At 62.8% G+C, this 55,477-nt stretch carries 61 protein-coding genes (2 of these 61 cut by a window edge); 19 read left to right on the top strand and 42 right to left on the bottom strand.

What is annotated here, in order from left to right:
- The 7 genes from ACKAMS_RS02220 to mftA all read right to left on the bottom strand — a co-directional run.
- Positions 1-286, bottom strand: the beginning of a protein-coding gene (locus ACKAMS_RS02220; RefSeq protein ID WP_408988535.1) for a mycofactocin system FadH/OYE family oxidoreductase 2. 1,664 nt of this gene lie to the left of the window's left edge; the window shows 286 of its 1,950 coding nt (coding positions 1-286); its start codon is at positions 284-286; its stop codon lies beyond the left edge, outside the window.
- Entirely contained in the window at positions 286-1,113 is an 828-nt protein-coding gene (locus tag ACKAMS_RS02215) for a mycofactocin-coupled SDR family oxidoreductase (protein WP_003941966.1), read from the bottom strand. The genes ACKAMS_RS02220 and ACKAMS_RS02215 overlap by 1 nt, the downstream gene beginning before the upstream one ends.
- A complete protein-coding gene (locus tag ACKAMS_RS02210) occupies positions 1,110-3,041 on the bottom strand; it encodes a mycofactocin system FadH/OYE family oxidoreductase 1 (RefSeq protein WP_408988534.1) in 1,932 nt (643 codons plus the stop codon). Before ACKAMS_RS02210 ends, ACKAMS_RS02215 begins: the two co-directional genes overlap by 4 nt.
- Positions 3,042-3,067: 26 nt before the next feature.
- On the bottom strand, positions 3,068-4,246 hold the full coding sequence (mftD, locus tag ACKAMS_RS02205) for a pre-mycofactocin synthase MftD (RefSeq protein WP_020906858.1): 1,179 nt from the start codon (positions 4,244-4,246) through the stop codon (positions 3,068-3,070).
- A 55-nt stretch (positions 4,247-4,301) separates the two neighbouring features.
- Positions 4,302-5,519 (bottom strand): mycofactocin radical SAM maturase, encoded by a 1,218-nt coding sequence (gene mftC, locus ACKAMS_RS02200; RefSeq protein ID WP_003942089.1) that lies wholly within the window; start codon positions 5,517-5,519, stop codon positions 4,302-4,304.
- 76 nt (positions 5,520-5,595) lie between these two features.
- Entirely contained in the window at positions 5,596-5,883 is a 288-nt protein-coding gene (gene mftB, locus ACKAMS_RS02195) for a mycofactocin biosynthesis chaperone MftB (protein WP_007728309.1), read from the bottom strand.
- Entirely contained in the window at positions 5,868-5,963 is a 96-nt protein-coding gene (mftA, locus tag ACKAMS_RS02190; RefSeq protein ID WP_063836238.1) for a mycofactocin precursor MftA, read from the bottom strand. Before mftA ends, mftB begins: the two co-directional genes overlap by 16 nt.
- Positions 5,964-6,113: 150 nt before the next feature.
- On the opposite strand from mftA, the gene mftR reads away from it, so the two are divergent.
- The gene (mftR, locus tag ACKAMS_RS02185; RefSeq protein ID WP_019744253.1) at positions 6,114-6,713 is read left to right on the top strand and encodes a mycofactocin system transcriptional regulator; all 600 of its coding nucleotides are present in this window, start codon (positions 6,114-6,116) and stop codon (positions 6,711-6,713) included.
- A gap of 11 nt (positions 6,714-6,724) precedes the next feature.
- A complete protein-coding gene (gene mftM, locus ACKAMS_RS02180; RefSeq protein ID WP_019744254.1) occupies positions 6,725-7,558 on the top strand; it encodes a mycofactocin oligosaccharide methyltransferase MftM in 834 nt (277 codons plus the stop codon).
- 6 nt (positions 7,559-7,564) lie between these two features.
- Here mftM and ACKAMS_RS02175 read toward each other — a convergent pair whose 3' ends face one another.
- Positions 7,565-7,768, bottom strand: a complete 204-nt coding sequence (locus ACKAMS_RS02175) for a DUF4287 domain-containing protein (RefSeq protein ID WP_019744255.1) — start codon at positions 7,766-7,768, stop codon at positions 7,565-7,567.
- A 142-nt stretch (positions 7,769-7,910) separates the two neighbouring features.
- On the opposite strand from ACKAMS_RS02175, the gene ACKAMS_RS02170 reads away from it, so the two are divergent.
- The gene (locus ACKAMS_RS02170) at positions 7,911-8,123 is read left to right on the top strand and encodes a molybdopterin-binding protein (protein WP_003942061.1); all 213 of its coding nucleotides are present in this window, start codon (positions 7,911-7,913) and stop codon (positions 8,121-8,123) included.
- A gap of 16 nt (positions 8,124-8,139) precedes the next feature.
- Here the strand turns inward: ACKAMS_RS02170 and ACKAMS_RS02165 are convergent, their stop codons facing one another.
- On the bottom strand, positions 8,140-8,565 hold the full coding sequence (locus ACKAMS_RS02165) for a DUF6314 family protein (protein ID WP_019744256.1): 426 nt from the start codon (positions 8,563-8,565) through the stop codon (positions 8,140-8,142).
- Positions 8,566-8,669: 104 nt separating this feature from the next.
- Between ACKAMS_RS02165 and ACKAMS_RS02160 the strand changes: the two genes are divergently transcribed.
- Together ACKAMS_RS02160 and ACKAMS_RS02155 are read left to right on the top strand one after the other, a co-directional pair.
- Complete coding sequence (locus ACKAMS_RS02160) at positions 8,670-9,146, top strand: MaoC/PaaZ C-terminal domain-containing protein (protein ID WP_019744257.1); 477 nt, start codon at positions 8,670-8,672, stop codon at positions 9,144-9,146.
- 233 nt (positions 9,147-9,379) lie between these two features.
- Positions 9,380-10,168 carry a thioesterase family protein gene (locus ACKAMS_RS02155; protein WP_019744259.1) on the top strand — a complete coding sequence of 263 codons (789 nt, stop codon included), beginning with the start codon at positions 9,380-9,382 and terminating at the stop codon, positions 10,166-10,168.
- A gap of 23 nt (positions 10,169-10,191) precedes the next feature.
- Here the strand turns inward: ACKAMS_RS02155 and ACKAMS_RS02150 are convergent, their stop codons facing one another.
- Both ACKAMS_RS02150 and ACKAMS_RS02145 read right to left on the bottom strand, forming a co-directional pair.
- On the bottom strand, positions 10,192-11,862 hold the full coding sequence (locus ACKAMS_RS02150; protein WP_020968999.1) for an ABC transporter permease: 1,671 nt from the start codon (positions 11,860-11,862) through the stop codon (positions 10,192-10,194).
- Positions 11,859-12,794, bottom strand: coding sequence for an ABC transporter ATP-binding protein (locus ACKAMS_RS02145; RefSeq protein ID WP_020968998.1), 936 nt, complete (start codon positions 12,792-12,794; stop codon positions 11,859-11,861). The genes ACKAMS_RS02150 and ACKAMS_RS02145 overlap by 4 nt, the downstream gene beginning before the upstream one ends.
- A 68-nt stretch (positions 12,795-12,862) precedes the next feature.
- Between ACKAMS_RS02145 and ACKAMS_RS02140 the strand changes: the two genes are divergently transcribed.
- Both ACKAMS_RS02140 and ACKAMS_RS02135 read left to right on the top strand, forming a co-directional pair.
- Positions 12,863-13,357, top strand: a complete 495-nt coding sequence (locus ACKAMS_RS02140; RefSeq protein WP_019744262.1) for a GbsR/MarR family transcriptional regulator — start codon at positions 12,863-12,865, stop codon at positions 13,355-13,357.
- An 83-nt stretch (positions 13,358-13,440) separates the two neighbouring features.
- On the top strand, positions 13,441-13,980 hold the full coding sequence (locus ACKAMS_RS02135; protein ID WP_041815731.1) for an RNA polymerase subunit sigma: 540 nt from the start codon (positions 13,441-13,443) through the stop codon (positions 13,978-13,980).
- Here ACKAMS_RS02135 and ACKAMS_RS02130 read toward each other — a convergent pair.
- Genes ACKAMS_RS02130 through ACKAMS_RS02120 form a run of 3 tightly spaced genes read right to left on the bottom strand, consistent with a single transcriptional unit; the run spans position 13,977 to position 17,312 of the window.
- The gene (locus ACKAMS_RS02130) at positions 13,977-14,660 is read right to left on the bottom strand and encodes a MadR family response regulator transcription factor (protein ID WP_019744264.1); all 684 of its coding nucleotides are present in this window, start codon (positions 14,658-14,660) and stop codon (positions 13,977-13,979) included. The two genes, ACKAMS_RS02135 and ACKAMS_RS02130, sit on opposite strands and share 4 nt — an antisense overlap.
- The gene (locus ACKAMS_RS02125) at positions 14,657-16,048 is read right to left on the bottom strand and encodes a MadS family sensor histidine kinase (protein ID WP_408988533.1); all 1,392 of its coding nucleotides are present in this window, start codon (positions 16,046-16,048) and stop codon (positions 14,657-14,659) included. The genes ACKAMS_RS02130 and ACKAMS_RS02125 overlap by 4 nt, the downstream gene beginning before the upstream one ends.
- A gap of 58 nt (positions 16,049-16,106) precedes the next feature.
- The gene (locus ACKAMS_RS02120) at positions 16,107-17,312 is read right to left on the bottom strand and encodes an iron-containing alcohol dehydrogenase (protein ID WP_078377468.1); all 1,206 of its coding nucleotides are present in this window, start codon (positions 17,310-17,312) and stop codon (positions 16,107-16,109) included.
- 419 nt (positions 17,313-17,731) lie between these two features.
- On the opposite strand from ACKAMS_RS02120, the gene ACKAMS_RS02115 reads away from it, so the two are divergent.
- Both ACKAMS_RS02115 and ACKAMS_RS02110 read left to right on the top strand, forming a co-directional pair.
- Positions 17,732-18,094, top strand: coding sequence for an RNHCP domain-containing protein (locus ACKAMS_RS02115; protein WP_003941922.1), 363 nt, complete (start codon positions 17,732-17,734; stop codon positions 18,092-18,094).
- A 15-nt stretch (positions 18,095-18,109) separates the two neighbouring features.
- Positions 18,110-18,529, top strand: coding sequence for an RNHCP domain-containing protein (locus tag ACKAMS_RS02110; protein WP_031333082.1), 420 nt, complete (start codon positions 18,110-18,112; stop codon positions 18,527-18,529).
- Here the strand turns inward: ACKAMS_RS02110 and ACKAMS_RS02105 are convergent.
- From ACKAMS_RS02105 to mdo, 4 genes are all read right to left on the bottom strand, one after another.
- A complete protein-coding gene (locus ACKAMS_RS02105; RefSeq protein ID WP_020968992.1) occupies positions 18,518-18,865 on the bottom strand; it encodes a hypothetical protein in 348 nt (115 codons plus the stop codon). The genes ACKAMS_RS02110 and ACKAMS_RS02105 overlap by 12 nt on opposite strands.
- 56 nt (positions 18,866-18,921) lie before the next feature.
- Positions 18,922-20,445 carry a MadC family VWA domain-containing protein gene (gene madC, locus ACKAMS_RS02100; RefSeq protein WP_408988532.1) on the bottom strand — a complete coding sequence of 508 codons (1,524 nt, stop codon included), beginning with the start codon at positions 20,443-20,445 and terminating at the stop codon, positions 18,922-18,924.
- Positions 20,442-21,524, bottom strand: a complete 1,083-nt coding sequence (locus tag ACKAMS_RS02095; RefSeq protein ID WP_070796639.1) for a MadB family AAA-type ATPase — start codon at positions 21,522-21,524, stop codon at positions 20,442-20,444. The genes madC and ACKAMS_RS02095 overlap by 4 nt, the downstream gene beginning before the upstream one ends.
- Positions 21,525-21,610: 86 nt before the next feature.
- The gene (mdo, locus tag ACKAMS_RS02090; RefSeq protein WP_003942095.1) at positions 21,611-22,885 is read right to left on the bottom strand and encodes an NDMA-dependent methanol dehydrogenase; all 1,275 of its coding nucleotides are present in this window, start codon (positions 22,883-22,885) and stop codon (positions 21,611-21,613) included.
- A gap of 361 nt (positions 22,886-23,246) precedes the next feature.
- On the opposite strand from mdo, the gene ACKAMS_RS02085 reads away from it, so the two are divergent.
- The gene (locus ACKAMS_RS02085; RefSeq protein ID WP_020906844.1) at positions 23,247-24,302 is read left to right on the top strand and encodes a ferredoxin--NADP reductase; all 1,056 of its coding nucleotides are present in this window, start codon (positions 23,247-23,249) and stop codon (positions 24,300-24,302) included.
- Here the strand turns inward: ACKAMS_RS02085 and ACKAMS_RS02080 are convergent.
- Positions 24,274-25,593, bottom strand: a complete 1,320-nt coding sequence (locus ACKAMS_RS02080; protein WP_378668074.1) for a glycosyltransferase 87 family protein — start codon at positions 25,591-25,593, stop codon at positions 24,274-24,276. The two genes, ACKAMS_RS02085 and ACKAMS_RS02080, sit on opposite strands and share 29 nt — an antisense overlap.
- 38 nt (positions 25,594-25,631) lie before the next feature.
- Positions 25,632-26,369 (bottom strand): DNA alkylation repair protein, encoded by a 738-nt coding sequence (locus tag ACKAMS_RS02075; RefSeq protein ID WP_020906842.1) that lies wholly within the window; start codon positions 26,367-26,369, stop codon positions 25,632-25,634.
- A 361-nt stretch (positions 26,370-26,730) separates the two neighbouring features.
- On the opposite strand from ACKAMS_RS02075, the gene ACKAMS_RS02070 reads away from it, so the two are divergent.
- Positions 26,731-27,099, top strand: a complete 369-nt coding sequence (locus tag ACKAMS_RS02070; protein WP_029254873.1) for an SPW repeat protein — start codon at positions 26,731-26,733, stop codon at positions 27,097-27,099.
- Between the two features lie 13 nt (positions 27,100-27,112).
- Here ACKAMS_RS02070 and ACKAMS_RS02065 read toward each other — a convergent pair whose 3' ends face one another.
- On the bottom strand, positions 27,113-27,877 hold the full coding sequence (locus tag ACKAMS_RS02065; RefSeq protein WP_029254872.1) for a glutamate racemase: 765 nt from the start codon (positions 27,875-27,877) through the stop codon (positions 27,113-27,115).
- Positions 27,878-27,919: 42 nt separating this feature from the next.
- Positions 27,920-29,098: an NAD(P)/FAD-dependent oxidoreductase gene (locus tag ACKAMS_RS02060; protein ID WP_245206761.1), complete on the bottom strand. Its 1,179-nt coding sequence runs from the start codon at positions 29,096-29,098 to the stop codon at positions 27,920-27,922.
- A 184-nt stretch (positions 29,099-29,282) separates the two neighbouring features.
- Here ACKAMS_RS02060 and ACKAMS_RS02055 point away from each other — a divergent pair, with 184 nt between their 5' ends.
- From ACKAMS_RS02055 to ACKAMS_RS02035, 5 genes are read left to right on the top strand one after another with little or no spacing between them, the layout of a single operon-like run.
- Entirely contained in the window at positions 29,283-29,750 is a 468-nt protein-coding gene (locus ACKAMS_RS02055; protein ID WP_003941912.1) for an Asp23/Gls24 family envelope stress response protein, read from the top strand.
- Positions 29,747-30,124, top strand: coding sequence for a hypothetical protein (locus ACKAMS_RS02050; RefSeq protein WP_019744280.1), 378 nt, complete (start codon positions 29,747-29,749; stop codon positions 30,122-30,124). The genes ACKAMS_RS02055 and ACKAMS_RS02050 overlap by 4 nt, the downstream gene beginning before the upstream one ends.
- 1 nt (position 30,125) lies before the next feature.
- Positions 30,126-30,305 (top strand): hypothetical protein, encoded by a 180-nt coding sequence (locus ACKAMS_RS02045; protein ID WP_003942043.1) that lies wholly within the window; start codon positions 30,126-30,128, stop codon positions 30,303-30,305.
- Positions 30,292-31,266 (top strand): DUF6286 domain-containing Asp23/Gls24 family envelope stress response protein, encoded by a 975-nt coding sequence (locus ACKAMS_RS02040; protein WP_019744281.1) that lies wholly within the window; start codon positions 30,292-30,294, stop codon positions 31,264-31,266. Before ACKAMS_RS02045 ends, ACKAMS_RS02040 begins: the two co-directional genes overlap by 14 nt.
- A complete protein-coding gene (locus ACKAMS_RS02035; RefSeq protein WP_019744282.1) occupies positions 31,263-31,826 on the top strand; it encodes a hypothetical protein in 564 nt (187 codons plus the stop codon). Before ACKAMS_RS02040 ends, ACKAMS_RS02035 begins: the two co-directional genes overlap by 4 nt.
- Positions 31,827-31,944: 118 nt before the next feature.
- Here ACKAMS_RS02035 and tuf read toward each other — a convergent pair whose 3' ends face one another.
- The 14 genes from tuf to ACKAMS_RS01965 form a co-directional block, all read right to left on the bottom strand.
- Positions 31,945-33,135, bottom strand: a complete 1,191-nt coding sequence (tuf, locus tag ACKAMS_RS02030; RefSeq protein ID WP_019744283.1) for an elongation factor Tu — start codon at positions 33,133-33,135, stop codon at positions 31,945-31,947.
- Positions 33,136-33,260: 125 nt separating this feature from the next.
- Complete coding sequence (gene fusA, locus ACKAMS_RS02025) at positions 33,261-35,363, bottom strand: elongation factor G (protein WP_003942073.1); 2,103 nt, start codon at positions 35,361-35,363, stop codon at positions 33,261-33,263.
- A 201-nt stretch (positions 35,364-35,564) separates the two neighbouring features.
- The gene (gene rpsG / locus ACKAMS_RS02020; RefSeq protein ID WP_003941856.1) at positions 35,565-36,035 is read right to left on the bottom strand and encodes a 30S ribosomal protein S7; all 471 of its coding nucleotides are present in this window, start codon (positions 36,033-36,035) and stop codon (positions 35,565-35,567) included.
- Positions 36,035-36,409, bottom strand: coding sequence for a 30S ribosomal protein S12 (rpsL, locus tag ACKAMS_RS02015; protein WP_003941908.1), 375 nt, complete (start codon positions 36,407-36,409; stop codon positions 36,035-36,037). Before rpsL ends, rpsG begins: the two co-directional genes overlap by 1 nt.
- A gap of 409 nt (positions 36,410-36,818) precedes the next feature.
- Complete coding sequence (locus tag ACKAMS_RS02010) at positions 36,819-37,364, bottom strand: DUF3558 domain-containing protein (RefSeq protein WP_408988531.1); 546 nt, start codon at positions 37,362-37,364, stop codon at positions 36,819-36,821.
- Positions 37,361-37,909, bottom strand: coding sequence for a DUF3558 domain-containing protein (locus tag ACKAMS_RS02005; protein ID WP_021334054.1), 549 nt, complete (start codon positions 37,907-37,909; stop codon positions 37,361-37,363). Before ACKAMS_RS02005 ends, ACKAMS_RS02010 begins: the two co-directional genes overlap by 4 nt.
- Before the next feature lie 83 nt (positions 37,910-37,992).
- Complete coding sequence (locus ACKAMS_RS02000) at positions 37,993-38,604, bottom strand: TetR/AcrR family transcriptional regulator (RefSeq protein WP_047889739.1); 612 nt, start codon at positions 38,602-38,604, stop codon at positions 37,993-37,995.
- A gap of 42 nt (positions 38,605-38,646) precedes the next feature.
- Positions 38,647-39,432, bottom strand: a complete 786-nt coding sequence (locus ACKAMS_RS01995) for an enoyl-CoA hydratase family protein (protein ID WP_020906835.1) — start codon at positions 39,430-39,432, stop codon at positions 38,647-38,649.
- Positions 39,433-39,456: 24 nt separating this feature from the next.
- Positions 39,457-40,617 (bottom strand): acyl-CoA dehydrogenase family protein, encoded by a 1,161-nt coding sequence (locus ACKAMS_RS01990; protein ID WP_029536739.1) that lies wholly within the window; start codon positions 40,615-40,617, stop codon positions 39,457-39,459.
- Positions 40,617-42,602: a biotin carboxylase N-terminal domain-containing protein gene (locus tag ACKAMS_RS01985; RefSeq protein WP_408988530.1), complete on the bottom strand. Its 1,986-nt coding sequence runs from the start codon at positions 42,600-42,602 to the stop codon at positions 40,617-40,619. The genes ACKAMS_RS01990 and ACKAMS_RS01985 overlap by 1 nt, the downstream gene beginning before the upstream one ends.
- A gap of 8 nt (positions 42,603-42,610) precedes the next feature.
- Positions 42,611-44,209 (bottom strand): acyl-CoA carboxylase subunit beta, encoded by a 1,599-nt coding sequence (locus ACKAMS_RS01980; RefSeq protein WP_264614113.1) that lies wholly within the window; start codon positions 44,207-44,209, stop codon positions 42,611-42,613.
- A complete protein-coding gene (locus ACKAMS_RS01975; protein WP_408988529.1) occupies positions 44,206-45,354 on the bottom strand; it encodes an acyl-CoA dehydrogenase family protein in 1,149 nt (382 codons plus the stop codon). The genes ACKAMS_RS01980 and ACKAMS_RS01975 overlap by 4 nt, the downstream gene beginning before the upstream one ends.
- Positions 45,351-47,072 (bottom strand): acyclic terpene utilization AtuA family protein, encoded by a 1,722-nt coding sequence (locus ACKAMS_RS01970; protein ID WP_070796633.1) that lies wholly within the window; start codon positions 47,070-47,072, stop codon positions 45,351-45,353. Before ACKAMS_RS01970 ends, ACKAMS_RS01975 begins: the two co-directional genes overlap by 4 nt.
- Positions 47,069-47,869 carry a TIGR03084 family metal-binding protein gene (locus ACKAMS_RS01965; protein WP_408988528.1) on the bottom strand — a complete coding sequence of 267 codons (801 nt, stop codon included), beginning with the start codon at positions 47,867-47,869 and terminating at the stop codon, positions 47,069-47,071. The genes ACKAMS_RS01970 and ACKAMS_RS01965 overlap by 4 nt, the downstream gene beginning before the upstream one ends.
- 109 nt (positions 47,870-47,978) lie before the next feature.
- On the opposite strand from ACKAMS_RS01965, the gene ACKAMS_RS01960 reads away from it, so the two are divergent.
- From ACKAMS_RS01960 to ACKAMS_RS01950, 3 genes are read left to right on the top strand one after another with little or no spacing between them, the layout of a single operon-like run.
- On the top strand, positions 47,979-48,779 hold the full coding sequence (locus ACKAMS_RS01960; RefSeq protein ID WP_020906831.1) for a crotonase/enoyl-CoA hydratase family protein: 801 nt from the start codon (positions 47,979-47,981) through the stop codon (positions 48,777-48,779).
- Positions 48,776-49,636 carry a DMT family transporter gene (locus ACKAMS_RS01955; RefSeq protein WP_020906830.1) on the top strand — a complete coding sequence of 287 codons (861 nt, stop codon included), beginning with the start codon at positions 48,776-48,778 and terminating at the stop codon, positions 49,634-49,636. Before ACKAMS_RS01960 ends, ACKAMS_RS01955 begins: the two co-directional genes overlap by 4 nt.
- A 44-nt stretch (positions 49,637-49,680) precedes the next feature.
- On the top strand, positions 49,681-50,208 hold the full coding sequence (locus tag ACKAMS_RS01950) for a gamma carbonic anhydrase family protein (RefSeq protein WP_003941993.1): 528 nt from the start codon (positions 49,681-49,683) through the stop codon (positions 50,206-50,208).
- 58 nt (positions 50,209-50,266) lie between these two features.
- On the opposite strand, the gene ACKAMS_RS01945 is transcribed toward ACKAMS_RS01950, so the two are convergent.
- The 6 genes from ACKAMS_RS01945 to ACKAMS_RS01920 all read right to left on the bottom strand — a co-directional run.
- Positions 50,267-51,253: a pirin family protein gene (locus tag ACKAMS_RS01945; RefSeq protein WP_029254865.1), complete on the bottom strand. Its 987-nt coding sequence runs from the start codon at positions 51,251-51,253 to the stop codon at positions 50,267-50,269.
- A gap of 20 nt (positions 51,254-51,273) precedes the next feature.
- Positions 51,274-51,747: a MarR family winged helix-turn-helix transcriptional regulator gene (locus tag ACKAMS_RS01940; protein WP_019744297.1), complete on the bottom strand. Its 474-nt coding sequence runs from the start codon at positions 51,745-51,747 to the stop codon at positions 51,274-51,276.
- A complete protein-coding gene (locus tag ACKAMS_RS01935; protein WP_020906827.1) occupies positions 51,734-52,828 on the bottom strand; it encodes an LLM class flavin-dependent oxidoreductase in 1,095 nt (364 codons plus the stop codon). The genes ACKAMS_RS01940 and ACKAMS_RS01935 overlap by 14 nt, the downstream gene beginning before the upstream one ends.
- Positions 52,829-52,975: 147 nt before the next feature.
- Positions 52,976-54,508: a DHA2 family efflux MFS transporter permease subunit gene (locus ACKAMS_RS01930; RefSeq protein ID WP_003942006.1), complete on the bottom strand. Its 1,533-nt coding sequence runs from the start codon at positions 54,506-54,508 to the stop codon at positions 52,976-52,978.
- On the bottom strand, positions 54,505-54,975 hold the full coding sequence (locus ACKAMS_RS01925) for a MarR family winged helix-turn-helix transcriptional regulator (RefSeq protein ID WP_003941890.1): 471 nt from the start codon (positions 54,973-54,975) through the stop codon (positions 54,505-54,507). The genes ACKAMS_RS01930 and ACKAMS_RS01925 overlap by 4 nt, the downstream gene beginning before the upstream one ends.
- 89 nt (positions 54,976-55,064) lie before the next feature.
- A protein-coding gene (locus tag ACKAMS_RS01920; protein WP_019744299.1) for an NADPH:quinone oxidoreductase family protein crosses the window boundary here: on the bottom strand, positions 55,065-55,477 show its 3' portion. The gene runs 553 nt beyond the window's last position; the window shows 413 of its 966 coding nt (coding positions 554-966); its start codon lies beyond the right edge, outside the window; its stop codon occupies positions 55,065-55,067.

The raw sequence follows: 55,477 nt of genomic DNA, 5'->3' as shown, positions 1-55,477 counted from the left end.
CATGTGCATGAACGGCGTCGGTGATCCGCCGGTATCCCTCGATCGCTTCCGGCCGATAGCCCGCAATCATCTTCTCGTACGGTCGATCCGAAGGATGCGTCGAGTGTTCCTCGGTGATGATCAGACCCGCACCGCCCCGTGCCCGCGCCTCGTAGTAGCTCGCGTGCTGCTCCGTCGGCAACCCGTTCTCCGCGTAATTGGTCAGGTGTGCGGAGAACACGACCCGATTGCGGAGTGTCAGGTTGCCCAGGCGCAGTGGCGCGAAGAGGCGCGGGTACGGCGTCATCAGACCTTGGAGTTTCCCTGATCGAGAGCGATATGACTTGCCGTGACGGTGCGTGAACCGTCACCCGCGAGCCACAGAACGGTATCGGCGATCTCGTCGGGTTCGGCGAACGCGATGTCCGAGAGGATCGGAGTGAAGTTGGGAAGGTACTGCGGAAACTTTGCAAATACCTCGAGCGCGCCCTGGTCGACCCCCATCGGCGTATTTACTCCGTAAGGGTGGATCGAGTTGACCCTGATCTTGTACTCCCCCAGTTCCTTTGCCGCGGCCTGCGTCAGACCGACGAGACCGAACTTGGCGCTCGCGTAGTGCGCCTGTCCGGGCAGCGCCTTGAGTCCGGCCACCGAACTGACCACGATGATCGATCCACCGCGCCCACCTTCGATGATCGCCGGCACCGATGCCTTGAGGGTTTTCCAGACTCCGGTCAGGTTGATGTCGATCAGGGTTTCCCACTGCTCGTCCGACATTTCCCAGAATCGATTCCAGTTGCAGACCCCGGCATTGGCGACCACGATGTCGAGGCGTCCGAACTGCTCGACACCATCCTTGACCACCGCGGTGAGCGCTGCGCCGTCACGGACATCTACCTCGCGAGCGAGGATCTTCCCACCCTCCGCTTCGACCAGACGTATCGTCTCGGCAAAATCCTCGGAAGTTGCTGCGTCGTAAGAATTGTCCGACGCCACCGACGCGCACACGTCGACTGCGATGATCGCTGCTCCCTCGCGCGCCATCTTGACCGCGTGCGCACGTCCTTGACCGCGCGCTGCGCCGGTGATGAAAGCAACGCGACCTTCGAGCGAACGAACTGAACCCTGTGTCATGAGATAGCCCTCTCTGCAGAATTGAAACTCGTTCTAGTAGTAAACCCTGCAAAGCGCCCTTCGCGGATGGATTCGAGAACAGTTCTCGGGGCAACCGAGTCACCCACCTGGATGTCGGCCGCTTCCTTCAGCGTTTCGTTCGGCAGACGGGGCGAGCAGTCGATCACCACTTCACACTCGAGCTGTGACCGCTCGCCGGTATGAACGTGCTCGACGCAGACGGCCCCTGAGGCGATTTCGATGACACGGGACGCGAGCACCCTGGTGACCCCGGCCTGCTGGATGCGCGTGTTGGCGCCGACCAGATCCCCACTCGCACCGAGCCTCGAACCGACGATGCTGTCCGGGGTCACAATCGAGACGGAGACGCCCTGGACCGCGAGTGCTTCTGCGAGCGCCACCGCGATCGGTCCACCGAGCGGATCGATCAGCGCGACCGGACCCGGCCCCACGGTGGTCAACTTCTCGAAGGCTTCCGACGCATCCAACCACCGAACCGAATCGTCGACCGGATACGTCGGCGGCCGCGCAGCGCTACCGGTGGCAAAAACAATCAGCTCGCCCCGACTACGTGCGTCACTCAGGTCCTGCGCCTCGACCGCCGCCCCGGTCCGCATCGTCACGCCGCTACGACGGCATTCGTCCTCGAGCCACTGTGCGAGGAGTGTGAACCGGCTGCGGCCGTCACCTCGCGCAAAAGTTCGGATCATGCCGCCGAACTGCGATGAACTCTCGACGAGTGTGACCGAGTGCCCCGCCACCGCCGAGATCCGCGCGGCTTCCATCCCGGCGGGGCCACCCCCCACGACCAGCACGGCTCCCGGTGTCGAAATCTGCTCTCGCTCATCGGGGTCCACCGTCTCGAAACCCGCGCTCGGATTCCCCACGCACGTCACGACCGGGTTGCGAGGATCACGCACGAGGCACGTCTGATTGCAGAGCACACACGGCCGTGGACGATCACCGCGCGCGGCTTTCACGACCAGGTCCGGGTCCGCGATCTGGGCCCTGGTCATCTCGACGAACTCGGCCACTTCCAGCGCTGCACGAGCGTCGGCGATGTCCACGACGCTCCCCTGCACGACAACCGGAATCGAGACCGCGGCCTTGATCTCACGGCACAGATCGAGGTTGAAGTTCGGCGGGCAGTGAAAGTCGGGTCGGTACCCCTCTGACGAATAGAGTCCGCCACGAACGACGACAAGGAGATCGAGTAGTGGCGACAGATCGCGTGCAAAACCGGCGGCGAGATCGGGTGTCAGTCCCGCCCATGGTGCTTCCTCGTCGCAGGACAACCGCAGGGAGACAACGTGGTCCGACCCGACTTCCTCGCGCACTGCCGAGATGATCTCGCGAACAAGGGCAACGCGATCAGTGCCGTATCGGTCTTGCCGAGTGTTGGTCAGACCCGAAAGGAACTGTCGCAGAATGCTTCGAGGACCGGCATCGAGTTCCACTCCGTCCATTCCCGAAGCGATGGCCATTGCCGACGCTTCACGAAAGCCGGCCATCAGCTGGTCGATTTCCGGCTGCCCCATTGCCATCGGCAACTCACGCGTCACCGGGTCGGCCACTCTTGACGGTCCCCACAGCACCGATTGGGAGTATGCGCTCGATCCCTGCATGCCGGTATGGCCGAGCCCGGCAAGAACCAGCGTTCCGTACGGAGCACATGCGGCCGCGATCGACTGCCACCCCGGGCCGCACTCCGACGCCAGCGGTGCCCGCTCGTACGGCCAGTCGTTCTCCAATACCGAGGCCACTTCGGTGACGACGATTCCGGCTCCACCCTCGGCGCGGCGCTGGTAGTACGCACGGTGCCGATCGGAAAGTGATCTTCCCACAGCAAGATTGGTCTCATGCGGACCGAAAACAACCCTGGACCGGACGAAGCGTCCGGCCAGGGTTGTGTGTTCGTCGAGTGTCAACTCACAGCTCTATCGGAACCGCAATCTCAGCTGGCGCCCAGTGAGCGTGTGAAGCCTTCCGGGATCACCAGGTCTGCCGGGCTCAGTTCGGTGATGGACGAGTGGCCAAGGCCCATCAGCCCCGAGTCGATGCCCATCCGCATCAGGTCGAGCACGTTCTCGACACCGGCCTGGCCGTTTGCCGAGAGACCCCACAGGTAGGCGCGCCCGAGCATGACGGCCTTGGCTCCGAGTGCTAGCGCCTTGACGACGTCGCCGCCGCGTCGAATGCCGCCGTCGAGAACAACTTCCACCTGATCGCCCACGGCCTCGGCAATGCCCGGGAGCACGCGGATCGGCGCCGGGGTGCCGTCGAGGTTGTTACCACCGTGGTTGGAGACCGAGATAGCGGAGACACCGGCGTCGACAGCTCGCTTGGCGTCGTCGATGCGCATGATGCCCTTGAGCATGAACGGTCCACCCCACTGCTCACGAAGCCAGGCGATGTCTTCCCAAGTCGGAAGCGGGGTCTGCATCCACTCGCCGTACGCGCCGAAGAACGTCGGTGCCGGCTGGCCGGGAGCCGCGAGGTTGGGTGTTGTCAGGTCGGGGATCTTGCCGGTCTTGGCGAACTCCAGCAACCACTTCGGGCGCATGATGCCCTCGGGAGCGAACTGGAACATCGCCTTGAGGTCCATCTTTTCGGGGATGGACGGGCTGCCCCAGTCGCGACCGTACGAGAAGGACCAGTCGGTGGTGATGATCAGGCCCTTGGCACCGGCAGCGCGAGCGCGCTCCATACGCTGCAGGAGCACGTCGCGGCTGCCGACCCAATACATCTGGAAGAAGACCTGCGGGTTGGCCGCGGCAACTTCTTCGATGGACTTGCTGGCGAAAGAACTCAGTCCGATGGCTGTTCCCCGTGCTGCAGCTGCACGAGCTACCGCTACCTCACCGTCGGGGTGCACTGCCTGCACACCTGTCGGTGAAATCATGACGGGCAACGAAATGTCCTGGCCCATAATGGTGGTGGACATCTCGCGCTTGTCCGACAGTCCCGCAGCGTGAGGAGCGAAACCCAGTTCGCTGAATGCCGCGACGTTGTCGTCGACCGTCAGCCCTTTCTCGGATCCCGCCACCAACGCCGCGTACACGGACTTGGGCAACCTCTTCTTCGCACGGCGCTGTGCTTCTGCCACCGTCTCGAAGAAAGCATTCTTAGCCATTGAACTGACCTCTCTGGGGTGCAGCTTTCGCCGCACTGTCGGTATCGCGCAGTAGTTACTGCATTCCCGCAAGCGGGTTTTCGTCACAAATCTTGGCGGGCGGACGCATCATCAGTGTCAGTGGCACCGATGCACGTGGGGTCTTACGTTGACCGGAACGGGAGTGGTCGACGCTGGACTTCGGGACCTCTCCCGCCGACGCCAATGCCATTTCACCGTTACCGATGACGCATTCGGGGTCAGGTCCGTCCATCGGCAGTCCGGTGAAGAACTTGGCTGCCATGCAGCCACCCCGGCAGGAGTCGTAGTGATTGCACTTGCTGCAGGCGCCACCGGTCTGCGGCGAGCGCAGCTCCTCGAACAGGTCCGAGTGCTGCCAGACTTCCTGGAATCCACCGTCTTTCACGATGTTTCCGGCGAGGAACTGCTCGTGAATCGCGAACGGGCATGCGTACACGTCACCGACCGGGTCGATCAGGCACACGACGCGGCCCGCGCCACAGAGATTGAGACCGGGCAGTGCATCGCCGAACGCGGAGAGGTGGAAGAACGAGTCGCCCGTCAGGACGCCTTCGCCGTTGGCCACCAACCAGTTGTAGAGCTCACGCTGCTGCTCCGGGCGTGGGTGCAGGTCGTCCCACACGTCGGCGCCGCGGCCCGAAGGGCGCAGTCGAGTGATGCGCAGGGTCGCGTCGTACTTGTCCGCGAGAGCCTTGAACTCGTCGAGCTGACTGACGTTGTGCCGCGTGACGACCACCGAAATCTTGGCGTCCTTGAAGCCGGCTTCCTTCAGGTTCGCGAGAGCCCGCTCGGCCATTGCGAACGAACCAGGCCCGCGCACAGCGTCATTGACCTCAGCGGTGGCACCGTCGATGGAAATCTGCACGTCGACGTAGTCACTGGCCGCAAGCCGTGCCGCGACCTTCTTGTCGATCTTCACGCCGTTGGTGGAGAACTTCACGCCAACCTGGTGGTCCGTTGCGTAATCGACGAGCTCCCAGAAGTCGGAGCGTACCGTCGGCTCGCCGCCACCGATGTTGACGTAGAAGACCTGCATACGTTGCAGCTCGTCGATGATGGACTTGCACTGTTCGGTGCTCAGCTCGTTGGGGTCACGGCGACCCGACGACGAAAGGCAGTGCACGCAGGACAGGTTGCAGGCGTAGGTGAGTTCCCACGTCAGGCAGATGGGGGCGTCGAGTCCGAGTTCGAACTGATCGACGAGGCGACCCACCTTGGCGGGCGGAGAGGGCTGTTCAAGAACTGAGGTCATGGCTGTGTCCTCGCGAAGAAATGAAGCGGGCGAACGTGCAGAAGGGCTGTTCCGCACGTGGGGGCGAGCGTCTGGCTCAGACAGGCACGATCATGTGCGAATCGGCGAGAGTGCTCAGCGCGCGGGCATATTGGGGAGCCGCGTCATCTTCGATGCCTTGCGCACGTAGTGCGGACCTGACATCAGGATGGTCTGGCAACGCCTTGACCACCGCAACGATGGTCGTGTTCTTCAGGAACGACAGCTTGCGCGTTCCGAAGTGGTAGAGCAACGCCCCGAAAGGTTCGGGGCGAAGCGCTACCTGCGGGTGGAGTTTCCACCCCGCATCGAGATCCAAAGCAGACACGGTCAGTACACGCCGCACATGCCGTCGATGGAAACTTCCTCAACGAGGGACTCCTCGACGAGGTCGTTCTCGAGCGCCTTGTTGTCACGATCTGACATGGATTCCTCCTGCGGTCGCACTCCGTCTGGAAGTCTGTAGATCAGACTTCCAACCTGGGAGTTGGTGGTCACTAGTGGGACTTCACTGTGACTCGGTTCACCACTGTAATGGCATCGAGTGCAGAATGACACACATGGAGCGAAAAAAGTATGCGTAGCCGCAAGAAACCGTCCGCTCGGATAGGTCGTCGCCCCTCCACAACGAGGGAGGGAATCAGCACGATCGGCATCGAACTGTTCTCCACCGTCGGCTTCAACGAGGTGAGCGTCGACCAGATAGCCGACGCCGCCGGCATCGCGCGCCGGACTTTCTTTCGCTACTTTCCGTCCAAGAACGCCGTCCCCTGGGGCGACTTCGACGGACATCTCGACGAGATGCGCGAGCACCTGGATTCACTGCCCGCTGACATACCGTTGGTCGACGCACTCGAATCCGCATTGTTGACGTTCAACACCTTCCCGCCGGAAGAGACTGCGGTACATCGCAAACGGATGGAATTGATCCTCGAAGTTCCGACGCTTCAGGCATACTCTGTGGTGATGTACGAAGGTTGGCGGCAGGTGGTCGCCGACTACGTCGCACGCCGAATGAATCTCGAGCCGACCGATCACGGCCCACGCACGGTCGGCTATCTTCTGCTCGGGGTCGCCATGTCGGCGTACGAACAGTGGCTCACCGACGATTCACTCGAGCTACCGGAACTCTTGAAAACAGGTACGCAGTCCTTGCGGACCGGCATCACCACCTGAGAAAGGCGATCATGTCCACCATCACGAACGAACCGGTCCTGGATTCACTGGCACCGTCGACGCCGGGCTTGTGGTCGTTCGGGCATGTCACCGTCGAACGTGTCGATTCCGGTCCGATCTCGCTCGATCGTCGAGGCGGCAGACTCCACGTCAGGCACTCCCTCACTCCCGCCGATCTGAGCGAGCGACTCGTAGCCGGAGTCACCTCGTCGATCCAGGACGCGGAGTTCGGTCAGGACGAATTCGAGTTGACGATGGTCGGACTGGTTCGGTCCACCGTGGACGGCGCTCTCGAATCCTGGACCACCTACTACCGGAACTCCCTTGCCGAACTACTGGACGGCACTGCAGATTTCGCGCCGATTCACGACAAAGCCGAAGAACTGGTTCGCGGTTCCGTACTCGATCTGGGTTCCTGCTTCGGTTTCCTGCCCCTGCGGCTCGCGCGCGCCGGAATGGACGTGACCGCCACGGACATCCTGCCCGGAACGATGATCCTGCTCGACGCGGTAGCCCCCGAACTCGGCATCACGATCGACACGGTGATCTGCGACGCGGGTGAAGTACCGGCACCGGACAACAGCGCCGACACCGTCACCGCAATTCATCTCCTCGAGCACGTCGACGACTCGGTCGGCGAAGCCGTGATCGCGCAGGCACTCCGAATCGCACGTCAACGGGTCGTCATAGCCGTCCCCTTCGAAGACGAAGCCACCGCGTGCCACGGCCACATCCGTACGTTCGATCTCGAGTCACTGCGTGCGGTCGGCCGGCAGACCGGTGTGCCGTTCGAGGTATTCGAGCATCACGGCGGCTGGTTGGTGCTGGACGCATCGGCCGCCTGAAAAGAACTAACCTTCTTTCAGCGTATGGGCGACAAGTGCATTCGCGTGCCCATGCCCCATCCCGTGCTCCGACTTCAACCAATTCACCAATTCCATGTGCTTGGTGAGGTCTGAGCTTTTGATCAGCTCTTGCCACTCACCGATCGGCCGACCGTATTTCTTCTCGATCGACGGAAAATACGACGCCGGGCCTTTCACGGGTTCAGTCATGACCGGAATCTACCTCCACCGCCCGACAATATTCGCGCACCTGCGGTGCCCGCATGTCCGCACCTGCGGAATCGCTGGGTAGATACGCGACCATCGGATTATGGTCGAAGTACACCCACCCCAGAGCACAGGAGTTTCAGAGATGCGACTGTCCACACGAAATCAACTCACCGGCACCATCACCGAGGTCAACCTCGGCACCGTCATGGCAACGGTCAAGGTGAAGTTGGACGGCGGCAACCAGATCGTGACTTCGTCGATCACCCGCGATGCCGCACTGGATCTCGACCTCGAACCAGGCCAAGCCGCAACGGTATTCGTGAAGTCCACCGAGGTGACGATCGGCGTCGAATAACTGGTGATCGCTGCGATCAGGGCCGGGTGAGATGCGTGGTCATCGTGTAGTTCTTGCTCGGCCCCGTCACGGTCCAGACGACCGCCCAAGCCGATCCATCTACTGCAGTGACGTCGATTCGCCCGCGGTAGGTGTCCGCACCGCACAGGTGCTCGACTTCCTCCCCCGGCGCCCAGTCGTGGAACTCTCTGCCGTCTTCGAATGTCACGGCCCATTCGAGGCCGCGCTTTGCAATGAACAGAGTGCGGAACACTGGCAATTCCAGATCGCCGTCACGCAGAGTGCCACTCTCGTACCAGCGCATCCGACCGTCACCGGCGTCGGAGATAGTGGTCTCGCCGAAGACATGCTTGGTGGAACCGGAAAGGCGGTCGACGATGTCGCGCTCGAAGTGCCACGTTCCTGCCAGCGCCCTCGGCTCGATCTTCGCGTCGTCAACCATGTGACGATTCTAGTGACCCTGGACAAGGACTTGCGAAGGAGCCGAACGCACTGCGTGGAGTATGTTCCGAGTACACCCGGAACACGCAGGAGATTCACACAGACATGAATGATTCGGCCGCCCTTCACCAACGCACAGTGTTCGCCGAAGATCTCGAGATCGGCCAAGTGATCCCATTGGGCTCGTATTCGGTGACCGAAGAGGAGATCGTCGAGTTCGCAACCCAGTGGGATCCCCAGTGGTTTCACATCGACAAGGAAGCCGCCGGGTCCGGGGTCTTCGGCGGGTTGATCGCCAGCGGGCTGCACACCCTGTCGATCTGCCAGAAGTTGGTGGTCGACAGTCTCTACGACCAGTGGAACGTGATCGCCGGAAAGTCCATGCGCGACGTGAGCTTCCTACGTCCACTTCGCCCCGGTGACACCCTGAGCGGAAAGGTCACCGTCGACAACGTCGTGTTCGACAATCGCGCGCGGGGATTGGTCACCATCACAGCGAAATTGGTCGATGCAGACGGCAATCGCGTTCTCGACGTAGTCACTGACGCCTACCTGCACTGTCGCCCGACTCGCGGACAGTGAATTATCGGTAAATTCCGCACCGCATTGTCTGAATTGCCGTACTTTCAGTGACGTTGCGACGCAACAGTACCCATCCCCGCAAACAGGAGTTCCTCACACATGAGCAGCCTCGGCGAGATCAATCCTCTCGGCATTCTTCAGATCCTCATCTACATGGTCTTCGGTGGGTCGTCCAGCACTCCCGAGTAGACCCTAGCTTGCCATAGCCATAGTCAGCATCTAGGGTGCTGACTATGGCAACCAATAGTCAGGCGTCCGCGACGGTAGCGCCGTCGACCGACGCAGCGTGTCATCACACCGAATTCGACTCCAGCTGGCGGAGTTTCGACGGCATTCAGGGCGGACTCGCCGTTGCACGGATGCTGCGAGTGGCTGCCGACGCGTCCGGAGCCGAACCTCTGGCAGTCACGGCGCACCTGGACCGCCCCGTCCCTCCGGGGCCGGCCGAGCTGACTGTCGACGATATGCGGGGCGGGCGGACCGTCAGTTGCCACGTCACGCTGACCGGTTCGGGATCCGCTCTCGTTCGGCTAGCCCGCGACACAGGAGGCACAACGATGTCCGCCCCTGTCGCCGCACCGACTCCGGCCGACCCGTCAACCCTGCCGCCGCTGGAGATCCCGGTGGATTTTGTGCCGTTCTCCCAGCACCTCGACATCCGGCCGATCAATTCCGCGAGGCCGTTCGCCGGTGGCGACTCCCCGGAATTCGACGTCTGGATCCGATTGCTCACAGACCTCGATTTCACGGCCCAAGAGCGCGCCGCGGTCCTTCTCGACGCGCTTCCGCCCGGATTGTTCGCGACACTGACGATGCCCGTGGCTATACCCACTATCGAGTTCACCGCGCATTTCACACCGGAGCACCTCACGGCAGATCCCCAATCACTGTCACCGTGGTATCGCCTACGCCACGGGACCGCCTGGGCGACAGACACTCTCTGTGTTGACGAATCCGAACTATTCGACTCGACCGGACGGCTCGCTGCTCGGGCTCGCCAGCTTCGTCGAATTCTGGGTTGAACTCCCAATTGAGTTCAGCCCTACTACCCCTGGAGGTCGCGACGACGGAACGCAACAAGCGATGCTGTCGAAAGCACTACTGCCACAACGATCATTGCCAGCAGCGGTAGAACTGTCACTGGCTCGGCGGGGGCACCCGGCACGTGGGTGAAGGGTGACAGATCCAGCACTAACTGTGGAAGCTTCAGCAACGTTCCGAGTTGCCCGAGCACGATGCATGCCGCCAAGATTCCCCAGGAGAGCGCCGACGCGTAGGTCGGAAACAGTCCGAAAGCCAACGACACCAACCCCACGACTACAAGCACCGCGGGTAGATAGGCCAAGGCAGCGCCTGTCATGCGAAGTGTGTTGCCGCCGATGTCGTCCGTGACGAGCCCGAAGGCAAATCCGGTGAAGGCACCCATCAAGACGTGCGCGAGGATCACCCCACCCACAACCATACCCAGGTGGGAAAGCATCCACCTCCACCGCGACAAAGAGGTTGCCAGCAACGGTTCGAGCCGTCCCGATGTTTCCTCACCCCGCATCCGGAGAAGACTCTGGACCGAATATGCCGCGATGACAATCGAGGTGAGACCGAGAGCAGTGGCCAAGTACGAATCCACCAGATCCGTACCGCCGCCACCAAGTTTCTCGAACATCTCCGCGGTCTGCTGCGACGATCCCACCATCGCGTCGATCTCGTTGCCCACAGCGCCGTAGGCGAACCCGAGAATGACAACGGCAAAGATCCACCAGAACATCGTCATTCGCTGCATGCGCCACGCCAGGCCCCAAGCCGACGGCAACCACGATGCTGCGGTCGGCGGGCCGGGCCGGGGCTGCACGAGCCCCGCTCCCTGATCGCGATGGCCGATGAGAACAAACGCCACCACCACGTGCACAACCGCAAATCCGATCAGCAACAGCAGGATCCACCAGGCGTCGTCGTCGAAAGGTCTGATCTGTTGCGCCCATCCGATCGGCGAAAGCCACGACAACCAACCGCTCACCACGCGAGTTCCGTCGTCGACGACCGTACTGTTCACGTCGCCGATCGCGCGCAGCATGAAGGCAACACCGATCGCGGCACCCGCCAGACCGTTGGCCGTACGAGCACCGTCGGTGATCTGCGCAGTCACCGCCGCCACACCGGCAAACGCGATTCCGGTCCCACCTATCGAAGCACCCAACGCGAGCGAACCAACGACAGGCAAACCGACGGCGATCGATCCCAGGGCAATTCCCAGTGTCAGAACCACGTTCGCACCGACCGTGACAATCAGTGCGGACGTCAGAAGCGCTCGCCGACCCACCACCGCAGCACCGATCATCTCGGCACGGCCGGTCTCCTCGTTCTGTCGTGTATGACGAACCACCGCAAGGGTGCTCATCAATGCCGCCACCAACGCGAACACGAGCACCGACTGACTGGCGACTATCGCGCCCTGCGAATCGCCGGACACGATTCCGTTGGTCGCCAGCGCCACCGGCGATACTGCGGAACTGACTGCGATGTTTCGTAATTCCTCGGGTGTCGAGTACAGCCCGGTCACACTGGCGACGACTAGCAGCATGAACAAGACGATCGAGATGACCCACACCGAAAGCTGAATTCGGTCCCGTCGCAAAGCCAACCGGACCAGTCGGCGTGTGCCGGTGAATTGACTTGCCGAGGCAGGTACCGGTGGAGCGGCCTCGACAACAACGGTCATGGCCGTACACCGGTCTCGGCTCGCAGGTGGACCGAAGTCTCCCTGGCGCGCTCGTCACCGTAATGACGCAAGAAGAGTTCTTCGAGTGTCGGCGGAGTGGAAGTGAGCGCCACGATTCCGAATCCGACCAAGTACGTCATGAGTGGTCCGAGTTGCGCGCTGTCGACTTCGCAGGTGACGTGGTTACCGTCGATCACCGCGTCGTGGACCCCGCCGAGCCCGTCGAGTCCGCCGATCTGGCGCTGTGTCTCCGCCGAGATGGACGTGCGCGTGAGATGCCTGAGTTCGGACAGCGTTCCCTCTTCCACCGTCCGCCCGTCGCGGATGATGCTCACGCGATCGCACAGCGCTTCGACCTCGGCGAGGATATGGCTCGACAGCAAGACCGTCTTTCCGGCGTGAGCCACCTCCTCGACGCAGTCCTGAAACACCGCTTCCATCAACGGGTCGAGCCCCGATGTCGGTTCGTCGAGTACGTAAAGGTCGACGTCGGACGAAAACGCCGCCACGAGTGCAACCTTCTGCCGATTACCTTTCGAGTACGTCCGCGCCTTCTTGGTCGGGTCAAGTTCGAAGCGATCGAGCAACTCGCTGCGGCGTTTTCGGTCCAAGCCACCGCGCAGACCCGCCAACAGATCGATAGCCTCCCCGCCGGTGAGGTTGGGCCACAGATTCACGTCGCCAGGCACGTAAGCGAGACGTCGATGCAAGGTAACAGCGTCTCGCCACGGATCGCCGCCGAGAACAGTTGCGTCTCCGGAGTCCGAGCGGAGCAGGCCGAGGAGCACCCGAATAGTGGTCGACTTTCCAGAGCCGTTCGGTCCCAGGAATCCGTGCACTTCACCTGCTGAGACTTCGAGGTCGAGGCCGTCCAGCGCGCGGGTGGTACCGAAGGTCTTGACGAGGCTTTTCACTGAAATTGCCGCACCCATGAATTTGACCGTACGCCGATTTCACAAATGTGTGAAGATAGAAAAGAAGAAAAGATCGAAGGGTTCCGATGACCGACACCAGCCACACCGTTGCACCGGACGAGAGCCGACATTTTGTCGAACGACTCTCACTCGTTCTGAGCGACATGGGTTTTCCGCCGATGCCTGCCCGCGTGTGGGCCGCGTTGATGACCAGCGAGACACCCTCGTCCACGCCAGGAGATCTCGGATCTCGGTTGGGAGTGAGCCCCGCCGCCATTTCCGGAGCAGTCAGATACCTCCAGCAAGTCGGATTGATCGAGCGAGTGGCCGTCCCCGGATCGAGGCGTCAGCACTACTGCGTCAGCGTCGACATGTGGGCCGACGCGTTTGTCACGAAACAATCGTCCCTCTACCAGGTCTCGGCAGTTGCGGACGAGGGCATTCGGGTCCTCGGTGAAGGCACTACGGCCGGCGATCGCATGGAAGATCTGCGCGACTTCTTCGACTTCATGGCCGCGGAAATGCCGCGCATGCTCGCGGACTGGCGCTCCCAGCGAAAAGACCGGACACCTGGAAGGTAACTTCAGGTTTACCCGCATTTTCGGTGGGGTACCTCAATTCTCGTTCCAGCATGATGAGGTGCGCTGTACCCGAGGAGTTGTTGATGAAGCTGTCGATCAGGGGCGCGAAGACTTCACCGACGCCACCCTCCGCACGAACCGCTTCACCCGAAACCTGTGAACAATCGATTTCCTTGAACCGCAACGCCGCCGGGGCATTCGCCGGCGATCATCACGCACTGTCGAAACTCCTGGCCCGATTGCACCCTCGCGTCGTTCTCTACTATCGCGCCAGGCTTCTCGGGACGCCTGTCGCAACATTCGCCGACGATCTCGCCCATCAATGCACCCTGGACGTCGTCACACGAATGTCCGAAACGATCTCGGCCGACACACGCATCGAGAACTTCGCCTACGAGTTGGCCTCGCAACGGATTGCGTCAATTCCCCAGTCACGCAACATCGACGGACAATTCAAACGCCCACGTCGCCTCACCGACGACCAACGTGAGGTCCTGGTATTGCGAATCGCAGTGGGTCTGACTGCCGAGATGACCGCGTCGACTCTGCGCACAACTCGATCGAGCGTGCTCCTCGTACAGCATCAGGCGCTGCGCGCCTGGGCGGTCTCCGAGCGGAGCTAGATCAGACCTTGCTTACTCGCGGCGTAGACGGCCTCTGCTCGCCGACTCACCTCGAGTTTGCGCATGATGTTGCTGACGTGGAACTTGACCGTGGTCGGCGAGATGAACAATCGCTCACCGATCTTGATGTTGGACAAGCCGTTTGCGAGCAGTCTCAGTACTTCGAGTTCACGATCGGTCAGTCGTTCTTTGGATGACGACTGCCCGTTGAGCGATCTGACGACAGCCGATGCGCTGCGAGAATCGAACGCACTCTCACCCCGCGAGACAGCCCTGATCGCACGCACCAATTCGGTGGTGTCGACGTCTTTGACGACATAGCCGCGAGCGCCCGCGTGTACCGCTCGCACCACCAGTTGATCGTCGAGAAAGGTGGTGAGAACCAACAGTCCGAGCCCGGGATGCGCCGTAGACAACTGGCCACAAAGGGTCAGTCCCTCGTAGTCGGAACTGGCGGATAGTTTCAGATCCATCAAGACGATGTCCGGGCCCACCTTGTCGACCACGGCAAGCGCCTCGGCGAGAGACGAAGCCTCCCCCACGATCTCGAGGTCGCTTTCGCGCTCGAGAACCGAGCGGAGCCCTTGCCGCAAAATTGCATGGTCGTCGACCAGGACGATTCGAACCAATCCCTGAACCGGCGATGCTCCGCGGGTGATGACGGGACGCGCAGTGGTCATGATTCCTCGCTCTCGATTTCAGTGGTGGAGCAAAGATTGTCGACATCCGCCTGGAGCGGAAGTGCCTGTGGCAGTGGTAGTGGCAGTCGCACGAGAATCTGAATTCCACCGATCCGCGCGCGCCGAACTTCGAGCGCACCACCCAACTCGAGAGTTCGTGTCTGCATGTTCGCCAGTCCGCGATGACGGCCGTCGACGTCGTTGGTGGCTGCGAGTTTGAGGATCAGACGCATCCGCGCAGGGTCGCCGTCACCGTCGTCGGAAACCGACAGCAGCACCGTATCCGCTCGATAGGTCAACCGCAGGACCGCTCGACTCGCATGGGCATGCACCGCAACATTGAACAGCGCCTCCCCCGCGATCCGCAGAAGAGCGTGTTCGGCATCGCCTGGAAGCTCGGTCGGGGTGCCGCCGACGCGAACGCTGACCGCCAACCCGTCCGGCATGTGAACCACGCCGAGCTGCTCGAGCATCTCGGGCAGCGACGTCCGGTCCGCGTCCGAGGAATGATTGAGCGCGTAGATCGCCGAGCGAAGCTGCTCGACCGCCCGCCTGGTCAAATCCTTTGCCAAGTCCAGTCTTTCACTGCGTTCCGCCTCCGGGATGTCGCTCCGGCAGACCTCGATCTGCATGCCGGCCGACAACACAGCCTGTGTCACGCTGTCGTGAAGTTCGCGGGCGATCCGGTGCCGTTCGTCGTCGACCACCTGGTGCCGGTGAGCCACTCCGAGTTGACGCTGCGTGGACTCCAATTCGCTGTTGCGCACCGCGAGGTCGGCTGCAGTGCGATTGGCCTCCGCATATGCGTCTTCGGCTCGTTCGAGCAGTAGTTGTCCGCGCTGGTAGAGCGCCGAGTTCTGCAGGGCCACAGCAGTCTGGCTGGCCAGAATGCTGAGCACGGCTCCGTCCGTCGTATCGAGCGTCCGGTTGGCCGGCGTCCAGGCAGCAAAGGCGCCGACCACACCGCCGCCGAGTACGATCGGCACAAACGCATAGTGAGCGTCGATCACCGAGTTGGATTCGATTCTTCCGCACCGGATGTCGTCGAGGCATTCGACGACGTCCTCCGGAAGTGGTGGCCCCTCGACGTTGTCGACCAGAAAAGGGGTAGCGTCCGGGCCGAGAACCAATCGCCGTGGTCCGGCGTCGGGCAATGTTCCGTCGGCCAAGGCGAAGACTATCCAGTTGGCACTCAGATGAGCACGGGCAGCTTCCGCCACCGCACAGACGAGGGTTTCCGGTCCCTCGACGGTTCGCACCAAAGCCCGCGAGATCAATTCCAACGCATGTACGACGCGTTCGAGGCGCTCGGCCGCACCGCGGTACTGCGGATAAAACGAACTCTTACCTGAACGTAATCCGGTGAGTCGCGACAGGTCCGCGGTCATTGTCTGCACCGCTTCACCCTGCACCACATCACCCTGCACCGCATCACACTGGCCCTCTTCACAACGCACCTCTGAACAACGCCACCATCTGCTCCTGCGTCGCTTCCCTGGGATTGGTGGACATGCAGGCGTCGAGTAACGCGAAGCTGGCAAGTCGACTGAGGTCTTCCTCGCGAACACCCAACTCCCCCAGCCCCTTCGGGACCCCAACCTCCCGGGCGAGACGTTCGACCCGGTCGGCCACCGCCAGCGCTGCTTCCTCCGGGGTGCCGTGCTGTTCAGGAAGGCTCAGTGCCGCAGCGATGGCAACAAAGGGGGCAGCATCCGTCGTGGAATTGAATCGGATGACGTGGGGCAACAGAATTCCGTTGATGACGCCATGTGGCAGATCAAGCATGCCGCCCACCTGATGGCTCATGGCGTGCGCGGCTCCGAGTATCGCGTTGGTGAACGCCAACCCGGCCTCGAGACTCGCCTGCGCCATCACCGATCGAGCTTCCATCTCCATCGGGTCCTGGATCGTGTGCACCAGATTCTCCGTTACGAGGCCGACCGCGCGGAGCGCGTGATGATCGGTCAACGGATTGTGCGCCAGTGAGACGAAGGCTTCGATTCCGTGCGTCAGTGCATCCAATCCCGTTGCTGCATTGAGCCACTCGGGCATCGTCGTGAGCAACCGCGGATCGATGACCGTCACATCTGGCACCAGGGCACGGCCGATGATGGTGATCTTGGTGCCGCGGGTCGTGTCCGTGACGATGCAGAACTGCGACACGTCAGCGCCCGTTCCGGACGTAGTGGGAACCATCACCAACGGCGGGATCGGTTTTGTCGCCTGATCGACACCCTCGTAGTCGAGTATGTTGCCGCCGTTGGCAGCGAGGACGGCTACACCTTTAGCCGCGTCGATGACGGAACCGCCACCGAGCGCGATGATGACGTCGCACTCGCCTTCCTGGTACACCTCGAAACCGGCCGCGATCTCGAAGTCCTTGGGGTTGGGCGTCAGCCCTGACCACACTGTCGCGGTCAAGCCCTGCTCCGTGAGATGGTCCTCGAGTTCGCTGACCCACCCCGCGTCGATCAAGCCGGGATCGGTGACCAGAAACGGGCGGAACCCGCCGAACCGCAGAGTCGCGTGTGCTGCCTCGACCAGGGAACCGATACCGAAGACGATCTCGGGGGCGTGAAATTTGACCAGTCGAGCAGCAGTGCCGCGGCGATGAACACCGTGGTTCACAGCATCCGGATATGCCACGGACACGACCCCACTCTCCTCTCGCGCGGCACCGAGATCACCGCTTCGCGAATTCCCAGCTCGCTCGCCCGAGCACCAACTGGTGTGATCCACCTTACAAGTGCTGGCCCCGAGCCTACGCGGACAGCAGTCGGGGCACACCCACCGAAGGAGAGGCACTTACCTACCCGTTCGGGCAGGTAGTCGTCGCCGGAAATAGATGGCGCGGCAATCAGGTCCCGTTGTACTTTCGGTTCTGGCCAGAGCGGCCCGTAGTACCGATCCAGAAGGTGTTTATAACCCAGCCCGCGCCGAGCGCGCCTCTCGCCCCTGCACTGCCGGCAACCTCGAGGGTCACTTGCTGATCCCCGAAACGACGGACTGACAGCCGCGAGGCCACTCGGCCTGCTCCTACCTGCTTTATTCACTCAGCTAGGAGTTCTCCAGTGCCTCAATCACACAATTCCATCTCGAAAACCGACACCTTCTCGTGCATTCAGTGCGGACTCACCGTCATGACGTACGGCCCCGATGGTGATCGCCGAAACCACTGCCCCAGTTGCCTGCATTCCCGACACCTTTTCGACCAGGTGGAAGGTGGACCGTCGGACTGCGGAATGCGGATGGCCCCCATTTCGATCGCGGTGCTGCGAAGCGGCGATTGGATGATCATCCACCGCTGCGCACAGTGCCTCGAACTCACCTCCAACCCCGTCAGCCGTGACGACAACCAGTTGTTGTTGATGAGGATGGCGGTGCGGCCGCTCGCACAACCACCCTTCCCGCTCGAAGCCTTCGGCGACTTGTGAGGGGTGAGAAAGCAGATGCCACGTAGGAATCCCAGCACCCGCGCGCGGCGGGCACCGCAACGGACCAAGCACGTATTGCACGGAATCGGCGGCGAACAAGGATCAAGCTTCCGTTGTCTCACATGCCGTTTGGACATTTCCACTACGGCCCCGGGTACCGCACATCGGAACCATTGCCCGAACTGTCTGGCCAGCCGCCACGTCGATGGTCGTGTTCCGGGTGACCGGGCACAACAGTGCAGAGGTGCCATGGCGGCGCTGTGCCTGTCGGTCCGGCAGGACGGTGAGTGGATGCTCGTTCACCAGTGCGTCGAGTGCAATACGTTGAAAGTCAACAGGATCGCCGGCGACGACAACGCCTTGGTCTTGCTGCGGTTGGCGCTACGCCCGTTGGCGGATCCTCGACTGAGCTCGCGCGCGTTGCTAGCGCTCTGATCGATCGTCCGGCGTAATCGCGCGGTCCTGCGCGCGATTACGCCGGACGAACACCACGAACACGATCCCGGCAAGCAAGCCGACCGCCGTCGGTCCGAGGACCAGTCCCGAATACAGCCACGGGGCAGGTTCTGCCGGAAAGAGGTCCATGAATATGGGTCCGGTGTATGTCGGCTCGGCAAACGGCTCCCGATAGGATCCGCCGGTGAGAATGTGAGGTGATGCCAACGAGTTCCACCACCACTGAAACACGCCGAGCGCCACCAGCCCACACACGGCGCCGAGCACTGTCAGCGCCGCGATCGGTCGCCAGATCGATCCCCTGATTTCGGACATGAGATCAAACTAGTTCACGACGGATCGCGCAGTGACATCGGTGAAGTGCAGTGACATCAGCGAAGTGCGTGCCCCAGTTCAGCGGCCTTTGCCATCAGTTGCGCGGCATCTCGGGCAACAACAACCTCGTCGCAGATCTCCGAATACTCCGGCATCGCGCACGATGCCTGGTTCCAGTAACGCTGAGGTTCAGGCGTGATCCAGGCCAGACGGTGAACCTTTCGGCGGAGTTCCTCGAGCTTGTCCACCTGTGGGGGCAACCCGTTGCACCGACCGTCGCCCACGATGATGACGGACGTCCGTGAGTTCAAGCTGTTTCCGTGCTCGTCCAACAATTCTGTGAGCACTCGACCGTAATCGCTGCTGGCTTCCAGATCCAGACCCGGGTGCGCAAGTACCGCAGCCAGTGCGCCGTCACCGCTACTGGCGAGAAGGGTGTCGGTCACGTCGACCGGACGATCGACGAATGCGAGGACTTCACAACGATCTGCCCGGCGATGCATTGCCTGAGCCAACCGCAGAGTGAACGCGGTGATCGGGCGCACGGACAGCGACACGTCTGCGATGAGAAGTAGTCGAACACGATCGGGGCGAGGAGCTTTCACGACCAGGTGGAAGGGAATTCCGTCGGTGCGCAGACTCGAACGCACCGTGCGTCGCATGTCGAGATGCCCACGAGAGCGCTCCCGGGGCCGTGGTCTGGACGGTCCTCTCATCCGCCGAAGCACCTCGTGGCACGCGAGTTCGATGTCGTTGTGCGTTGCGCCCGCAGCAGATTCGCTGTCGGGCGCATCGGGAGCGCTTTCGGCGAGTGCAGCGGCCGAGAGTGCTTGCACGAACGCTTCGACCGCCTCGACGAGCCGGTTCAGTTGCGCCTGCGTCAGCGGCCCGTCGTCGGAGACGTCCGCATACGCTTTGCTCGGGTCGTATGCATCCAGCCAGGCGAGGATCGACGTCGGATCGTCCCAGGACAACGAACCGACGACTGCTGCAGCAACACTGGTGCTCAAGTCACCGACCACTGCCGATGCGGCACGGTCCACGTCGACCGTGTAACTGACTCCGCGTCGACCGGTCTCCGAACCGGTATCCACCGACAGTTCCGCATCGCTGGACGTCATCGACACATCGTCGTCGTCCTTGTGCGGGTTGAACCCCTTCTCCGCTTCCGGAGTGTCGAAGTAGTCGCCGACCTCGGCCGCGCGCTCGTTGTACTCGGCATACCGGCCTACTTCTTGATCCTCGTCGATCCCCAGCGCGGTGGGCAGACCGTCCGCCACCTCGGCGCGCGAAGCCACCCGCTCGGCGTGCGCTTTGCCTGCGGCAGGCCGGAACAGCGCGTCGAACGCCCGATCGAAACCGGCCTGTTCGTGAGAATACTTGGCGCACACTGCCCGAAGACATGCGCGCAACGTCTCACGATCCGAAGCTCCGACCATCGCGAGTACACGCCGAACCTCGATGACCTCGGCCGGTGACGTGGAAACCCCGGCTGCCCTCAGCAATCGGCCGAAACTCGCGGACACCACGTCGAGAACAAACGACGGTTGCCACACGGCGAGGCCACCGAGCGTCGTCATCGCGTCGAACGGATTCCGCTGCCGCCGCGGATTCCCTGTTGATGGGGGTCACGTCCACCGGTCCCCCGGAACACGGCCGTCGTCGTGTTGGCGGGTTTGCTTGCCACCGTGGATCGCTCGATCGGCTCACCACCGTCACGCGACGGCGATTCGAGAAGCTTTCCGTCGAATCGTTCCTTGGCCAGCGTCACATCCGACGAGTACTTGAGCAACGCCGTGAGCAGGATGTCGCGCACCTTGGCGTCGGAAGCGGTGTCGAATCCGCTGGCGGCGAGCACTGTTGCCGCTCTGGCCGCGTCGATGACCTCCGAGATGGACGGGCTCTTGCGCAGCGGGAGATCACGCAAGATGCGAGCCAATTCGACAACCTCGGTGGCCGTAGCCTCATCCACCTCCGGCGCTCGGGCGGTGACGATCTCGCGTTCACGCTCCGACGTCGGATAGCCGAGATGGTAATGCAGACAACGACGCTTGAGCGCGGGTGAGAGCTCGCGGGTGTCGTTGGACGTCAGGATGACCCAGGGCTGCGAGCGGGCAACGAACGTACCGACCTCGGGAATGGTGATCTGCTGTTCGGCGAGAATCTCGAGGAGCAGTGCTTCCATCGATTCCTCGGTGCGGTCCACCTCGTCGACCAGAAGCACTACCGGATCGGGTGAGAGGATAGCTTCGAGCAGCGGCCGCACGGACAGGAAGTTCTCGGAGTACAACCCGAAATCCTGATCGGCCAGAAACTTGGACGCTTCGGCGACGCTGTCGAATTCGGAAACCTGATCACTGATCCGGTCGCGAAGCATCTGCACGTGCAGGAGTTGCTTCGCGTAGTCCCATTCGTACAGGGCCCGATTGTCGTCGAGCCCTTCGTGGCACTGCAATCGCACCAGTTTGCGGCCCCCGATCGCAGCCAGAGACTTCGCCAGTTCCGTCTTGCCGACACCGGCCGGCCCTTCGAGCAGGAGCGGACGCCCCAGCGCCGTCGCCAGATGAACGACTACCGCGAACTCGTCATCGGCAATGTAGTCCTGCTCTCGCAGAGCATCTTTCACTTCGATTCCGCTGGAGAAACTGCGACCGGACATGGAATACCTTTCGATAGGGGCACAGCCCCTGTGCGCGCTCGAGGAGTCTCTGGACTCCTTAAGCGCGCACGGGGCCGAAGGCCCTGCTAGAAGTACGACTTGTTGATCGCGTGATCGACAACCGGGATCATCGACTCCACAGTGACCTCACGAGGGTTACCCGGGGTGCACCAGTCGTCCTGAATGTGCTCGGAGATGGCGCGCACAGTCTTCTCGTCACCCTTGATGACATCACCACGACCCTCGTACTTCTTGGTGTTCATCTGGTTCTTCGCGTACGAGTCTGTGCGAACCTGACCGAAGTTGTCGGGGATACCGACGTCCTTGGCCAGACGGATGGCAGCCTCGACGGCAGCGTCCGCGGCCTGAACCGTGGTGAGGTTGCGAGTGTCGACACCGAGTGCGCCGGCCAACTGGGCGTAGCGCTCGTAGCGCGAAGGCAGGTTGTACTCCCACACACGCGGCAACGCGATGGCGTTGTTCAAACCGTGGTGGCTGTCGAAAAATGCACTGACCGCGTGCGAGATCGAGTGAACGATGCCGAGGCCACCGGAGTTGAAGGCCTGTCCGGCAATGTACTGCGCGTTCATCATTCCCTCGCGGGCCTTGAGGTTGCGCGGCTCGAAGACGGCCTCGCGCAGGTTCTTCGCGACCAACTCGACCGAGTAGATCGCGTTACCGAGCGAAGGCGCGAAATCGAGACGAGACACGAAAGGCTCACTGCCGTGCGCGAGTACGTCGAAGCCGCAATACGCGGTGAAATGCTGAGGGCAGGTGTAGTAGAGCAGCGGATCGTCGATCGCCAACGTGACGATGGTCGCCTCGTCGAAGCCCACCCACTTGTGCGGGTTGTTCATGTCCGAGGTGTCAGTGATGACGTATGCCCACGACGTCTCGGATCCCGTTCCAGCCGTGGTGGATACGGCGATGTGCGGCGGGTTCTCCTTGTTGGTGGACTTGGCGAAGCCCTCGAACTCGTTGATGTTGCGACCGTCGTGTGCGATCACGACGCGAGCACCCTTGGCGGCGTCGTGGCTCGAACCACCGCCGATCGAGATGATCGAGTCGCACTTCTCCTTCTGATAGAGAGCCGCGGCCTCCATGACGTTGTAGTCCTTGGGATTCGACTCGACCTTGTCGTAGAGCACGACCTCGACACCCTGGTACTCGATCTTGCCGACGAGTTCCTCGATGATGCCCGAACCGCGCAGACCGGTCGTCATCAGAAGGGTGCGCTTGAAGCCGAGATTCTTGGCCTCCACACCGATGATGTCGTGAGCGCCCACACCCATCAGGGCGCGCGGGAAGGGGTGGAACTCCTTGATCGGAAAGTCCCAGATCTGGTTGAGCTCGATAGCCATCGGTATCTCCTCATGGATGTGCACGAATGTGACTGCGGGAGGGATTCGAGCCGATTCTTTGTGACCGGCGTCTCACCTGGTTCCCACTGTGTACCGACAAACACCCCGTGCACAGACTTCGGCAGCTCAACCGCCCGGACGCCGCCCGCGAACCGCCCGTTCGGGCAGGTCGTCGCCACCCCGGACCGCCAGGAAGGCCGGATCAGACTGCCGTGGTTCCCGCTGATCGGGAACGTGTTGCTCGGCGACTACGATCCCCAGTAGCTTTTCATCACTGCTAACATTGAACTAGAACACGTTCTAGATGTTGCACTTCACTGACCTGCGCTTTACCCAGCTTCACGAGAGGACTAGCTTCGCGATGACGACAGTCGAGGTACCGCACAGCTCGCGATCGGCGGTACTCACCGTGTCCGGAGTCATCGAAGAGACTTCCGACGCCCGGTCGCTGGTGTTCGAAATTCCCGCAGAACTGAAGGACAAGTTCGACTACAAGCCAGGTCAATTCCTGACCCTGCGCATCCCGAGTGATCAGACCGGCTCGGTCGCACGCTGCTACTCCCTGGCCAGTTCACCCTTCACCGACGACGCCCCCAAGGTGACCGTCAAGCGAACTGTCGACGGCTACGGCTCCAACTGGCTGTGCGACAAGCTCCAGGTCGGCGACACCATCGAAGTGCTGCCGCCGTCAGGTGTCTTCACGCCCAAGTCGCTCGATCACGACTTCCTGCTCTTCGGTGCAGGCAGCGGAATCACTCCGGTGATCTCGATTCTCAAGTCCGCCCTCACGCAGGGCAGCGGCAACGTCGTGCTGATCTACGCGAATCGCGACGAGAAGTCCGTCATCTTCGGCGCCGAACTGCGCGAGCTGGCAGCGCAACACCCCGGCCGCCTCACCGTGGTCCACTGGATCGAAACCGTGCAGGGACTCCCCGCTGTCTCGCAACTGGCGACGCTCGCCAAGCCATTTGTCGCGTACGAGGCCTTCATGTGCGGTCCAGGCCCCTTCATGGACGCCGTCCACAAGGCACTGGCAGAAGCGGGCATGCCCCGCACGCAGGTTCACGCCGAGGTCTTCAATTCACTCGCCGGCGACCCGTTCCGTGACGTCGAGGTAGCCGAGGTCTCCGACGAGGAAGCTGCCGACGCCGCAACCGTCGAGGTCGAACTGGACGGTGAAACCCACACCCTCGTCTGGCCGCGCAAGCAGACGCTCGTCGACATCATGCTCGCCAAGGGTCTCGACGTTCCGTACTCCTGCCAGGAAGGTGAGTGCGGGTCGTGTGCCTGCACCGTCACCGAAGGCGAAGTTCAGATGGACAACTCCGAGATCCTCGACGCCGAGGACGTGGCGAACGGCTACATCCTCGGTTGCCAGGCGAAGCCGATCACCGATCGCCTGAAGATCGAGTTCTGAACCCTGCTTCGATGCATGACGGCCCCTGATTCCCTGCGGAATCGGGGGCTTTGTCATCTTCGGAGCCATCCTCCGCGCCATCTTCCGAGTCCCGCCCCGTAACCCACTCCGGCGCCGTTGTGGGCAACCGCCACAACGCAAGAATCAGCACCAGGGTCACGATCAGGAAGCCCTCACGAAGGACCAACCCCAGCGGCAGCAGGAGCGGCGACGTCTCGATGAACTGCTGCCCCATGCTCGGCCCGCAATAGACGACGGCCAACCCCACAGCGGCCGCACCGAACTGCAGCGGCGATCGAAGCCGAAAGAGAACCGTGACGGCAGCAGGCACGAGATACACCCAGTGATGAATCCAGCTGATCGGCGAAAGAATCGGCGCACTCAAACCGATCACCAACGCCGCATCGACCCCACGACCGACGCGATGTACATCTCGGGCGACCCAGAGCGCTACCGCCGCGCACAGCACGGTCAACGGCATCGCCAGAGACTCCGTCCATGTGCCCAGTGCCGCAAGTCCGCCCTGCAGTGAACTGTTACCGGCACTCGCGATCGCCTGCCCGCTCAAGTCCACCCGGTCACTGAGGTTCCAGACGACGTCCGACCAGAAGGTCCAGCTGACGGCCGGGTCCACCATTGCTGCGACGGCGGTCGCCGCGGCAAATCCGATCGAACTCCAGATCGCGAGTCGCCACTGCTTCGTGACGACGAAGTAGACGATGAACAGCGCCGGCGTCAGCTTGATCGCGGCTGCGACGCCGATCAAAAGTCCTCGTGGAAACCACCGGCCGAATCTCGAATCGCCTCTGCGGGTCACGTCGAGCAGTACGAGCACCATCAGCACCAGGTTCACCTGGCCGAAGGAGATGTGCGCGCTGACGATGGGTGTCACCGACACGGCCAGGACCAATGCCGCCATGACGAGCGGCCGCTTGGGGACGCGAGCGGGAGTGAACTTGGCGACTGTCCACACCACCGCCGCGATGCACAACGCCGACCACAGCAGATAGGCCGTCCACCAGTCGAAGAGAACAGTCGGCCAGAGGAAGATCACCGCGAACGGGGTGTAGGTGAACGGCATGCCCTCGTCGACGATCAACGGGCCGACAAGGTTGCTCTCGTAGATGTTCGAGCCTGCGGCAAATGCCTGGGCAGCGTAGCGGTAGACGAGAAAATCAACGGGTTCGACGGCCCGAACGGAGTACACGAGATAACACAGAGCTGCGACGCCGGCAGCGATCAGTGAACCGATCGTCACAATTCGAGACGCCTCGACACGGGTGGCGGGCATACCGAGAATCGTCCCACAACCTACCGAGCGGTACTTCGCTAGCGGGCCGCCCGGAAGTGCGCTCGCTCGTCTGCGGTCAGGTGTTCGCACGCGTAGCTCAGCGCCGTGCGTCCCATGTCTGCTGCATTCTCAGTAAGGAAGCCGGTCAACAAATCCCGATCCACCCGCTTGCCCACCTCGCGGAGCATCCAGCCCATCGCTTTCTGGGTCAGGTCTCGTCGATCACCCAGCACCTGCGCGGCAAGCTCGAGCGTGGTCGACGCGTCGCCGCGAGTGATGAATCCGTACGTCGTCAGCAGCGCCACCCGTCGTCGCCACAGGTCACCCGAATCGGAAAGCTCGAAGATCAGCCGGCGATCTCGGTCGTACAGCCAGCCGCCGAGGATCTGTCCGGCGGACGAATCCACCAGATCCCAATTGTTGACCCGCCCGTCCTCGACAGCGGTCAGATAGAAGCCTGCGATGCGAGCGCGGCCCTCGCCGTCGAAAAATTTTGGGCGACTGACTTTTTCGAATTGAGCGACCAGGATCAGCAGCCCGGCCAATCGGTGCTCGTGAACGTCACTGTCGAGAAGGAGACGTATCTGAGGCAACGCGAGTCCGACGTGCTTCTTCACTACCGATCGCGTCTTCGGTACTCGCACGCCGATGAATACGTCACCCTCGCCGTACTCCCCCGGCGCTGTCTTGAAGAACCGCTGCAAGTGGACGGCATCTGCGGGATCCGCGAGGTCGGCCAACTGCTCGATCACGTCCGGGGCACTCGATTGCGTCACCCCAGAACCTTCTCACGGGTCGTCTGTGCGGACTCTTCGATTCTCTCAGCGTCCTCACACCGTGTGCCCTGCTCGGCCACAGGTCGGCAGACGACACTCGAGGACAGTCAGTGAAAGGACCACCCATGATCACCGCCGCTATCGCATTCACCACTCTCACCCTCATGGCACTCTCGGGACATATCGCGGCAAGCGCGCCGCGCGGGCTCGTGGCCATCCGGACGAATGGTCACAAATCTTGATATTCGAGCCCCCACATCGCCTCTAACTGCAACGCGAATGCAATTGGCGGAGAGTTGATCTCGATCTTCCGCGGGCGTGTACTACAGGTGGACACACTCTCATCTTTGGAGGTCTCGTCATGAAGTCGTGGAATCGAATGCAAGATGCCGTCGCGGTGGTTCTCGGCGTCTTTGCGGCTCTCTCGCCGATGTGGCTCGACACCACCGATCGGGCAATGTGGTCACTCGTCGTCCTGGGTGTCCTGGTTGCACTGTCGGGTCTGGCGCACATGGCACGTCCGGACATGACCATGGCGGATTACGCGATGGGTGTTTTCGGCGTCTTGATGTTCATTTCACCCTGGGTGATGAACTTCGACGCTCTGCGCGGTGCGTCGTGGACGGCCTGGGTTGTCGGGGTTCTGACCGTTGTGGTCGCGGTGAGTGCGATGCCGGTGATGAGTGCGCGGATGCATCACGGGGGTCACGGCGGCGTAGCCGCCCATTGACAGAGCGGCTTGATCAGGCTTTGATCGCGCCCAACAACCGCCCGGCGTCGAAGGCTTCGGCGCTGGGCGGTAGTGCGCCCGGACGACCGCTCACGAACACCTCGACGGTTCCCGATCCTTCGCCCACGGCACCGAGCCCGTCGATCCGCCGCAGAGTCTGTCGTGCAACGGCTTCGGCGCTGTCGAAGAGTGTGACGCCGGCGGGTAACCGTGCTGCGATCTCGTCGGCGAGCAGTGGGTAGTGGGTGCACCCGAGGACAACGCCGCTGACGTCGTCCGGCGTCCGGGCAACCGCGGAATCGATGGCAGCAAGTGCGGCTGCGCGATCACCGAGATCTATCGAATCGGCCAGGCCGTGGCACGGCACTCCGACGACCTTGGCGCCGTTGCCGAACTGCTCGATCAGATCGGCTTGGTACCGGCTGGCCGTCGTCGCGGCTGTAGCCCAGATCGCCACTGAATCGCACGCGGCAGCGGCGGGTTTGATCGCGGGCACCGTTCCGATGACCGGTACTTCCGGCCCGACCAGTTCTCGCACGTGTGGCAGCGCGGTGACGCTGGCGGTATTGCATGGAAGAACGATGACCTGAGCCCCACGATCGAGGCTCCGCCGCACCGCACCGAGTACCCGGTCGACGACCCACGGCTCAGGCTTGGGGCCCCAGGGGGCGCCGTCCGGATCCAGGGAGAGCACCAGATCGAGATCCGGGCGCAGGCGTCTGAGCCACGCAGAGGTAGGGAGCAGGCCCAGTCCCGAGTCGATGAGTGCAACGATCACCGCACAAATCTATCGCCTCGGAACCGGTCCTGCCTCATCCGTTCAGGCCGGTGTGGACTCCAACACGTCAGAGATGGGCGTGCCGGCTGCGATCTTGGCGCGCATCTTCATCACCGCTCCCGCGCTGCCTCCGCCGACGACAGCTGCCAGCACACCGTCGCGCTCGTAGTAGGCGACGAACTTTCGGCCGTCGTCCTTGACGATGTGAACGGTGTCCGTGGGTGCGACGGTCCCCAACGCCTGGATCTTGACGTCGTACTGATCGCTCCAGAAGTAGGGAACCTGCGCCGGCGCATCGGGATCACCCGTTCCGGTGAGCGCTCCCGCCAGGATCTTGGCCTGGTCGCCCGCATTGGTCCAGTGTTCGACGCGCTTGCGTCGATCACCGATCTGCCAGGACGCGACGTCGCCGACGGCCCAGACGTGTTCGGTACTGGTGCGGCCGACGCCGTCGCAGAGCACTCCGTTGTCGAGTTCGATTCCCGAACCGTCGAGCCATCCCGTGACCGGCACCGAACCGACTCCGATCGCCACCACGTCGACCGGGATCTCCGAACCGTCGCTCAAGGTCGCAGTGGCAACCGCTCCGTCGCCGGACAACGAGGTCAAGCCGGTGCCGACGCGGACATCGACGCCCTCGTTCCGATGCAGACGTTCGACGAGGGCGCCAACGGTGGGGCCGAGCACCGACGCCAGCGGTGTCGGCTGGGGTTCGAGCAACACGACGTCGACGCCCTGAGACTTCATGCTGGCGGCCAGTTCGCAGCCGATGAAGCCGGCCCCGACGATCAGCGCACGCTTGCCGGGAGCCAGCTCGGCGCGAAGGGCCAGCGCCTCCTCGATGGAGCGCAGAACGTGCACTCCGGACAGCTCCGGAAGGCCGGCAATGCGACGCGGAGTCAGTCCGGTCGCGATGACCAACTCGTCGTAGTCGAGGGTGGATCCGTCCGCGAACGCCACCGACTTTGCGGCAGTGTCCACCGAGGTCGCGGGCGAACCGAGCTTGAGATCCACCTTGTTCTCGACGTAGAACTCTGCCGGACGCAGCGTCGTCTCGTCCTTGTCGCCGCGGATCACTTCCTTCGACAGCGGCGGCCGGTCGTAGGGCAGATGTGTTTCCCCACCGGCGAGCGTCAATTCACCCTCGAAGCCTGCTCGTCGCAGTTCCTCGACGGTCCGCAGCCCCGACAACCCCGCACCCACGATCACTATCCGTGCCACCACGTACCACCCTGTCCGACCCACGTCACTAGCAGCGCTCACTATGAACGCCGTCACTATTTGCCCCCGACTCTGCCATACCAAATGCCGGAGTAGGTGTGGTGCATCCCGCATGGCCACCTACCAGTCACTACAGTTGGAGGTACTTCAGACGCACGCACTGACACATGAGCAGGGAGCCCCCATGACCAGCGATTCCAGTGAAAAGAACAGCGTCCGATTCGGCGCCGACGGTGGCGCGGAACTAGTCAGCACCCAGGGCAAGACGATCATCGCCGACGCCGTGGTCGCCAAGATCGCCGGTATCGCGACCCGCGAGATCAACGGCGTGTACGACGTCGGTGGGGGCACCGCGCGCGCGGTGGGGGCACTTCGCGACCGCATTCCGGGCGCCCGCGTCAACCACGCCCAGGGCGTGGCGGTGGAAGTGGGCGAGAAACAAGCCGCCATCGACATCGGCATTGTCGCCGAATACGGCGTCGCACTCCACGAATTGGCGGTAGGTATCCGCCGAAACGTCATTGCCGCAGTCGAAAGCATGACGGGTCTCGAGGTCACCGAGGTCAACATCACCGTCTTCGACGTCATGCTCTTCGAGGATGCAGAGAGCGGCGGCAGTACCGATCCGGAAGCCAAGCCGAGGGTTCAGTGAGTACCGCCGACGCCGGCCGCGAGATCGACGCGGCCGAGGTCGTCGCCGACGCAGTTCTTGCGATTCCGGAAGTGGCAGATCTGCACGGCGGGCAATTCGGTGAGGTGGGAACCTACCTCCCCGGACGCCGAGTCACCGGCGTCGTCGTCGACGAAACCTCTTGTGCGGTACACATTTCCGTTCACTATCCGGCCGATGTTCGCGGCGTCGCCGAACGCGTCCGAGCGGTGGTGGCACGGTTGGTCGACGTACCGGTGAACGTGACCGTCGGAGACTTGTCGACAGCGGGATATCCACCCGAAAATTCCGAAGATGCCGTCACCGAGCTTTCCACCGTCACCGAGATCGCACCGAACATTCGAGAAGGGAACTGACATGAACAGCACTACCGTCGGACTGCTGGTCGGTCTGCTCCTCGCGCTCGCCGGAATCATGGGCGGATTCAGCGGATTCGTCTTCGCCGTCCTGCTCGGCGCCGCCGGTATGGCGATCGGAGCACACCGCGACGGACATCTCGATCTCGGCGCGATCCTCCGAAGCCGTGGCCGTGGCTGAGCCGACCACTCCGAACGCGGCAGACGATCCCGGCCTACGAGGTTCACTGGTCATCAAGGACCGGGCGATGGCCAAGATAGCCACTGCCGCAGCGGTGAACGTCCCGGGGGTGGTCCGCCAGTCCGGTGGCTTGACCCGCCTGACCGGGCGCGACCTTCCGCGAGCCGACATCTCGATGGGCAGCGACGCCGTGGCCATCAATCTGTTCCTCGCTGTGTCCTGGCCATGTTCGGTCACCGAACTGACCGGTCGCGTGCGGGCAGAAGTCGGACGCAGCGTCGAGTCGCTGACCGGCCTGCCCCTCCACGACATGAACGTCATGATCGCGGCAACCGAGGGTTCTGACGAATCCTGTGTTTCCGGCGTCGAAATCGCGGAAGGCCCCGCACAGGAGGCACTCTCGGATCCGATTCCACCCCGAGTTCCCTCCGCGAACCCCGCCGCCGCGGTGTCAGCCGTCGTCATCGCGTGCGGTCTACTCGCACTCGCTTTCGTGGTCTCGCGCGAATGGTTCATCAATCGCGGAACCTTCGATTCGGCGCCCTGGATCCGGAACTCCGTGGAGTGGACGTCGCGTCTGCACTGGCAACCGTGGCTGCTTCCGGTGGCGATCGCTGCCGTTGTCGCGGGTGTTGTCCTGATCATGTCCGCCCTCAAACGCCGGGCGAAAACCCATGTGCCGTTGGGTAACCCGAGCGCGTCGACGGTATGGATGCGGCCGACGGACATTGCACGTCTGTGCAGTAGCCACGCAGCGGTCGTTCCCGGCGTCGACTCGGCCCACACCAGCGTCGACCGCAAACACATCAAGGTCCACATCGAATCCACCGGCGGCGATCGAACCGAACTGGCCGCGGCCGTCGACGCGGCAGTTCGGCCTCATCTCGCGATACTCCAGCAGCCACTGCAGCTTTCGGTAGTCGTGAGAGAAACGCCAGTACGACGAAAGGACGCCTCGTGAACCGCTGGATCTCCGCGGTCGATCGGACCATCGTCCTCATCGTCGGAATCGCACTCCTCGCGGCGGGCGCATACGCCATCGCGTGGGACGCGGGTGCCTCACTGATCAGGACCTGGGTGTCACGACTCGATCGTGAGGTCCTCTTCGGTCTTCCGGAGGAGCCTTGGTGGCACTGGGTGCTGTCGGGCACCTTCATCCTCTGCGTCTTCGCCGGTTTCGGGCTGTTGTACCTGAACCTTCGTCGACGCCGAACGAGCGCAGTCACATTGCGGCACAACGAGTCCGGTACCGACGTCAGTGTGGATCTGGGACCGGTCGCCGACGGCGTAGCGGCAGAACTCGCCCAGCTGAGCGGCGTGCGCAGCACCAGAAGCAAAGCGACGATCGATCGCGGACTGCCAACGCTGTCGATTGTCGTCACCGCAGACCCGGCGATCGATGTCGTCGGCTTCACCACTTCGGCCGAACACATCGCCCGTGCAACCAGGCGAAGCCTCGACGGCTCACCTGTCGCGGTACAGGTTCTGTTGCATCTCGACCGGGTAGAAGCCTCCAAGTAGAAGCACCCCGAACAACCGATCGCAGACCACCTGGCCATAGACACAGAAAAGGCGCTCACTCCCCGAAGGGAATGAGCGCCTTTCCTAGTGCTGTGAATCAGCTAGCGAGACAAGAGTCTCACTTGATGATCTTGGCAACCTTGCCGGCGCCGACCGTACGGCCGCCTTCGCGAATTGCGAAGCGCAGGCCCTCGTCCATGGCGACAGGCTGGATGAGCTTGACGGACATCTCGGTGTTGTCACCGGGCATGACCATCTCGGTGCCCTCAGGCAGCGTCACGACGCCCGTAACGTCCGTGGTACGGAAGTAGAACTGCGGGCGGTAGTTGTTGAAGAACGGGGTGTGGCGGCCGCCCTCGTCCTTCGACAGGATGTATGCCTGGCCCTCGAACTCCGTGTGGGGAGTCGTGGTGCCCGGCTTGACGACAACCTGTCCACGCTCGACATCTTCGCGCTTGATGCCACGAACGAGCAGTCCGACGTTGTCGCCGGCCTGGCCCGAGTCGAGCAGCTTGCGGAACATCTCGATACCCGTGACGGTGGTCTTGGTGGAGGTCTCCTTGATGCCGACGATCTCCACCTCCTCGTTCACGTTGACCGAGCCACGCTCGATACGACCGGTGACAACCGTGCCACGGCCGGTGATCGTGAAGACATCCTCGACGGGCATGAGGAAGGGCTTGTCCGTCTCGCGGACCGGGTCCGGAATGGACTCGTCGACTGCAGCCATCAGGTCGAGGATGGACTGCGTCCACTTCGGGTCACCCTCGAGTGCCTTGAGTGCCGAGATCGGAATGACGGGGGCTTCCTCGTCGAATTCCTGAGCGGCCAGCAGTTCGCGGACCTCCATCTCGACGAGCTCGAGGATCTCGTCATCGTCAACCATGTCGGCCTTGTTCAGGGCGACGAGGATGTAAGGAACGCCAACCTGGCGAGCGAGCAGGACATGCTCGCGCGTCTGGGGCATCGGGCCGTCGGTAGCTGCGACGACGAGGATAGCGCCGTCCATCTGAGCTGCGCCGGTGATCATGTTCTTGATGTAGTCGGCGTGACCCGGTGCATCGACGTGCGCGTAGTGGCGCTTTTCCGTCTGGTACTCAACATGCGAGATGTTGATCGTGATGCCACGAGCCTTTTCCTCGGGAGCCTTGTCGATCTGATCGAAGGCCGAAGCCTCGTTCAGGTCGGGGAATGCATCCGCGAGAACCTTGGTGATGGCCGCCGTCGTCGTGGTCTTGCCGTGGTCGACGTGACCAATGGTGCCGATGTTCACGTGCGGCTTCGTCCGCTCGAACTTCGCCTTCGCCACTTTGTGTCCTCCTGGACTGTTGTTGCTTGCCGTATGCAGCAGTGCGGTTGGTTGTTACTTGGTCGTGCTTCGTGCCGGAAGCAACCGAGGTCACTTGCCGGCGCGGGCTGGGGAGCTCGCTGTGCTTACTCGCCCGTCGCCTTGGCGATGATTTCCTTCGAGACGTTCGCGGGAACCTCTGCGTAGGAATCGAACACCATGGAGAAGTTCGCACGGCCCTGGGTCTTCGACCGCAGGTCACCGATGTAACCGAACATCTCCGAGAGCGGAACCAGCGCCTTCACGACACGGGCACCACTGCGTTCCTCCATGGCCTGGATCTGGCCACGGCGGGAGTTGAGGTCGCCGATCACGTCGCCCATGTACTCCTCGGGCGTTGTGACCTCGACAGCCATGAGCGGCTCGAGAATGACGGGGCCGGCCTTGCGGGCGGCTTCCTTCAGTGCCTGCGAACCGGCAACCTTGAACGCCATTTCCGAGGAGTCGACGTCGTGGTAAGCACCATCGAGCAGCGACAGCTTCAGGTTCACGAGCGGGTAGCCGGCGAGAACACCGTACTGCATCGCGTCCTGCGCGCCGGCATCCACGGAGGGAATGTACTCGCGCGGGATACGTCCGCCGGAGACCTTGTTCTCGAACTCGTAGGTAGCACCGTCTTCGCCCACGAAAGGCTCCAGAGCGATGATGACCTTTGCGAACTGGCCCGAGCCACCCGTCTGCTTCTTGTGGGTGTAGTCGTGCTTCTCGACCTTCTTGGTGATGGTCTCGCGGTACGCAACCTGCGGCTTACCGACGTTCGCCTCGACCTTGAACTCGCGACGCATGCGGTCGACGAGGATGTCGAGGTGGAGCTCGCCCATACCGCCGATGACGGTCTGACCGGTCTCTTCGTCGAGTTCGACCGAGAAGGTCGGATCCTCTTCGGCCAGCTTCTGGATCGCGACGCCCAGCTTTTCCTGGTCGGACTTGGTCTTGGGCTCGATGGAGACCTGGATGACCGGCGCGGGGAACGACATCGACTCGAGGACGATGGGGCTCGCCTGATCGCACAAGGTGTCACCGGTGGTGGTGTCCTTGAGGCCGATCATTGCGTAGATGTGGCCGGCTACGGCCTCGTCTACCGGGTTCTCCTTGTTGGCGTGCATCTGGAAGAGCTTTCCGATGCGCTCCTTCTTGCCCTTGGTTGCGTTGAGCACCTGAGCGCCCGGATCGATACGACCCGAGTACACGCGGACGAAGGTCAGCTTGCCGAAGAACGGGTGAGCAGCGATCTTGAAGGCGAGAGCCGAGAACGGCTCTTCCTTGCTCGGCTTGCGAGTGATCTCTACTTCTTCGTCACCGAGCTTGTGGCCGACGACCTCGCCGATGTCCAGCGGGTTCGGCAGGTAATCGATGACTGCGTCGAGCATGGGCTGAACGCCCTTGTTCTTGAACGCGGAGCCACAGATGACCGGGTACAGCTCGGAAGCGACCGTCATCTTGCGGATGGCGCCCTTGATTTCCTCGACCGTGAGCTCTTCGCCGCCGAAGTACTTCTCCATGAGAGCTTCGTCGGACTCGGCAACGGTTTCGAGCAGCTTCTCGCGGTACTCTGCAGCCTTCTCGACGAGGTCCGCGGGGATCTCTTCGATGGTCGGCAGTGCACCGGTCGGAACTACGCCGCGCCAGGTGATGGCACGCATCTCGACCAGGTCGACGACGCCGTCGAAGTCGTCCTCAGCGCCGATGGGCAGCTGGAGAACGAGCGGCTTCGCGCCGAGACGGTCGATGATGGTCTGGACTGTGAAGTAGAAGTCCGCGCCCATCTTGTCCATCTTGTTGACGAAGCAGATGCGCGGAACGTCGTACTTGGCAGCCTGACGCCAAACCTGCTCGGACTGCGGCTCGACACCTTCCTTACCGTCGAAGACAGCAACTGCGCCGTCGAGCACGCGCAGCGACCGCTCCACCTCGACCGTGAAGTCGACGTGGCCGGGGGTGTCGATGATGTTGATCTGGTTGTTGTTCCAGAAGCAAGTCACGGCGGCAGACGTGATCGTGATGCCGCGTTCCTTCTCCTGCTCCATCCAGTCCGTCGTCGACGCACCGTCGTGCGTCTCACCGATCTTGTAATTGACACCGGTGTAGAACAGGATGCGCTCGGTGGTGGTGGTCTTGCCGGCATCGATGTGCGCCATGATGCCGATGTTGCGGACCTTGTTCAGGTCAGTCAGCACTTCCTGTGCCACAGGTTTCTTCCCCGCTCGTTGCTTGGTTTTCGGGTGTCGGCCGTATCCGGTGTGTTCCACCGTCAAGGCCATGGTCTTTCAATTATGTCTCTGCCGAGGCGAACCTGGCCACCTGCGTCCGGAAACCGGCGAGATGATCAGGTCGCCAACGGCGACAAGCGTCGGAGCCCCACCCGATGGCAGTTGCTCCGACGCTTTACATCACCAGCGGTAGTGGGCGAATGCCTTGTTGGCTTCGGCCATCTTGTGAGTGTCTTCGCGACGCTTCACAGCTGCACCGAGGCCATTGCTGGCATCGAGGAGCTCGTTGGCGAGACGCTCGACCATGGTCTTCTCACGACGTGCACGCGAGAAGGTGACCAGCCAGCGCAGTGCCAGCGTGGTGGAACGACCGGGACGAACCTCGACCGGCACCTGGTAGGTAGCGCCACCGACGCGGCGGCTACGAACCTCGAGTGCAGGCTTGACGTTGTCCAGGGCGCGCTTGAGAGTGACGACCGGATCGGTGCCGGTCTTCTCGCGTGCCTGCTCGAGAGCCTGGTACACGATTCGCTCTGCGGTGGACTTCTTGCCGTCCAGCAGGATCTTGTTGACGAGCTGCGTCACCAACGGGGAACCGTAAACCGGGTCGTTGATGAGCGGGCGCTTCGGAGCGGGGCCCTTACGTGGCATTAGCTCTTCTCCTTCTTGGCGCCGTAGCGGCTGCGTGCCTGCTTGCGACCCTTGACACCCTGGGTGTCCAGGGAGCCGCGGATGATCTTGTAACGGACACCCGGGAGGTCCTTCACACGACCGCCACGGACGAGCACCATGGAGTGCTCCTGAAGGTTGTGACCTTCACCGGGGATGTACGCGGTGACCTCGACCGAAGTCGTGAGGCGAACACGTGCGACCTTACGGAGCGCGGAGTTCGGCTTCTTGGGGGTGGTGGTGTACACGCGAGTGCACACGCCACGACGCTGCGGGCTGCCCTTGAGGGCTGCCGTCTTGACCTTGGCGGTCTTGTCGCGGCGACCCTTGCGGACCAGCTGGTTGATGGTTGGCATTTACCGGCTTTCTTGTGACGAACAGACTGCTCGAGCGAACTCGGGCCGTTCGAAAACGTGGCTGTTCTGAAATTAGGGATCTAGCAGTTGGAGCAAGAGAGCTGCTGCTCCTCACCCACCTCAGAGTCTGTACTCAGCACTTTCATGCCGCGCACTGCCCCCGAGGTCGGGCGTGTCGCATACCCCCACACAGGCAGCCGGATGCTCGTTCATCAGCAGTTTCTGCTCGAACGCGCGCACGGCAATACCTAGCTAGGCACACAGATCGGCCCGGGCATGCCGGACACGACCCATAACGATACCTGTCGGCGCGCCACGAGGTCAAAGCGAGGCCACGGTGATAGTGACCTCACGCTCTGACCAGACACTCTGGCTGCAAACTCAGACCACGCAGCCGGACCGGTCACGATCAGATGCTGCGGTTCAACGTCAACGCGCCGAGCTTTGCCGCAGCCTCGCACGGATCCGCGCCGCCCTGCGGCTCGGTGACCCACCAACCGAACACTCCCCCGGCCGGTGCGCTCGCGCTCACGCCGCAACTCTGCGGATCGGCCAGCTGGCGAACCTCGTAACCGCCACTGCCGTTGATGTCGATTTTCGCCACCACGTATCCCAGATGTTCGAAAGCAGCGCGCTCGTGATCGAGGGTGCCCGTCTCGAACCAGTTGAAGGTGATCTTGATCGGACCCGCGGCCCCGATGCCGTCCCAACGGCAGATGGCGCCGAAGAACCCACGCCCGACGGCGTCGGCACCCACGGCACCGGCGATCTGCTCGTCGGTGACGGCTTCGCATTCTTGGAGGACGTTCGCGAATTCCTGGCTGTCACTACCGCCGTAGCTGCCCTCCGCACGGGGAGTCCCGGTGACCACGGAGCCGCACCCCGTGAGTAGAACCAGCGACCCAGCCAGGGCGAGCCCGATCCTTACGCGCTTCACGGCGCCCTCGAACTTCACTGTGCCCTCGAAACTGTTTTTTCCATCAGATCCCGCGCCACCGTGCATGGATCCGCGGTCGGTGGCAGCAAGCCGTAGGTGATCGACCAGTGCACGAAGTCTCCGCCGAACGCGATACCCAACTCGCACAACGAACCTGCCGTGGACGCGATGAAGCCTTGATGACCGCCGATCGTGATGTCGTCGGCAGGACGTCCGAGCAGGTCGGACCCTGCCCGTTCGCGGCCGATCGGGCTACCGCGGTACCAGGAGAAACTGACGCTCGGACCGCTCGAACCAGCGACCTCCCACTGGCAACCGACGCCGTTGCGCGTCGTCGTCGCAAAAGTGCCGAGGTTGAAGGCGTTGACAACTTCTTCGTCGGTCACCGAGCCGCATTCGGCGAACATCGGACCGGGATCGGTGGGTGCGAGTGCCTGCGAACCCGCGCCGTCGCCCGGCTGATCGACGGCCCCGTCGTCGGAGCTGCAGCCGACCACCGCCGAAAGCACGGCAGCCGAGACCAATACCGAAGTCCCGATCGAAGTGAGGGTGCGTGCGGCCATGGAGCCGACTGTACTTCTCGGTGGCCCCCGACACACGCCACGTGCGCACCTCGCTCATCGGTCGCCGCCACGCCGCTACCGATTCAGGGAGTTGCGACCGGTACCCGAACCAGCGTGGAATCCAATTGCGCCGCCCATTGTTTGACCACCTCGGTGCGTCGACGCGAGTCGTCGGTCAAGACGTCTGCCAGCCCCAGCCCGCGGGCCAGGTCCAGGGTCGCCTGTACCAAACGGTGCGTCACCGGATCGGAGTCGTCGACACCCAGACTCTCGACGGCCATGCGGTGCGCGATGCGCCCGAACCGTTCCTCGAGGGGCAACACGCGGGCCCGCAGGTCGGGGTCGGAGGCAGCGGCCGTCCACACCTGCAGTGCTGCTTTGAACAGAGTCCCGGTGTAGTACTCGACCAACCGCGAAATGACCGCCTCGGTTCGTCCGGCACCCACCGGAAGGTCGGTCGATTCCTTTCGTGCCTGATCCATCCTGGCGTCGAACATCACCTCGAGCGCCGCGGTGATGAGGTCCTCGCGGGTCGGGAAGTGATGCTGCATCGCACCGCGGGACACCCCGGCACGCTGGGCGACGACGCTCATCGTCGTTGCGCTCCATCCGAGTTCGGCGAGACACTCCACAGTCACTTCGAGCAGGTGGGAGCGCGTGACTCGACTTCGGTCCTGCTTGGGTTCTCGAGTCATCGCGCCGCCATCCTTTCTACCGCTGTGTTCCAGTGCGCAGTTCTACTGCGCCCAGGCTGCTGGACGCTTCTGCAAGAAAGACATCATGCCCTCACGAGCCTCGTCAGAGGAAAACAGCCGGGCCGACTGCGCGATCATCTCCTCGCCGTCACGGTCGAATCCGGCCAGGACCGAACGCGTCGTGATCCACTTCGATTCGGCAAGTCCCTGCGGTGAACATTGGCGCAAGGTGCCGAGCAGTTCGGTGATCGACTCCCCCGTGTCCTGCGACGCGGCGGTGACGAGTCCGATGGATTCGGCCTCGTGCTGGCCGAACTTCTCTCCGGTGAGCAGGTATCGGCTCGCAGATCGCTGGTCGAGCCTCGGTAGGACCGTGAGCGAAATGATGGACGCTGCCAAACCCAACCGTGATTCCGTCACCGCGAAGGTGCTCGCCGGTCCGGCGACGACGATGTCGCACGCCCCGACAAGACCCATACCCCCGGCTCGGACGTGACCGTCGATGCGCCCGATCACCGGCTTGGGAAGCTCGAGAATGCTGCGCAAGAGCGTCAGCATTCCCCGCCCTCGTTCTTTGACGGCCTCTTCCGGTGACGCGGACGATCCGGAAGCCTCGCTGAGATCGGCTCCCGCACAGAATGTTCCACCGGTGTGGGTGAGCACCACCGCTCGAACTGCCGGATCGGCGGCCGCCGACGTCAACCCCGCCTGTAATTCCGTGACCAACCGCGTCGAAATCGCGTTGCGGTTGTGGGGTGAGTCGAGAGTGATCGTGGCAGCACCGCCCGACACTTCGTACCGTACGTATGGCTTGTCCTGATCCGTCATGAGTCTCCTCTTCAGTAGGACCGTTTAGTACGACCGCGGCAGACCGAGAGAGTGCTGCGAGACGAAGTTGAGGATCATCTCGCGGCTCACCGGCGCGACGCGGGCGATACGGGCCGCGCCGAGCATGGCGGCCAACCCGTATTCCTTCGTCAGGCCTGCGCCGCCGTGCGTCTGGATCGCCTGATCGAGCGCCTTGATGCTGGCTTCGGCGGCGGCGTACTTTGCCATGTTCGCGGCTTCGGCAGCACCGAAATCGTCGCCGCTGTCGTAGAGCACCGCGGCCTTCTGCATCATCAGCTTGGCGAGCTCGAGTTCGATCTTCACCTGCGCGAGGGGATGCGAAATACCTTGGTGCGCACCGATCGGCGTCTTCCACACCGTGCGCTCGTTGGCGAACTTCACCGCAGCGTTCAGGGCGTAACGGCCCATGCCGATGGCCATCGACGCACCCAGGATGCGCTCGGGGTTGAGGCCGGCGAACAACTGCATCAAGGCGGCATCGGCTTCGCCGACCAGAGCGTCGGCCGGCAGCCGTACATCGTCGAGGAACAAGATGAACTGGTGGTCCGGCTCGATGATGTCCATCTCCATCTGCGTCTTCACGAATCCGGGAGAATCCGTGGGGACGATGAACAGAGCGGGCTTGAGCTTGCCGGTCTTGGAGTCCTCGGTGCGCGCGACGATGAGGACCGCGTCAGCCTGATCGACACCCGAGATGTAGATCTTGTTGCCGCTCAGGATCCAGTCGTCGCCATCCCTGCGTGCCGTCGTGGTGATCTGATGAGAGTTGGAACCGGCGTCGGCCTCGGTGATTCCGAACGCCATGATCTTGGAGCCGTCGGCGAGGCTGGGTAGCCACTGCTGCTTCTGCTCCGCCGTGCCGTACTTGCCGATGATGGTGCCGCAGATGGCCGGGGATACGACAACCAGGAGCAGACCGGCACCCTGTGCCGCCAATTCCTCCTGCACCAGCGCGAGTTCGTAGATACCGGCACCGCCGCCGCCGTATTCCTCCGGCAGGTTGACGCCCAGGAATCCGAGTTTGCCCGCCTCGTTCCACAATTCGGTGAGCGGCTCACCCTTGCGCGCCTTGGGCAGCACGTAGTCGACGTAGTTGAAGCGCTCACCCAGTTTGGAAACGGATGCCCGCAGTTCCTTCTGCTCTTCGGTTTCGATGAAACTCATCATGCTTCCTCTTCTGTAGCGGGTTCTTCCACACGTGCGAGTACCGATCCGACTTCGACCTGCTGGCCGACGGCGACCGGAAGTTCTACCAGGACACCGGCAGTCGGCGCGGTGACGGTGTGTTCCATCTTCATGGCCTCTAGCCACAGAATCGGCTGGCCGGCAGTGACGGTGTCACCGAGTGCGGCGCCGAGGCGGATAACCGATCCCGGCATCGGAGCGAGCAACGAACCGGCGGCGACTTCCGCCGACGGATCCACGAAGCGCGGTGCTGCCGTCAACGCGACTGGGCCCAGCGAGGAGTCGACAAAAATCTCACTCCCGTATGCCGCCACGTCGAACGAACGCCGTACTCCGCTCTGCTCGAGCACGACCCGTGCAGCAGTTGCCGATACCAGGCTCACGTCGTCGAAGCCTTCTGCGTTCAACACGCCGCTTCGGCTCAGGGAGTAGCGGACGTCGTAGTCGCCCGACGCAGTGGAATAGCTCTTGCTCTGCGGCTGCGACGGGAGGTTGCGCCACCCGCTGGGCAAGCGGCCGATGACGCGCGCCGACGCCCGGTTGTGCGCGGCATCGGCAAGTGCCGCCGCCAGCGCCGAAAGCCTTTCGGCGTCGGTGTCGGCCAGAGGCGTTGACAACTTCTCCAGATCATGGGTTTCGAAGAACGCCGTATCGGTGTCCCCGGCAATGAAGGCAGGGTGAGCCAGGACATTGACGAGCAGGTCGCGGTTGGTCCGCAGACCGTGAATCCTGGTGCGCGCCAGCGTCGACGCGAGCAGCCGCGCAGCTGCGGTCCGCGTCGGCGCGTACGAGATGACCTTGGCCAACATCGGGTCGTAGTGGACGCCGACAACACTGCCGTCGACGACGCCGGAGTCGAGGCGAACGCCCTGCTCACGCAGAACACTGAATTCTTGCGGGTCACCGGGCAACTCGATGTGGTGAACGGTTCCACTCTGAGGCTGCCAGTTCTTGGCGGGGTCCTCGGCGTACAGTCGCACCTCGATCGAATGCCCCCGGATCTCCGGTTGGTCGTCCGGAAGTGCTTCACCTGAAGCGACCTGCAATTGCAGTTCCACCAGATCGAGTCCGGTGGTGCACTCGGTGACCGGATGCTCTACCTGCAAACGAGTGTTCATTTCCAGGAAGAAGAAGTCGCCTTTTTCGTCAGCCAGGAATTCAACGGTTCCTGCTCCTTCGTAACCGATGGCGTTGGCTGCGAGCCGCGAGGCGTCGAACAGCTTCTCGCGCATGGCGGGGATGCGCTGCACGAGCGGCGACGGCGCCTCTTCGACCACCTTCTGATGCCGACGCTGGATCGAGCACTCGCGCTCCCCCACCGCCCACACCCCACCGTGGCGATCGGCCATGACCTGAACCTCGATGTGCCGACCGGTCTCGAGGTAGCGCTCGCAGAAGACCGTCGGGTCGCCGAAGGCGGACTGCGCCTCACGCCGCGCCGCTTCCAGTTCGCCGTCCAGCGCCGACAATTCACGAACGACACGCATGCCGCGTCCGCCGCCGCCCGCCGACGCCTTGATCAGCACTGGCAGATGAGCTTCGGTCACCGCAGCGGGATCGAGTTCGGACAGCACCGGAACTCCGGCGGCGTCCATGATCTTCTTGGACTCGACCTTCGACCCCATGAGCTCGATGGATTCGACGGGTGGGCCGATCCACGTCAGCCCCGCGTCGATGACGCTGCGCGCGAACTCCGCGTTCTCGGAGAGGAATCCGTATCCGGGGTGAATCGCGTCGGCGCCCGAAGCCTGCGCGGCGGCGATGATCAACTCGCCCCGCAGGTAGGTCTCGGCAGGCGTGTTACCCGGCAGGCGAACCGAAGCATCGGCTTCGGCGACGTGAGGGCTGTCGGCATCCGCGTCGGAAAATACCGCAACCGTGCCGATTCCGTTCTTCCGACAGGTTGCGAAGACACGGCGGGCGATTTCGCCACGATTGGCGACCAGTACTGAAGTGATTGTCACGGCGTGCCTCACATACGGAAGACGCCGAAGTTCTCGGTGCCTTCGATCGGGGCGGTGGCAATGGCCGACAGGCACATTCCCACCACGGTGCGGGTGTCTCGGGGATCGATGACGCCGTCGTCGTACAGACGCCCGGACAGGAACATCGGAAGTGACTCGGCCTCGATCTGGTTCTCGATCATCGCGCGCATGCCGGCATCACCCTGCTCGTCGAAAACCTGGCCGCGGGCCTCGGCAGCAGCGCGTCCCACGATGGAGATGACGCCGGCAAGCTGCGCACCGCCCATGACGGCGGACTTGGAACTGGGCCAGGCAAAGAGGAATCTCGGATCGAATGCCCGTCCGCACATGCCGTAGTGACCGGCGCCGTACGACGCTCCGAGCAGGATCGAGATGTGCGGAACCTTGGAGTTGGCAACCGCATTGATCATCATCGATCCGTGCTTGATCATGCCGCCCTCCTCGTACTCCTTACCCACCATGTAGCCGGTGGTGTTGTGCAGGAACAGCAACGGCGTGTTGGAGCGGTTGGCAAGCTGGATGAACTGCGTTGCCTTCTGGGACTCTTCGCTGAAGAGAACTCCACGTGCGTTGGCCAGGATGCCGATCGGGTAACCGTTGAGTTCGGCCCAGCCGGTCACGAGGGAGGAACCGTAGAGCGGCTTGAACTCGTCGAAGTCGGAACCGTCGACGATACGGGCGATGACCTCACGCGGATCGAACGGAATCTTCAGATCGGCCGGAACGATGCCGAGCAACTCTTCCGGATCCTCGAGCGGTTCGATGATCTCCGCGCGAGGCGCCGGCCCCTTCTTGGTCCAGTTGAGTCGCTTGACGATCGAGCGACCGATGCGGATCGCGTCCTGCTCGTCGGCTGCGAAGTAGTCAGCCAACCCGGACTTGCGAGCGTGCATTTCGGCGCCGCCGAGTGCCTCGTCATCTGATTCCTCACCGGTGGCCATCTTGACCAGCGGCGGGCCTGCGAGGAACACCTTGGAGCGTTCCTTGATCATCACGACGTGGTCGGACATGCCCGGGATGTACGCGCCGCCGGCAGTCGAGTTACCGAAGACCAGTGCAATGGTGGGGATACCGGCTGCGGAAAGCTGTGTGAGGTCACGGAACATACGCCCGCCCGGGATGAACACCTCCTTCTGCGTCGGCAGGTCTGCACCGCCGGACTCGACCAGCGAGATCACCGGGAGACGATTTTGCATGGCGATGTCGTTGGCGCGGAATCCCTTACGCAGCGTCCAAGGATTGCTGGTGCCGCCGCGCACAGTGGGATCGTTGGCGACGATCAGGCATTCGACACCTTCGACAACGCCGATACCGACCACGGTGCTGGCGCCGACCGGGAAGTCACTCCCCCACGCAGCGAGGGGACACAGCTCGAGAAACGGTGAATCCTGATCGAGCAGGAGTTCGATCCGCTCGCGCGCCAGAAGCTTTCCCCGTTTGTGGTGCCGCTCGGTGTACTTCTCGCCGCCACCGGCAAGCGCTTTGGCGTGCTCGACCTCGATCTCGGCGAGCTTGGTGTTCATGGTCGATGTTGCGGTCTGATACACCTCGGAATTGGTGTCCAGCGTTGACCGGATGACACTCATGACTGATACCCCAATCGCTTGGCCGCGAGGCCGGTGAGGATTTCGGTGGTTCCGCCACCGATTCCCAGAATTCGCATGTCCCGGTACTGCCTCTCCACTTCACTTTCCTGCATGTATCCGAGGCCGCCGAACAGCTGAACGGCTTGGTTCGCAACCCATTCGCCCGTCTCGACTGCCGTGTTCTTCGCGAAGCACACCTCGGCGATCAGGTCGCCGTCACCGGCCATGTACCGCTCGATCACCGAGTGGGTGTACACCTTGGCGACGTCGATCTTGCGGGCCATCTCGGTGACGGTGTTCTGCACGGCCTGCCGACTGATGAGGGGCCGACCGAAAGTTTCGCGGGCGCGGCACCATTCGAGGGTCAGCTCCAGGCAACGTTCTGCACTGGCATACGCCTGCGCGGCGAGCGCGACACGTTCGGAAACAAATGCCTGGGCGATCTGCGCGAAGCCGCTGTTCTCTGCGCCGACCAGATTCTCCACCGGAACCCGGGCATCGACAAAGGACAGTTCCGCGGTATCGGATGCACGCCAGCCCATCTTCTCGAGTTTGCGTGAGACGGTGAATCCCGGTGTGCCCTTCTCGATCACGAGCAGTGAGACACCACCCGCGCCGGGGCCACCGGTGCGCACTGCGGTAACGACGAAGTCGGCTCGAACGCCGGAGGTGATGAACGTCTTGGCGCCGTTCACGACGTAATGATCGCCGTCGCGCTTGGCTGCGGTTGTCAGGTGCCCGACGTCGCTGCCTCCGCCGGGCTCGGTGATGGCGAGCGAGCCGATCTTGTCGCCGCGCAGGGTCGGCTTGACCCACTTCTCGATCTGCGCCTCGTCGTCCGCTGCAATCAGGTGCGGCACCGCGATGCCGCAGGTGAAGAGCGATGCGAACAGCCCGCCCGACGCACCTGCCTGATGCATCTCCTCACAGATCACGATGGAGTCGACGGCGTCGCCGCCCTCACCGCCCGCCGATTCGGGAGCACTGGCGCCGAGCAGCCCGAGAGCGCCTGCCTTGCGGTGCAATTCGCGCGGAATCTCGCCGTCGCGCTCCCACTGCGTCAGATGCGGCAGAATCTCCTGGTTCACGAATCCGCGTACGGTCTCGCGAAGCGCAAGCCTTTCCGGTGTGGTCCACACGGTCACCGTGAATCCTCTTTCTCGTCAGTTACGGGGAGTAGCGAAATCGGGATGTCGATGTGGCGTGAACGCAGCCATTCACCAATTCCCTTGGCCTGCGGATCGAACCGCGCCTGCGAGGCAACACCCTGACCGAGAATTCCCTCGATCACGAAGTTGACGGCACGAAGGTGCGGAAGCTGGTAGCGAGTGACGTTCAGGTCTGCTGCTTCCGGTAGCAGTTCCTTGAGCATTTCGACGGTCAGATTGTGCGCCAACCACTTCCACTGATCGTCCGTGCGAACCCAGACGCCGACGTTGGCATTTCCACCCTTGTCGCCACTACGGGCACCGGCGATCGTGCCGAGCGGCACCGAAAGCGAAGACTGTGGCGGCAACGGCTCCGGACGCTCAGGTTCGTCGACGGCTTCGAGGTCCTGCGTCAGCGTCGACGGAGCGATGTCCACGCGAGTGCCGTCTGGCAGTACGGCCACGTGAGGCACCGATCCCGCGTCGACGTAGCCGGGGGTGAACACTCCGTACGGTTGTCCGTTGCTCGGCGGCGCGGTCAGCGAGAAGCCTGGGTAACTGGCGAGTGCCATTTCCACCGCAACCGCAGAGAAGGGACGACCGATCACCTTGGGATCGGAATCGCGAACCACGCAGCGCAGCAACGCACTCGCGGTTTCCTCGGTGTCGGAATCCGGGTGATCCGTGCGAGCGAGAGTCCAGACCAGTTCGGCGGGCTTCTTCGTCAGCCAGGATTCGAGTTGAGTCTTCGCCAGATCCGCTTTGGCCTCGATGTCGAGACCCGTGAGGATGAACGTGGCCTCGTTGCGGAACCCGGCCAGCGTGTTGAGTGAGACCTTGTACTGCGGCGGCGGAGCCTCGCCCGTGACTCCGCTGATCAGCACCCGATCCGGGCCTTCCTGGGTGAGCACCGCGTTGTCGATGCGGGTGGTCACGTCCGGGCCTGCGTAGCGTCCACCCGTGATCTCGTACAGCAGCTGCGCCGTCACGGTGCCGACGCTCACCTCGCCGTCCGTACCGGCATGCTTGGTGATGACCGAAGATCCGTCCGCGTTGATCTCGGCGATCGGGAAGCCAGGACGGCCCAGATTCGGAATCTCGGTGAAGAACGCGTAGTTGCCGCCGGTGGCCTGGGTTCCGCACTCGATGACGTGGCCCGCCGCGACAGCACCGGCCAGCTGATCGAAATCATCTCGCTTCCAACCGAAATGGTGAGCGGCGGGACCGACGATCACCGAAGCGTCGGTGACACGTCCGGTGACCACGACATCGGCGTCGGCCGACAATGCTTCGACGATGCCCCAGGCGCCGAGGTACGCGTTGGCCGTCAGCGGGGAGCCGAGTCCGAGTTCGTCTGCCCGAGAGACCAGATCGTCGCCCTCGACGTGGGCGATCTTCGCGTTCAACCCCAGCCTGGTGTTGACCTCGCGCAGCGCGTCGGCCAGTCCAGCCGGGTTGAGACCGCCGGCATTCGCGACGATCTTCACGCCCTTGTCGAGCGCAAGTCCGAGGGTGTCTTCCACCTGTCGCAGGAACGTCTTCGCGTAGCCGAGCGACGGGTCCTTCATCCGGTCCCGTCCGAGGATCAACATCGTCAGTTCGGCAAGGTAGTCGCCGGTCAGGTAGTCGAGTTCGCCGCCCTCGAGCATCTCGCGCATCGCCGAGACGCGGTCGCCGTAGAAACCGGAGCAGTTACCGATCCGTACCGAACTCATTTATCCACCTTCGCTTCTCGTGCGGCTCGTCCCTCGCCGCTGGGTCCGGCAAATGCCTGCGCAAACCCCAACCACTCGTCTGCGTCGGCGCCAACGGCGACCAGATCGAGATCGGCGCGATTGGCGCGCTGGGTGACCAGCAGGCAGAAGTCCAACGCCTGCCCGGTCACCTTCTGCGGTGCATCTTCCGGCCCCCAGGTCCAGAGCGAACCGTCCGGCGCCGTCAACTCAACCCGGAAATCGTCGGCGGGCGGCGTCTTCTCGTTGACCGAGTACGCAAAGTTCCGCGTGCGGACACCCAGATGAGCGATGTTCTTGATGCGCGCCGTCGAGGCTCGCTCGACGCCGAGCGCGTCGGCAACGTCCTGCCCGTGCGCCCACGTCTCCATCAATCGCGCAGTTGCCATGGACACTCCGCCCATGGGCGGGCCGTACCAAGGAAACTTGGTACCGGACGGGGCGGCGGTGAGAGCCTCGACGAGAGCGGTGCGCCCCGCTCGCCAATCGGCGAGCAACTCCGCCGGCGGGCGGGCCGCCTGCTCGGCAGCACCGTCGTCGACAAATCCCGCCGGATTCACGAACGCCGCCTTCAACTGCTCCGCAAACCCGTCCGGGTCGGTGATCGCCAGGATCGCAGCACTGTCCGTCCAGTGCAGGTGCCCGATCTGATGCGCGACGCTCCACCCTTCCGCCGGCGTCATTGTCGCCCACTTCTCCTCGGGCAGATCCGCAACCAGGGCGTCGAGGCTCTCGCCTTCGGCCCGCAAGTCATCGATGAACGTCTGAAGTTCGGCCATGCGACCAGCATCACACCCGGGTCCATAAAAATCAAGCACGAATGATTGTTATTGAGAAATCTTGTGGTGAGAGACTGAGCTCAACTGCCATCGACTACCAGGAGCACCCATGAGCGACGCCGTACTGATCTCGCGAACCGGCGATGTGGTCACGTGGACCCTCAATCGCCCGGACACCCGCAACGCGATCTCCGAGATCGACATGATCGAGGCCCTCGAAGACGCGGTCACCGCAGTCAACCGAGATCAGAGTGTGCGAGCGGTCATCCTCACGGGGGCCGGGTCGGCTTTCTCCTCCGGCGGCAACGTCAAACACATGCGAGACAAGGAAGGCATGTTCGGTGGTGCTCCCGGCGAGATCCGCCAGGGCTACCGGCACGGCATCCAGCGCATTCCGCTCGCGCTGTACACATGTGAGGTGCCGACCATCGCCGCGGTCAACGGCCCGGCCATCGGAGCGGGCTGCGACCTCTCCCTCATGTGCGACCTCCGCATCGCCTCGACCGCCGCAGTCTTCGCCGAGAGCTTCGTCAAGGTGGGACTCATCCCCGGCGACGGCGGAGCCTGGCTGCTCCCCCGCGCGATCGGCAACGCCCGCGCCGCCGAGATGGCGTTCACCGGCGAACCCATCGATGCTGCGAAGGCACTCGACTGGGGTCTGGTCTCGCAGATCACCGAACCCGAGGAATTGCTTTCCGCAGCGCACGCTTTGGCAGCTCGAGTAGCCGCCAATCCCCCGCAGGTACTCCGCATGACCAAGAAACTCCTCCGCGAAGGCCAGCACCAGAGCCTCGAGAGCCTGCTCGAACTCTCGGCCGCCATGCAGTCGATCGCCCACCACACCCGAGATCACCACGAAGCCGTCGCCGCGATGCTCGAGCGTCGAAGTCCCGAGTTCACCGGAGAATGAAGGCGGGCAGTCAGCTACTGCCGGTCGGCGCGGTCCTCACCTCGATACTGTCGCTCCAGTTCGGAGCGGCATTCGCGACGACATTGTTCTCGCAGATCGGGCCCGCCGGAGCCACGACGCTTCGGCTGACGATCGCTGCGATCATCCTCGGCGTCATCGTCCGTCCGCGATGGAGCAGGTGGTCGAACCGGCAACGCAAAGGCATCTTCGCGCTGGGCATCGCCCTCGCCGTGATGAACGGCGCCTTCTACCTCGCCCTCGACACGGTGCCCATCGGCACCGCCGTCACCATCGAGTTCCTCGGACCGCTCACCCTGGCCGCAGTTCTGTCTCGTCGGTGGGCCGACGGAGCGTGGGTACTGCTCGCCTTCGGCGGAGTGTTGCTGCTCGGGTTAGGCGATCACGGCGAATCCGGATTGGACCCGATCGGGGTGATGTTCGCGTTGATCGCCGCGACTGCGTGGGCCGGCTACATCGTGGCCGGTTCCCACCTGGCCGCGACGCTCCCGAGCGCCGACGGGTTGGCAGGCGCAAGCATCGTCGCAGCCGTATTGACGCTCCCCTTCGGCGTTGTCTCGGGCGGAAGCGAACTGCTGGATCCGAAGATGCTCGCCGCAGGCGCCGCCGTCGCCATCCTCTCGTCCGTCATCCCGTACAGCTTGGAAATGTGGGCGCTGCGCTCCTTGGCCAAGAAGGTCTTCGCGGTCCTCATCGCCCTCGAACCGGCAGCGGCCGCACTGGCCGGAGTCCTCGTGATCGGGCAAACGCTCGACGCTTTCACACTCGTCGCCATCGGACTGGTGGTGACCGCGGGTGTCGGGACGGTAGTCATGAATCGAAAGTCCACACCGAAATAGTCCAGGTACCGTCAGAGCACGTCATTCCAACGCACAGGAGAACCATGACCAACCCGATCATCGCCACCGTTCTCGGTAACACCCCGCAGATCGACGAAAGTGCATTCATCGCACCCAACGCCACCGTTGTCGGCGCTGTGACCATCGCTGCGGGAGCCAGCATCTGGTACGGCGCGGTTATCCGCGGCGACGCCGAATCGATCTCCATCGGCGCTGACACCAACATTCAGGACAACTGCACCGTGCACGCCGACCCGACGTTCCCCGCAGTGCTGGGCGAGCGAATCTCGGTCGGCCACAACGCAGTGCTGCACGGGTGCACCGTCGAAGACGACGTTCTCGTCGGTATGGGTGCCGTGGTGCTCAACGGCGCACACATCGGTTCGGGATCACTGATTGCAGCCGGTGCGGTCGTGTCTCAGGGGATGCAAATCCCGCCTGGATCACTGGTCGCCGGCGTGCCCGCCAAGGTCAAACGTGAACTCTCCGAAGGCGAAAAGGCCGGTATCACCGCCAACGGCGCCGGCTACATCATGCTCGCGAAGGCTCACCAGGACATCGAACAGGCCTGATCGAGACGCTGCTCGCGGCTGGCAACAGCAACAGCAACAGCAACAGCAACAGCAGCGACTAGCCTCGGGGCCGCAACGTACTGTTCGGCAACTCGGGTGCCGGGAGCGCCGGACCGTCGTATCCCGGCACGACGCCGAAACGCTGGTCCGGGACGCTGCCGTCGAATCCGGAGGCCAGCTCGGCCTGCCACTTGCGTCGATACTCGACGATCTCTTCGTGGGTACGACCCATGAAGTTCCACCACATGATGACCTGCTCGCCCAACGGTTTCCCGCCGAGAAGTAGCAGTCGAGCCGGTTCGGATCCCGGATTGCGCAAAGTCAGTTTTCCGAAACCCGGTGCTTGATAACCCAACTCGGCCCAGCCGACGGTGGTACCACGCAGAACAACCGATCCTTGATCGACGATCACGCCGTGCTCATGTGAACGATCGACATCGAGGGCGATCTCGGCCCCAGGATCGAGAATCACCTCGGCACCGAGCAATTCGGTGAAGGTAGACACCGGAGACGTGTCACCGGCGAGCGAGCCGAGGAACACACTGAGCGTGGCACCATCGGTGGTCACCGGCTCCGGTCGATAGTGAACGAACGCGGGTGCGGTATCGCGTGCCGCATCCGGCAGCGCCACCCACAACTGCATCCCGTGCAGAACCTTCGTATTCGGCGTCGACACCTCGGAGTGCGCGATCCCACTCCCGGCCGTCATCAAATTCAGTTCACCCGGCCGCACCATCGCATGGGAACCGATGCTGTCACGGTGCTCGATCTCTCCGGTGAACAGCCAACTCACCGTTTGCAATCCGGTATGCGGATGCGGCGGCACATGCATGCCCGGTCCTGAGCCGACGTCATCCGGACCGTAATGATCGGCAAAACACCATGCCCCGATCAGCGAACGCTCGCGTTGCGGAAGGGTGCGACGCACTCGCATCGCCCGCGGGCCACCGAGCGGTACGTCGCGCGGGGTGAGAATCTGAATCTCGCTCTCCGCCGGATGGCCTTCGCATTCCTGCTCGACGGGCTGCGCTTCGAGGTTGCTCATATCGTCCATCCTGCCTCTAGTCATGACTGCGCGAGACGCAGACGCGTGCACAATTCGGCCAACAGTCGAAGTTCATCCGCGTCCAGGGCCGGTCCGACGTGGCGACGAATGCTCGCCGCATGACGGCGACCCACTGATTTCTGCAGCGCTGCACCCGCTTCGGTGAGTTGCACGATCGTCCCGCGGCGATCCTGTGGATCAACACTTCTCGATACCAGACCTTCACCCTCCAACCGTTCTACCAGGCGGCTGAGTGACGGCTGGCTCAACAGGATCTCGCGATTCAGGTCATGCAGGCGAAGTGAACTACTCGGTGTGAGGCTCAATGTGAACAGCACGTCGTACTCGCGCATCGACACCTGATCCCAGACGTCGTCGGCAGAGAGCCGCCGCAGCACCGACACCTGGGCGCGAAACAAGGCTTCCCAGGCGTCGGTGGCGAGTTCGGTGGTACTGACCGGAACCTCAGGCGGTTGCTCGTCAGGCAGTGACACTGCTTGCCTCACGAGCCGCCTTCATCGACGCGTGAGTGGGCGGGTTGTCCGGCACATGTGCGGGCCGCCTGGCCGCGAACTCACGGCGCAGAACCGGAACAACTTCCTCACCGAGCAGATCGAGCTGCTCGAGCACCGTCTTGAGCGGCAGCCCGGCGTGATCCATCAGGAACAGCTGGCGCTGGTAGTCACCGAAGAAATCGGCAAACGCCAACGTCTTCTCGATGACCTGCTCAGGGGAACCGACGGTCAGCGGCGTCTGTTCGGTGAACTCTTCGAGTGAGGGCCCGTGGCCGTACACCGGAGCATTGTCGAAATACGGACGGAATTCCTTGACCGCGTCCTGACTGTTCTTGCGCATGAAGACCTGACCACCGAGACCGACAATCGCCTGATCCGCGGAGCCGTGGCCGTAATGCTCGTAACGCTGGCGGTAGAGATTGATCAGCTCGATGTAGTGCTCTTTCGGCCAGAAGATGTTGTTCGCGAAGAATCCGTCGCCGTGATAGGCCGCAATCTCCGCGATCTCGGGGCTGCGGATCGAACCGTGCCACACGAACGGCGCGACGCCGTCCAGCGGGCGCGGGGTGGACGTGAATCCCTGGAGTGGAGTGCGGTACTCCCCTTGCCAGTTCACGACCTCCTCGTCCCAGAGCCGGCGAAGAAGTTGATAGTTCTCGAGCGCCAACGGGATACCGGCGCGAATGTCCTTGCCGAACCACGGGTACACCGGCGCGGTGTTTCCGCGTCCCATCATCAGATCGACACGCCCCTCAGCGAGGTGTTGAAGCATCGCGTAGTCCTCGGCGATCTTCACCGGGTCGTTGGTGGTGATCAGCGTCGTGGACGTGGAGAGCGTGATCTTCTCGGTCTGGGCCGCGATGTATCCGAGCATCGTGGTCGGAGACGACGGCACGAACGGCTTGTTGTGGTGCTCGCCGGTCGCGAAGACGTCGAGACCGACTTCCTCGGCGTGCTTGGCGATGGTCGTCATGGCCTTGATGCGCTCGTGCTCTGTCGGGGTCTTACCCGTCGTGGGATCAGTGGTGACGTCACCGACCGTGAAGATTCCGAACTGCATGGTTGCTCCTCCGCGAACTAGATCCATGCGTTTGCATGTAACTGATCAAACATTCAACCATCCAGCTGTATTCCACGGCAAAAAGATGAGGGCGGCACACAAGATGTGTGCCGCCCTCATCTGGACAAACGATCTACCGAAAAGCGGTCAGTGCATAACGATCGGCGTTGCCGTCTCGCCCTCGGCCACCGGCCTGGTGGTCTTGCTCCGCGGCAGGAAGAACGCCGGGATGAGGGTCAGGACGATCAGCACAGTGGCAACGAGGAAGGTGTTGCCGAAGGCATCCGACGCCGCACTGAGAATCGAATTCGCAGCAGACTCCTGCGGACTTCCCGGTTCGGTCGGAATGTGCGACGCCGCACCGACCATCGTCGTATCGAGGCCACGATCGAGAAGCTGGTTGGTCAAGACCACCGACATCACGGCGGTACCGATCGAACCTGCGGTCTGCTGAACGATGTTCATCAGAGTGGAACCGCGAGCGATCTGCTCGTTGGAGAGCGTCACGATAGCTGCGGTCATCAGCGGCATCATGGTGCAACCCATACCGAGGCCCATGACGAACAGCGCGCCCATCAACAGCCACGTCGGCGAGTCGGAAGCGACCTGCGTGAACACACCCAAACCGATGAGAATCAGCGGCAAACCGGTCAGGACGATCTTGCCCGGGCCGATCTTGTCGACCAGTCGACCAGCGATCGGCATGGTGACCATAGCGCCCAGACCCTGTGGAGCCATCAACAATCCGGCCGCGAGCGTGGTGTGCCCGCCGACCTGAATGAAGTAGCTCGGGAACAGCAACCCGGCGCCCATGAACGCGACGATGAACAGCGACGTCGTGATGACGGCGGTGGTCAACTGACGGTTCTTGAACAGGTGCAGGTCGATCAGCGGGTGATCCTTGTTGAGCGCGTGGAACACGAAGGCAATGATCAGTGCCAGACCGATACCGGCCGACACCAGAACCCGAGCGGACGCGACGGTTCCCACCTCAGGGATGGACGACACACCGAACAGGAACAGCGCCAGGCCAGGCGACAGCAGGATCATGCCGAGGAAGTCGAAGGACTCCGAAGGCTTCGCCTTGTCGGACGGCAGAATGATGAACGCAGCAGCCAGAGCGATGATGCCGATCGGCAAGTTGATCAGGAAGATCCAGTGCCAGCTCGCGGCCTCGATCAGCCAACCACCGAGAATCGGCCCGCCGATAGGACCGAGCAGCATCGGGATACCGAGAACTGCCATGACACGACCGACACGGTCCGGACCGGCGGCCCGGGTCATGATCGTCATACCGAGCGGCATCAACATGCCGCCGCCGAGACCCTGGAGCACGCGGAAGCCGATGAGCGAGGTGATGTCCCACGCCATCGCACAAGCGACCGAACCGAGCACGAACAGCACCAGGGCCGTCATGTACAGGCGCTTGGTGCCGAAACGGTCGGCAGCCCAACCGGTAACCGGAATGACCGTCGCCAAGGCGAGCGTGTAGGCCGTCATCGTCCACGCGACGGTGGCGTACGAAGTTTCGAAGTCCTCGGCAAAAGTGGTGAGCGCGACGCTCACCACGGTTACGTCGAGAATCGACATGATGGCGCCGAGCACCACCACGGAAGCGATCTTGAGGACCGCCCCGTCAAGTTTGTCGGACGCCGGTGCCGGCGCGTTCGGCGATGTCATCGCGAAGTCTCCTGGTTAAGTGCTCGCAGATAGTCACCCGCGAGAATGGGCTTGAGAGCCTCGAACAAACGAATCCGCTCTGGCTCAGGAACACGCGACGCGAATTCGCGAAGCTGGCCGCGCTTGCACTCGATGTGGTTGGTCGTCACCTTACGACCGGCCTCCGACAAGGAAACCCGCTTGACGCGTCGGTCCCGCTCGTCTTCACGGCGATCGACCAGACCCATGTTCACGAGCTGATCGATGTTCCGCCCCGTAGCTGCCACCGAGAGCCGAAGCTCGTCGGCAACCTCGTTGATCGGGATCGCCGCATCACGTTGTGCAAGTACGAACAGCACACGCACCTGAGAGAACGAGAGATCCAGTTCGATCAACGCATCGATCGACTCCGAATCACCGGCGCTCATCAGGCGAGTGAACAACTCGTCGAGTGCTCCATACAGGTCATCAGAATCGGAAGCGATCACCTGGCAAATGGTAGTGCGGTTGCAACTATTGCCCAAATGAAAACATGTTGCAACTTATTATTTGGTGAGCACCATCACGTTGCGAAGAATCATTCCTGCAGCAAGATGGCCTTTCCGAGAACTTTGCCGCTTTCGAGATCAGCCAGGGCAACTGCTGCGTCGGCAAGCGGATACCGTGCCTTGACCAGCGGACGCAAGCCGTTCCGGACGTGTTCTACCAGCGATGCATGCACCTCGGCTACCGCTTCGGGATTGGTGCGCGTGAACTCGCCCCACGCCGCGCCGACAATGCTGATATTGCGGAACAGCACCCGGTTCACCTTGACCTGAGGAATGCCGCCGCCGGCAAAACCGATAACCACAAGACGCCCCTCCGGCGCCAGAACCCGGACCGCGTCGTCGAACGCATCCCCGCCTACCGGATCTACCACGATCTGAGCGCCGACGCCGTCGGTCAGTTCCCGAATCCGCTCTCCCCATCCCGGAGCCAGCGCGACAACCT

This window comes from Rhodococcus sp. 5A-K4, from assembly GCF_046097995.1.
Classification (GTDB): Bacteria; Actinomycetota; Actinomycetes; order Mycobacteriales; family Mycobacteriaceae; genus Rhodococcus_F; species Rhodococcus_F erythropolis.
This window is presented reverse-complemented; position numbering and strand designations above follow the sequence as displayed.

What these genes read in the sequence shown, in the direction of transcription:
- ACKAMS_RS01970 (WP_070796633.1), bottom strand. Translation starts at nt 47,072, where the DNA reads ATGAGTTCGGTACGGATCGGTAACTGCTCCGGTTTCTACGGCGACCGC.
- rpsG (WP_003941856.1), bottom strand. Translation starts at nt 36,035, where the DNA reads ATGCCACGTAAGGGCCCCGCTCCGAAGCGCCCGCTCATCAACGACCCG.
- ACKAMS_RS02155 (WP_019744259.1), top strand. Translation starts at nt 9,380, where the DNA reads ATGGCAACCAATAGTCAGGCGTCCGCGACGGTAGCGCCGTCGACCGAC.
- ACKAMS_RS02130 (WP_019744264.1), bottom strand. Translation starts at nt 14,660, where the DNA reads ATGACCACTGCGCGTCCCGTCATCACCCGCGGAGCATCGCCGGTTCAG.
- ACKAMS_RS02170 (WP_003942061.1), top strand. Translation starts at nt 7,911, where the DNA reads ATGCGACTGTCCACACGAAATCAACTCACCGGCACCATCACCGAGGTC.
- ACKAMS_RS01980 (WP_264614113.1), bottom strand. Translation starts at nt 44,209, where the DNA reads ATGAGTGTCATCCGGTCAACGCTGGACACCAATTCCGAGGTGTATCAG.
- ACKAMS_RS01955 (WP_020906830.1), top strand. Translation starts at nt 48,776, where the DNA reads ATGAAGGCGGGCAGTCAGCTACTGCCGGTCGGCGCGGTCCTCACCTCG.
- ACKAMS_RS02140 (WP_019744262.1), top strand. Translation starts at nt 12,863, where the DNA reads ATGACCGACACCAGCCACACCGTTGCACCGGACGAGAGCCGACATTTT.
- ACKAMS_RS02125 (WP_408988533.1), bottom strand. Translation starts at nt 16,048, where the DNA reads ATGACCGCGGACCTGTCGCGACTCACCGGATTACGTTCAGGTAAGAGT.
- ACKAMS_RS02175 (WP_019744255.1), bottom strand. Translation starts at nt 7,768, where the DNA reads ATGACTGAACCCGTGAAAGGCCCGGCGTCGTATTTTCCGTCGATCGAG.
- ACKAMS_RS02080 (WP_378668074.1), bottom strand. Translation starts at nt 25,593, where the DNA reads ATGCCCGCCACCCGTGTCGAGGCGTCTCGAATTGTGACGATCGGTTCA.
- ACKAMS_RS02145 (WP_020968998.1), bottom strand. Translation starts at nt 12,794, where the DNA reads ATGGGTGCGGCAATTTCAGTGAAAAGCCTCGTCAAGACCTTCGGTACC.
- mftR (WP_019744253.1), top strand. Translation starts at nt 6,114, where the DNA reads ATGCGTAGCCGCAAGAAACCGTCCGCTCGGATAGGTCGTCGCCCCTCC.
- ACKAMS_RS01950 (WP_003941993.1), top strand. Translation starts at nt 49,681, where the DNA reads ATGACCAACCCGATCATCGCCACCGTTCTCGGTAACACCCCGCAGATC.
- ACKAMS_RS01965 (WP_408988528.1), bottom strand. Translation starts at nt 47,869, where the DNA reads ATGGCCGAACTTCAGACGTTCATCGATGACTTGCGGGCCGAAGGCGAG.
- mftM (WP_019744254.1), top strand. Translation starts at nt 6,725, where the DNA reads ATGTCCACCATCACGAACGAACCGGTCCTGGATTCACTGGCACCGTCG.
- ACKAMS_RS02105 (WP_020968992.1), bottom strand. Translation starts at nt 18,865, where the DNA reads ATGTCCGAAATCAGGGGATCGATCTGGCGACCGATCGCGGCGCTGACA.
- ACKAMS_RS01930 (WP_003942006.1), bottom strand. Translation starts at nt 54,508, where the DNA reads ATGACATCGCCGAACGCGCCGGCACCGGCGTCCGACAAACTTGACGGG.
- ACKAMS_RS01935 (WP_020906827.1), bottom strand. Translation starts at nt 52,828, where the DNA reads ATGCAGTTCGGAATCTTCACGGTCGGTGACGTCACCACTGATCCCACG.
- ACKAMS_RS02000 (WP_047889739.1), bottom strand. Translation starts at nt 38,604, where the DNA reads ATGACTCGAGAACCCAAGCAGGACCGAAGTCGAGTCACGCGCTCCCAC.
- ACKAMS_RS02055 (WP_003941912.1), top strand. Translation starts at nt 29,283, where the DNA reads ATGACCAGCGATTCCAGTGAAAAGAACAGCGTCCGATTCGGCGCCGAC.
- rpsL (WP_003941908.1), bottom strand. Translation starts at nt 36,409, where the DNA reads ATGCCAACCATCAACCAGCTGGTCCGCAAGGGTCGCCGCGACAAGACC.
- ACKAMS_RS01960 (WP_020906831.1), top strand. Translation starts at nt 47,979, where the DNA reads ATGAGCGACGCCGTACTGATCTCGCGAACCGGCGATGTGGTCACGTGG.
- ACKAMS_RS02070 (WP_029254873.1), top strand. Translation starts at nt 26,731, where the DNA reads ATGAAGTCGTGGAATCGAATGCAAGATGCCGTCGCGGTGGTTCTCGGC.
- ACKAMS_RS02095 (WP_070796639.1), bottom strand. Translation starts at nt 21,524, where the DNA reads ATGTCCGGTCGCAGTTTCTCCAGCGGAATCGAAGTGAAAGATGCTCTG.
- ACKAMS_RS02045 (WP_003942043.1), top strand. Translation starts at nt 30,126, where the DNA reads ATGAACAGCACTACCGTCGGACTGCTGGTCGGTCTGCTCCTCGCGCTC.
- ACKAMS_RS02085 (WP_020906844.1), top strand. Translation starts at nt 23,247, where the DNA reads ATGACGACAGTCGAGGTACCGCACAGCTCGCGATCGGCGGTACTCACC.
- madC (WP_408988532.1), bottom strand. Translation starts at nt 20,445, where the DNA reads ATGACGACGCTCGGTGGCCTCGCCGTGTGGCAACCGTCGTTTGTTCTC.
- mdo (WP_003942095.1), bottom strand. Translation starts at nt 22,885, where the DNA reads ATGGCTATCGAGCTCAACCAGATCTGGGACTTTCCGATCAAGGAGTTC.
- ACKAMS_RS02135 (WP_041815731.1), top strand. Translation starts at nt 13,441, where the DNA reads ATGAAGCTGTCGATCAGGGGCGCGAAGACTTCACCGACGCCACCCTCC.
- ACKAMS_RS02160 (WP_019744257.1), top strand. Translation starts at nt 8,670, where the DNA reads ATGAATGATTCGGCCGCCCTTCACCAACGCACAGTGTTCGCCGAAGAT.
- ACKAMS_RS01995 (WP_020906835.1), bottom strand. Translation starts at nt 39,432, where the DNA reads ATGACGGATCAGGACAAGCCATACGTACGGTACGAAGTGTCGGGCGGT.
- mftD (WP_020906858.1), bottom strand. Translation starts at nt 4,246, where the DNA reads ATGGCTAAGAATGCTTTCTTCGAGACGGTGGCAGAAGCACAGCGCCGT.
- ACKAMS_RS01990 (WP_029536739.1), bottom strand. Translation starts at nt 40,617, where the DNA reads ATGAGTTTCATCGAAACCGAAGAGCAGAAGGAACTGCGGGCATCCGTT.
- ACKAMS_RS02215 (WP_003941966.1), bottom strand. Translation starts at nt 1,113, where the DNA reads ATGACACAGGGTTCAGTTCGTTCGCTCGAAGGTCGCGTTGCTTTCATC.
- mftC (WP_003942089.1), bottom strand. Translation starts at nt 5,519, where the DNA reads ATGACCTCAGTTCTTGAACAGCCCTCTCCGCCCGCCAAGGTGGGTCGC.
- ACKAMS_RS02165 (WP_019744256.1), bottom strand. Translation starts at nt 8,565, where the DNA reads ATGGTTGACGACGCGAAGATCGAGCCGAGGGCGCTGGCAGGAACGTGG.
- ACKAMS_RS01945 (WP_029254865.1), bottom strand. Translation starts at nt 51,253, where the DNA reads ATGAGCAACCTCGAAGCGCAGCCCGTCGAGCAGGAATGCGAAGGCCAT.
- ACKAMS_RS02150 (WP_020968999.1), bottom strand. Translation starts at nt 11,862, where the DNA reads ATGACCGTTGTTGTCGAGGCCGCTCCACCGGTACCTGCCTCGGCAAGT.
- mftA (WP_063836238.1), bottom strand. Translation starts at nt 5,963, where the DNA reads ATGTCAGATCGTGACAACAAGGCGCTCGAGAACGACCTCGTCGAGGAG.
- ACKAMS_RS02110 (WP_031333082.1), top strand. Translation starts at nt 18,110, where the DNA reads ATGCCACGTAGGAATCCCAGCACCCGCGCGCGGCGGGCACCGCAACGG.
- ACKAMS_RS02005 (WP_021334054.1), bottom strand. Translation starts at nt 37,909, where the DNA reads ATGGCCGCACGCACCCTCACTTCGATCGGGACTTCGGTATTGGTCTCG.